The 57,671-nt window shown below is 52.5% G+C and carries 54 protein-coding genes (2 of these 54 running past the window's edge); 16 read left to right on the top strand and 38 right to left on the bottom strand.

Annotation, left to right across the window (positions count from 1 at the left end):
* The 10 genes from ACVLVH_RS17115 to ACVLVH_RS17070 all read right to left on the bottom strand — a co-directional run.
* Positions 1–238: the 5' portion of a phage tail protein gene (locus ACVLVH_RS17115; RefSeq protein WP_498949864.1), read on the bottom strand. Its footprint begins 230 nt before the window's first position; only the first 238 of its 468 coding nucleotides appear in the window; it begins with the start codon at positions 236–238; the stop codon falls past the left edge of the window.
* Positions 171–443: an Rz1-like lysis system protein LysC gene (lysC, locus tag ACVLVH_RS17110; protein ID WP_498949862.1), complete on the bottom strand. Its 273-nt coding sequence runs from the start codon at positions 441–443 to the stop codon at positions 171–173. Before lysC ends, ACVLVH_RS17115 begins: the two co-directional genes overlap by 68 nt.
* Positions 346–762 (bottom strand): Rz-like lysis system protein LysB, encoded by a 417-nt coding sequence (gene lysB / locus ACVLVH_RS17105; protein ID WP_498949860.1) that lies wholly within the window; start codon positions 760–762, stop codon positions 346–348. The genes lysC and lysB overlap by 98 nt, the downstream gene beginning before the upstream one ends.
* The gene (locus ACVLVH_RS17100; protein ID WP_498949858.1) at positions 759–1,271 is read right to left on the bottom strand and encodes a lysozyme; all 513 of its coding nucleotides are present in this window, start codon (positions 1,269–1,271) and stop codon (positions 759–761) included. Before ACVLVH_RS17100 ends, lysB begins: the two co-directional genes overlap by 4 nt.
* Positions 1,252–1,467, bottom strand: coding sequence for an HP1 family phage holin (locus ACVLVH_RS17095; protein WP_254773233.1), 216 nt, complete (start codon positions 1,465–1,467; stop codon positions 1,252–1,254). The genes ACVLVH_RS17100 and ACVLVH_RS17095 overlap by 20 nt, the downstream gene beginning before the upstream one ends.
* 9 nt (positions 1,468–1,476) lie before the next feature.
* Positions 1,477–1,683 carry a tail protein X gene (locus ACVLVH_RS17090; protein ID WP_222182366.1) on the bottom strand — a complete coding sequence of 69 codons (207 nt, stop codon included), beginning with the start codon at positions 1,681–1,683 and terminating at the stop codon, positions 1,477–1,479.
* The gene (locus ACVLVH_RS17085) at positions 1,680–2,147 is read right to left on the bottom strand and encodes a head completion/stabilization protein (RefSeq protein WP_498949855.1); all 468 of its coding nucleotides are present in this window, start codon (positions 2,145–2,147) and stop codon (positions 1,680–1,682) included. The genes ACVLVH_RS17090 and ACVLVH_RS17085 overlap by 4 nt, the downstream gene beginning before the upstream one ends.
* 91 nt (positions 2,148–2,238) lie before the next feature.
* Complete coding sequence (locus ACVLVH_RS17080; RefSeq protein ID WP_222210619.1) at positions 2,239–2,907, bottom strand: phage terminase small subunit; 669 nt, start codon at positions 2,905–2,907, stop codon at positions 2,239–2,241.
* 3 nt (positions 2,908–2,910) lie between these two features.
* A complete protein-coding gene (locus ACVLVH_RS17075) occupies positions 2,911–3,993 on the bottom strand; it encodes a phage major capsid protein, P2 family (RefSeq protein ID WP_346594409.1) in 1,083 nt (360 codons plus the stop codon).
* 46 nt (positions 3,994–4,039) lie between these two features.
* Positions 4,040–4,885 carry a GPO family capsid scaffolding protein gene (locus tag ACVLVH_RS17070; RefSeq protein ID WP_498949853.1) on the bottom strand — a complete coding sequence of 282 codons (846 nt, stop codon included), beginning with the start codon at positions 4,883–4,885 and terminating at the stop codon, positions 4,040–4,042.
* A 145-nt stretch (positions 4,886–5,030) separates the two neighbouring features.
* On the opposite strand from ACVLVH_RS17070, the gene ACVLVH_RS17065 reads away from it, so the two are divergent.
* Entirely contained in the window at positions 5,031–6,794 is a 1,764-nt protein-coding gene (locus tag ACVLVH_RS17065; RefSeq protein ID WP_498949851.1) for a terminase ATPase subunit family protein, read from the top strand.
* Positions 6,794–7,819, top strand: coding sequence for a phage portal protein (locus tag ACVLVH_RS17060; protein WP_498949850.1), 1,026 nt, complete (start codon positions 6,794–6,796; stop codon positions 7,817–7,819). The genes ACVLVH_RS17065 and ACVLVH_RS17060 overlap by 1 nt, the downstream gene beginning before the upstream one ends.
* Positions 7,820–7,858: 39 nt before the next feature.
* On the opposite strand, the gene ACVLVH_RS17055 is transcribed toward ACVLVH_RS17060, so the two are convergent.
* Complete coding sequence (locus ACVLVH_RS17055; protein ID WP_498949848.1) at positions 7,859–8,932, bottom strand: hypothetical protein; 1,074 nt, start codon at positions 8,930–8,932, stop codon at positions 7,859–7,861.
* 627 nt (positions 8,933–9,559) lie between these two features.
* Here ACVLVH_RS17055 and ACVLVH_RS17050 point away from each other — a divergent pair.
* Positions 9,560–11,005, top strand: a complete 1,446-nt coding sequence (locus tag ACVLVH_RS17050) for a hypothetical protein (protein WP_498949846.1) — start codon at positions 9,560–9,562, stop codon at positions 11,003–11,005.
* 80 nt (positions 11,006–11,085) lie between these two features.
* Here ACVLVH_RS17050 and ACVLVH_RS17045 read toward each other — a convergent pair whose 3' ends face one another.
* From ACVLVH_RS17045 to ACVLVH_RS16995, 11 genes are all read right to left on the bottom strand, one after another.
* The gene (locus ACVLVH_RS17045; protein WP_498949844.1) at positions 11,086–11,646 is read right to left on the bottom strand and encodes a hypothetical protein; all 561 of its coding nucleotides are present in this window, start codon (positions 11,644–11,646) and stop codon (positions 11,086–11,088) included.
* A 126-nt stretch (positions 11,647–11,772) separates the two neighbouring features.
* Positions 11,773–11,955: a DinI-like family protein gene (locus ACVLVH_RS17040; RefSeq protein ID WP_498949842.1), complete on the bottom strand. Its 183-nt coding sequence runs from the start codon at positions 11,953–11,955 to the stop codon at positions 11,773–11,775.
* 17 nt (positions 11,956–11,972) lie between these two features.
* Positions 11,973–12,164, bottom strand: coding sequence for a hypothetical protein (locus tag ACVLVH_RS17035; RefSeq protein ID WP_254773230.1), 192 nt, complete (start codon positions 12,162–12,164; stop codon positions 11,973–11,975).
* A 197-nt stretch (positions 12,165–12,361) separates the two neighbouring features.
* Positions 12,362–14,668, bottom strand: a complete 2,307-nt coding sequence (locus tag ACVLVH_RS17030) for a replication endonuclease (RefSeq protein ID WP_498949839.1) — start codon at positions 14,666–14,668, stop codon at positions 12,362–12,364.
* The gene (locus ACVLVH_RS17025) at positions 14,665–15,522 is read right to left on the bottom strand and encodes a DNA adenine methylase (protein WP_498949837.1); all 858 of its coding nucleotides are present in this window, start codon (positions 15,520–15,522) and stop codon (positions 14,665–14,667) included. Before ACVLVH_RS17025 ends, ACVLVH_RS17030 begins: the two co-directional genes overlap by 4 nt.
* On the bottom strand, positions 15,519–15,746 hold the full coding sequence (locus tag ACVLVH_RS17020; protein ID WP_091003377.1) for a TraR/DksA family transcriptional regulator: 228 nt from the start codon (positions 15,744–15,746) through the stop codon (positions 15,519–15,521). The genes ACVLVH_RS17025 and ACVLVH_RS17020 overlap by 4 nt, the downstream gene beginning before the upstream one ends.
* Positions 15,746–15,976: a DUF2732 family protein gene (locus ACVLVH_RS17015; RefSeq protein WP_498949835.1), complete on the bottom strand. Its 231-nt coding sequence runs from the start codon at positions 15,974–15,976 to the stop codon at positions 15,746–15,748. Before ACVLVH_RS17015 ends, ACVLVH_RS17020 begins: the two co-directional genes overlap by 1 nt.
* A gap of 70 nt (positions 15,977–16,046) precedes the next feature.
* Complete coding sequence (locus ACVLVH_RS17010) at positions 16,047–16,364, bottom strand: hypothetical protein (RefSeq protein WP_254773232.1); 318 nt, start codon at positions 16,362–16,364, stop codon at positions 16,047–16,049.
* Positions 16,365–16,431: 67 nt separating this feature from the next.
* Positions 16,432–16,620, bottom strand: coding sequence for a phage filamentation protein Fil family protein (locus ACVLVH_RS17005; protein WP_498949938.1), 189 nt, complete (start codon positions 16,618–16,620; stop codon positions 16,432–16,434).
* Between the two features lie 10 nt (positions 16,621–16,630).
* Positions 16,631–17,140, bottom strand: a complete 510-nt coding sequence (locus ACVLVH_RS17000; RefSeq protein WP_091003363.1) for a phage regulatory CII family protein — start codon at positions 17,138–17,140, stop codon at positions 16,631–16,633.
* 30 nt (positions 17,141–17,170) lie between these two features.
* Entirely contained in the window at positions 17,171–17,422 is a 252-nt protein-coding gene (locus ACVLVH_RS16995; RefSeq protein ID WP_498949833.1) for a hypothetical protein, read from the bottom strand.
* Positions 17,423–17,557: 135 nt separating this feature from the next.
* Between ACVLVH_RS16995 and ACVLVH_RS16990 the strand changes: the two genes are divergently transcribed.
* A complete protein-coding gene (locus tag ACVLVH_RS16990; protein WP_498949831.1) occupies positions 17,558–18,157 on the top strand; it encodes a phage repressor protein CI in 600 nt (199 codons plus the stop codon).
* A gap of 7 nt (positions 18,158–18,164) precedes the next feature.
* A complete protein-coding gene (locus ACVLVH_RS16985) occupies positions 18,165–19,184 on the top strand; it encodes a phage integrase (RefSeq protein ID WP_498949829.1) in 1,020 nt (339 codons plus the stop codon).
* 268 nt (positions 19,185–19,452) lie between these two features.
* Here ACVLVH_RS16985 and ACVLVH_RS16980 read toward each other — a convergent pair whose 3' ends face one another.
* The 4 genes from ACVLVH_RS16980 to ACVLVH_RS16965 all read right to left on the bottom strand — a co-directional run bounded on the left by ACVLVH_RS16980 (position 19,453) and on the right by ACVLVH_RS16965 (position 25,926).
* Positions 19,453–20,157 (bottom strand): MgtC/SapB family protein, encoded by a 705-nt coding sequence (locus ACVLVH_RS16980; RefSeq protein WP_110867369.1) that lies wholly within the window; start codon positions 20,155–20,157, stop codon positions 19,453–19,455.
* Positions 20,158–20,498: 341 nt separating this feature from the next.
* On the bottom strand, positions 20,499–22,382 hold the full coding sequence (locus ACVLVH_RS16975) for a TolC family protein (RefSeq protein WP_498949826.1): 1,884 nt from the start codon (positions 22,380–22,382) through the stop codon (positions 20,499–20,501).
* Positions 22,383–22,387: 5 nt separating this feature from the next.
* Entirely contained in the window at positions 22,388–23,629 is a 1,242-nt protein-coding gene (locus tag ACVLVH_RS16970; protein WP_137386563.1) for an HlyD family type I secretion periplasmic adaptor subunit, read from the bottom strand.
* Positions 23,626–25,926: a type I secretion system permease/ATPase gene (locus ACVLVH_RS16965; RefSeq protein WP_192412213.1), complete on the bottom strand. Its 2,301-nt coding sequence runs from the start codon at positions 25,924–25,926 to the stop codon at positions 23,626–23,628. The genes ACVLVH_RS16970 and ACVLVH_RS16965 overlap by 4 nt, the downstream gene beginning before the upstream one ends.
* A gap of 267 nt (positions 25,927–26,193) precedes the next feature.
* On the opposite strand from ACVLVH_RS16965, the gene ddlA reads away from it, so the two are divergent.
* The gene (gene ddlA / locus ACVLVH_RS16960) at positions 26,194–27,288 is read left to right on the top strand and encodes a D-alanine--D-alanine ligase (RefSeq protein WP_110867374.1); all 1,095 of its coding nucleotides are present in this window, start codon (positions 26,194–26,196) and stop codon (positions 27,286–27,288) included.
* A 16-nt stretch (positions 27,289–27,304) separates the two neighbouring features.
* Here ddlA and ACVLVH_RS16955 read toward each other — a convergent pair whose 3' ends face one another.
* From ACVLVH_RS16955 to ACVLVH_RS16945, 3 genes are all read right to left on the bottom strand, one after another.
* On the bottom strand, positions 27,305–28,729 hold the full coding sequence (locus ACVLVH_RS16955) for a GGDEF domain-containing protein (protein ID WP_498949823.1): 1,425 nt from the start codon (positions 28,727–28,729) through the stop codon (positions 27,305–27,307).
* 294 nt (positions 28,730–29,023) lie between these two features.
* Entirely contained in the window at positions 29,024–30,499 is a 1,476-nt protein-coding gene (locus ACVLVH_RS16950; RefSeq protein WP_498949821.1) for a SulP family inorganic anion transporter, read from the bottom strand.
* Between the two features lie 682 nt (positions 30,500–31,181).
* The gene (locus ACVLVH_RS16945; protein WP_101762925.1) at positions 31,182–31,991 is read right to left on the bottom strand and encodes a 5'-nucleotidase, lipoprotein e(P4) family; all 810 of its coding nucleotides are present in this window, start codon (positions 31,989–31,991) and stop codon (positions 31,182–31,184) included.
* A 109-nt stretch (positions 31,992–32,100) separates the two neighbouring features.
* On the opposite strand from ACVLVH_RS16945, the gene ACVLVH_RS16940 reads away from it, so the two are divergent.
* Positions 32,101–32,820 carry a purine nucleoside phosphorylase YfiH/LACC1 family protein gene (locus ACVLVH_RS16940; RefSeq protein WP_192412219.1) on the top strand — a complete coding sequence of 240 codons (720 nt, stop codon included), beginning with the start codon at positions 32,101–32,103 and terminating at the stop codon, positions 32,818–32,820.
* A gap of 30 nt (positions 32,821–32,850) precedes the next feature.
* On the opposite strand, the gene ACVLVH_RS16935 is transcribed toward ACVLVH_RS16940, so the two are convergent.
* From ACVLVH_RS16935 to ACVLVH_RS16920, 4 genes are all read right to left on the bottom strand, one after another.
* Positions 32,851–34,170: a gluconate:H+ symporter gene (locus ACVLVH_RS16935; protein WP_192412221.1), complete on the bottom strand. Its 1,320-nt coding sequence runs from the start codon at positions 34,168–34,170 to the stop codon at positions 32,851–32,853.
* Positions 34,171–34,248: 78 nt separating this feature from the next.
* Positions 34,249–35,013: a gluconate 5-dehydrogenase gene (idnO, locus tag ACVLVH_RS16930; RefSeq protein WP_101762923.1), complete on the bottom strand. Its 765-nt coding sequence runs from the start codon at positions 35,011–35,013 to the stop codon at positions 34,249–34,251.
* A gap of 9 nt (positions 35,014–35,022) precedes the next feature.
* Positions 35,023–36,054, bottom strand: coding sequence for an L-idonate 5-dehydrogenase (gene idnD, locus ACVLVH_RS16925; RefSeq protein WP_498949818.1), 1,032 nt, complete (start codon positions 36,052–36,054; stop codon positions 35,023–35,025).
* Between the two features lie 170 nt (positions 36,055–36,224).
* Entirely contained in the window at positions 36,225–36,926 is a 702-nt protein-coding gene (locus ACVLVH_RS16920) for a response regulator (RefSeq protein ID WP_008103473.1), read from the bottom strand.
* 480 nt (positions 36,927–37,406) lie between these two features.
* On the opposite strand from ACVLVH_RS16920, the gene ACVLVH_RS16915 reads away from it, so the two are divergent.
* The 3 genes from ACVLVH_RS16915 to ACVLVH_RS16905 all read left to right on the top strand — a co-directional run bounded on the left by ACVLVH_RS16915 (position 37,407) and on the right by ACVLVH_RS16905 (position 44,088).
* Positions 37,407–41,039, top strand: a complete 3,633-nt coding sequence (locus tag ACVLVH_RS16915; protein WP_312462966.1) for an ATP-binding protein — start codon at positions 37,407–37,409, stop codon at positions 41,037–41,039.
* 99 nt (positions 41,040–41,138) lie between these two features.
* Complete coding sequence (locus ACVLVH_RS16910) at positions 41,139–41,762, top strand: response regulator transcription factor (RefSeq protein WP_192412225.1); 624 nt, start codon at positions 41,139–41,141, stop codon at positions 41,760–41,762.
* A gap of 322 nt (positions 41,763–42,084) precedes the next feature.
* Positions 42,085–44,088, top strand: a complete 2,004-nt coding sequence (locus tag ACVLVH_RS16905; RefSeq protein ID WP_192412227.1) for an NADPH-dependent 2,4-dienoyl-CoA reductase — start codon at positions 42,085–42,087, stop codon at positions 44,086–44,088.
* Here the strand turns inward: ACVLVH_RS16905 and rlmG are convergent, their stop codons facing one another.
* Positions 44,089–45,207, bottom strand: coding sequence for a 23S rRNA (guanine(1835)-N(2))-methyltransferase RlmG (gene rlmG, locus ACVLVH_RS16900; protein ID WP_110867387.1), 1,119 nt, complete (start codon positions 45,205–45,207; stop codon positions 44,089–44,091).
* A gap of 81 nt (positions 45,208–45,288) precedes the next feature.
* Between rlmG and ACVLVH_RS16895 the strand changes: the two genes are divergently transcribed.
* On the top strand, positions 45,289–45,789 hold the full coding sequence (locus tag ACVLVH_RS16895) for a M48 family metallopeptidase (protein ID WP_101762916.1): 501 nt from the start codon (positions 45,289–45,291) through the stop codon (positions 45,787–45,789).
* Here the strand turns inward: ACVLVH_RS16895 and ACVLVH_RS16890 are convergent.
* Positions 45,786–47,474 carry a chloride channel protein gene (locus tag ACVLVH_RS16890; RefSeq protein WP_192412229.1) on the bottom strand — a complete coding sequence of 563 codons (1,689 nt, stop codon included), beginning with the start codon at positions 47,472–47,474 and terminating at the stop codon, positions 45,786–45,788. The genes ACVLVH_RS16895 and ACVLVH_RS16890 overlap by 4 nt on opposite strands.
* Before the next feature lie 139 nt (positions 47,475–47,613).
* Between ACVLVH_RS16890 and ACVLVH_RS16885 the strand changes: the two genes are divergently transcribed.
* The 3 genes from ACVLVH_RS16885 to sstT all read left to right on the top strand — a co-directional run bounded on the left by ACVLVH_RS16885 (position 47,614) and on the right by sstT (position 51,323).
* Positions 47,614–48,600 (top strand): Gfo/Idh/MocA family protein, encoded by a 987-nt coding sequence (locus ACVLVH_RS16885; RefSeq protein ID WP_192412319.1) that lies wholly within the window; start codon positions 47,614–47,616, stop codon positions 48,598–48,600.
* Positions 48,601–48,871: 271 nt separating this feature from the next.
* The gene (locus ACVLVH_RS16880) at positions 48,872–49,843 is read left to right on the top strand and encodes a TerC family protein (protein WP_008103489.1); all 972 of its coding nucleotides are present in this window, start codon (positions 48,872–48,874) and stop codon (positions 49,841–49,843) included.
* Between the two features lie 232 nt (positions 49,844–50,075).
* Positions 50,076–51,323 (top strand): serine/threonine transporter SstT, encoded by a 1,248-nt coding sequence (gene sstT, locus ACVLVH_RS16875; protein WP_101762914.1) that lies wholly within the window; start codon positions 50,076–50,078, stop codon positions 51,321–51,323.
* Between the two features lie 44 nt (positions 51,324–51,367).
* Here the strand turns inward: sstT and ACVLVH_RS16870 are convergent, their stop codons facing one another.
* From ACVLVH_RS16870 to uxaC, 3 genes are read right to left on the bottom strand one after another with little or no spacing between them, the layout of a single operon-like run.
* A complete protein-coding gene (locus ACVLVH_RS16870; protein WP_192412231.1) occupies positions 51,368–52,858 on the bottom strand; it encodes a UxaA family hydrolase in 1,491 nt (496 codons plus the stop codon).
* Between the two features lie 4 nt (positions 52,859–52,862).
* Positions 52,863–54,311, bottom strand: coding sequence for a tagaturonate reductase (locus ACVLVH_RS16865; RefSeq protein WP_192412233.1), 1,449 nt, complete (start codon positions 54,309–54,311; stop codon positions 52,863–52,865).
* 2 nt (positions 54,312–54,313) lie between these two features.
* Positions 54,314–55,729, bottom strand: coding sequence for a glucuronate isomerase (gene uxaC, locus ACVLVH_RS16860; RefSeq protein ID WP_192412235.1), 1,416 nt, complete (start codon positions 55,727–55,729; stop codon positions 54,314–54,316).
* 373 nt (positions 55,730–56,102) lie between these two features.
* Between uxaC and ACVLVH_RS16855 the strand changes: the two genes are divergently transcribed.
* Together ACVLVH_RS16855 and exuR are read left to right on the top strand one after the other, a co-directional pair.
* Complete coding sequence (locus tag ACVLVH_RS16855) at positions 56,103–57,404, top strand: MFS transporter (RefSeq protein ID WP_101762910.1); 1,302 nt, start codon at positions 56,103–56,105, stop codon at positions 57,402–57,404.
* Between the two features lie 88 nt (positions 57,405–57,492).
* On the top strand, positions 57,493–57,671 hold the 5' portion of the coding sequence (exuR, locus tag ACVLVH_RS16850; protein ID WP_192412237.1) for a transcriptional regulator ExuR. It continues 595 nt past the right edge of the window; 179 of the gene's 774 nt are visible here — the first part of the coding sequence; it begins with the start codon at positions 57,493–57,495; the stop codon falls past the right edge of the window.

The following is a 57,671-nucleotide window of genomic DNA, read 5'->3' as shown; positions in this document are numbered from 1 at the left end:
TGATGTCGGGTTCATTTACACGCAACCATTCCAGCATCGGCACAATCAGCAGATCGATATCGCCGGTGTAGTCAGTGATCACCATGTTCAGCCGGTACTGATATTCAAACGACAGCGAGGTGGCGAGCGTTGACACGATACGTCCGCTGTCGATAAATACATTCAGGCTGTCAGGGTTGCGCTGCAGCAGCGGCACGCTGTCGGTCAGCGCCTTGCGGAGTTGTTGGGGTTTCAGCATCGTGTTGCTCCTGGCACTCTTTAATGATTTCGACCTGCAGCCCGCATGAGGCGAGCGCCGCCTCAAGCTGCCGGTTATCCGCCGCCAGATCGCCCGCCGTTCTCAGGTTATTTCCCGGCACCGGGCAGCTTGTCACGCGCGGACAGCCAATCCAGATAATCTCTGGCGCTGGTGAAGGCGGGACGGGTGTGCAGCCTGATAACATCGTCAGGCAAAGCAGTAACAGACCAGTCACGGAGTATCGGGTTTGCATCGGTTTCCCTCTGTATAAGTGCCTCTCGATTCAGCGCTCCGGCGCTGGCTTTGCCCTGCATCAGCCGCAGCGTGGCTTCGCGCTTCTGCCTTTCGTTGTTTTCAGTTTTAAGCCGGGTGATGGCTTTATCCCGGCTCTCGATACCGGCGGACAGTGTGCCGATAACCCGCTGCGCGTCCGCCAGCTCATCGCTGGCAACCGTCCAGCGCCAGCCGGTTAACGCCAGCGCCAGCAGCGCTACGGCTAAAAGCGTTCCCGTAATGCGGATCACAACGCCCCCTTAAGGCACCATGCCAGTTCGCGCACGCGCCGGTTATCCAGTCCCTGATTAAACACGCCTTTCACGTATACCCAGCGCGGCAACTGATAGCAGGCTTCGCGCCAGCGGCTCTGGTTCAGCAGCTTCACCATCGTTGAGCTGCAGGCGTTGCCTGTACCGACGTTGAAGGCAAGCGACACCACGGCGTCATACACCTTTTGCGGCACCTTCACGAACAGGCAGCGCGTTAACGCCTTTTCCGTGCGGAGCACGTTGGCGATAAAGGTTCCTGCGGCCTGCCGTTCTGTGATGCTCTTGCCCGGCACCACGCCAACCGTGTTGCCGATGCCGTCCGTCCATTTGTCCGCGTCGCATTTGTACGGACTCAGGCGACAGCCCTCGTAATCGGCGATAAGTTTCAGCCCCTCAATCGAAGTGTGTAGTTGCTGAAAGCCCGGCAGCGTGGCGGCAATCGCCAGCACCACGCCAACCGAGCAGCGCTTAACGGTTTGCAGATTCATAGTCACTCCGGCTGATGCGGCCCGTTGCAAAGAGCTGGTAGGTTTTGCGGCGGTAATACCAGCTCACCAGAAACATGCCGACGCCGAGCACCATGCCGAGAATGGTCGCCACGTCCTGCAAATCCCATTTACCGAGCCAGCCCATCACCACGGCAATGCTGTAGGTGATAAAGGCGCTGATGCGCTCCATCGTGATGTTCATGATTCAGTCCCAAAGGTTAACGGTCTCACCCGTTGACGATTCCGGCAGCTCAGGCAGATCGACCGGCCAGCCGTGTGGCAGTATCGGCCCGGCGTCGGCGAGGCCGGGGTTAGCATCAAAGACCGATTCAGTTACCTGCTCTGTGCGCCCGTAATGGCGGTAACAGATATCGTCGACGGTATCGCCCTGCAGCGCGTAAACCCGCGTCACAGCAGACTCACGATGCAGTTAGGGTGCTCACCGACGCGACTGATGCTGAACCGCGCGTCTCGCCAGTATTCGTCGGCGCTGGCTTCAACGTCTCCGGCCTTCTTCGTGCCGCTGGCGTCATAGCCTCGATAGCGCTCGGCAATGGTGGCGGCGGTGATCGCCTCGACGGCGGCGAGGTAGTGCGTGATTTTTTCGCTCACGCCGTCCAGCGCTTCCGCCGGTACGTCAGCAAGCGTTTTGAAGCCCGCCGCCATCTGGTCGGCGCGCCAGCCGTACAGCTCGGCGTTCACTTCGCTAATCGCCGTTTTCACCGCCAGCCGCAGGCGCTGCGCGGTGACGGTTCCCTCATAGCGCAGTGACTCGCGCAGCTGCTGCAGGTCTATATCAGGCCAGAAAAAGGTGTTCTTTACCGGCGGCTCGGCAGTCTCTGCCGGTCGCTGTGCTGCTATTACCAGCGTGCTCATAGTTGGCCTCAGAAATAGGTGGGCGGTGGAGGACGGCGCAGGCACTGAAAGTGCGTTGCCGTCCTGCCGCCCTGCGCGGGGTCGCGTCCGGTCAGCGGCTGGCCTGCGCCTGCTTTTTCATGGCAGTTGCCAGCCGCTCTATGTCTTTTTTCACGCCGCAGCCCTCATGCAGCTGCAGCGCGCGTTTCAGGTGATGCATGGCTTCCAGAGTCCCGCCCGAATCGCGATACACATACCCGGCGATTTTGTGCAGCTTGGCGCGCACCTGATCGGGCATGTCTTCGGCGTCGGTCAGCCGGATGGTTTCAAGCAGCGGCGCAATATCGACCGCCTCTTTTGCCGTCCAGGCGCGTGTCGCGGCGCTGGCAACTTCTTCGGCCAGCAGATACGGCAGGCTGTCTCGTTTAAATCCGTCGGGCGGCACCAGACCGTGCGTTAATGCGTAACGGGCGATTTCGAGCGCGCCGGTTACGTCGCCTGTGTCCAGCCGCCAGATCATGACGGTCATCACGATGGCATCCTGCGCGCCGCGCCCGCTGTTCATCACGCCTGCAATCCACGGCAGGTAGTCGGGCAGGAGCTGGCGCTTTAGCTCAGCCTTGCGCTCTACCGAGTGGACTTTCTTCAGGCGGCGCTTGTCCTCGTTGAGTTTCACGAGCATCTGCTCATAGCCGGTGGCGTGGCGCAGCGGGTTCGCATCCCGCTGCGATTCGGTTTCGGCCTGGACGCGCATCCGGTGACGGCGGGCGGGACTCAGCATGCGTTACTCTCCCGCTGCCGGGGTTTCGGTGGTGGCTGCAGCCGGTTCGCTGAAATCACCGAGTTCGATGTTTTCAATCACGCAGCCCGCCGCGTAGTCCTCCACCACGTAATCCTCGTTAGCGGATTCGTAGTTTTCGATGCGGTCACGCTTCGGCACCTCTTCGATGTGGCGGCGCTGCGTGCCCTCCTGCCAGTAAATCGACAGGTTATCGGTGCGGGTGATCATCATGGCGTTGGCCGGGAAGTACGGCACGCGGACGGCTGGCAGGTTGCCGATGCGCTTCTGGCTGATGATGACGTCAGCGGCAAGCTGCTCGGTGTTCGCCTGGTCTTTGTTCACAATCGGGAAATACTTGTCGGCCAGAAGCTGACGGCCAACGATGACGACCAGCTCCGGGTCTTCCTGATACCACGGCTCGATCAGGTTGTTGGTGGCATCCATTACCAGCGCGTCGAGGTTGGCGTAGTCGCCGTCTTTGCCCACGCGGATTTTGGGCGAAATCACCGTGCCGTCTTCCTCGGTGATTTTGCTCATCACGCGGCTCGGCGCTTCGTTGCGGTACTTCTGCAGCCAGCCCACCGCAACGTCCTGCAGCATCGGGTTGGCTGCGCGATTGGAGGTTTTCGCGCGGTGCGTGCCGTTAAAGCCGATCATGATGCGGTCCAGCGCCTGTCGCTGGATGATGGAATCGCGTAAGCGGGTCTGGAAATCGTCATAACGCGCCCACAGGTCGAGCGTGTTGTAGCGGATGTGGAAATCGAAGTTGACCTGCGCGCACTCATAGCCCTGGCTGTCGAGCGAAGAGAAATCAGCGGTTTCGCGCTCGTCGCCGCCAGCGGTATCGGTGGTGCTGGCAATAGAGCCGGACACACCGACGCCGATTTTCTCGCCTTTCATTTCCGGCACCGGCACGATGTTGATGCGGGTCAGAAACGCAGACGACTCCTGAACGCGGGTCATCAGCTTCTGCGTGACGGACGGCTCGACGCTGAATTTCTTGTTCATATCGTCGATTTCTACGCCGTTCAGCTCGGCGACGCGGGACATGTAGGCGTTAAATTTAAAGCGGGTATTCTTGCGCATTGGCGCTCCTGTTAATCAGTAATCGGGGTTTCTCAGGCCGGGCTTATCAGCAGTCGGTCTGTACGCTGCCTTTGTTGTCGCCGCCGGTCGCAGGCGGGCGACGGTTAAAGCCGCCGTCAGTTTTCGCCAGCGTCTCCTGCAGGGTGCTCAGCGCTTCGCGGTCTTTACCGGCTTCCAGCTCCAGCGCCACGATGCGTTCGGAAAAGGTTTTTTCCAGCGCGGACACCTGCTGCGAATGGGTTTCGCCGTTCTTCTGCACCTGCTCCGCAACGGCTGTAACCGCCGCGTTCACGTCGCTAAAGCGCTCGTCGTCGGTTTTTTCTTTGCGGGTAAACAGCTCTTTCACGCGGGACAGCAGCGACGGGCCTGCGTCGGCTTCGTCGTAAAACTCGATCAGGGTTTCTTCGGCGGCGGTAAACAGGTTTTCTTTGTCCTGCTTGCGGGACGCCAGCGGGCTGGCTTTGGCGGTGGCGCTGAAGCTCAGGTATTCCGTGCCGAGGCTTGCCGGATCGTCGGTCACGGCCAGACCAATCAGATAGGCTTCGCCGGTGTCGGAGAATTTCGGGTTCACTTCAATCGAGGTGTAAACCTTCTGGCGTGCTTTAGTCAGCTCGACCAGCTCAGGCGTGGGATCGATATAGCCAAACAGCGCGAGCTTGCCCGCCAGCGGCCCTTCGGTGATTTCTTCGGCTTCGACCTTCGTGACGTCACCAAAGCGGCGGAACGTGCTGTCGGCGGCATAGCCTTTGATGTGTTCCATGTTGACGCGTGCGCCGTACACAGTGGGGTCATAGTTTTTCGCCATCTGCGAAATCCAGTCGCGGGAAATCTCGCGGCCGTCGGTGGTTGCGCCCTGCACAGCGATGCGGAAACGCTTTGCTTTAGTTGCCATTAATCAGGCTCCGGTCAGTGGATTGGTTCGGTTCGGGGCCAGTTTCACCGCCGCCACCCAATCCCTCAACGCATGCCCGCCCGCTCATACATCAGCAAACAGCGAGTGCAGGCACGCCCAATTTGCCACCGGTAGCCTTACCGGCATGAACATGACACCCGGCACCATCATCAGCGATCCGCGCCGTCAGGCTGCGCTGCTTTACTGGCAGGGATTTTCCGTGCGCCAGATTGCGGAGACGCTTGGACAGAAAACGCCGACCGTGCAGAGCTGGAAGCTGCGCGACGAGTGGGAAAGCATCGCGCCCATCAGTCGCGTGGAAGCCAGCATGGAAGCGCGGTTGATTCAGCTCATCATGAAAGAGGTTAAGGGGAACGGTGATTACAAAGAGATAGACGCGCTCGGGCGTCAGATTGAACGGCTGGCACGCGTCGAGCGCTACCGCAGCAGCGGTAACGAGGCGGATCTCAATCCCAATGTGCGCAACCGCAACAAGGGTGAGCGCCAGCCGGTGATTAAAAACGTCTTCAGCGACGAGCAGACCGATAAGCTCACCGGCCTGTTTATGGAGGGCTGCTTTGCGTATCAGCTCGGCTGGCATCAGGCCGGACTCGCGCACCGCATCCGCAATATCCTCAAATCCCGCCAGATTGGCGCAACGTTCTACTTTGCCCGTGAGGCGCTGATCGATGCGCTAACCACCGGGCGCAACCAGATTTTCTTATCCGCCAGCAAGGCACAGGCGCACGTCTTCAAAAACTACATACTCGACTTTGCCCGTCAGGCTGATGTTGACCTGAAAGGCGATCCGATTGTGCTGCCTAACGGCGCACGCCTGATATTCCTCGGCACCAACGTGCGCACCGCGCAGAGTTACACCGGCAATCTGTACCTGGATGAATATTTCTGGATACCGAAGTTTCAGGAGCTGCGCAAAGTTGCCAGCGGCATGTCGCTGCACAAAAAGTGGCGCACGACCTACTTTTCCACGCCGTCGAGCCTGTCACACAGCGCTTATCCGTTCTGGTCTGGCGAGCTGTTCAACAAAGGGCGCCGTAACAAAGATGAACGCATCGAGCTGGATCTCTCGCATTCACACCTGGCGAAAGGCGCGCTGTGCGGCGACGGCCAGTGGCGGCAGATTGTCACGGTTGAGGATGCGCTGACCGGCGGCTGCAACCTGTTCGATATCGATCAGCTGCAGCTCGAATACAGCCCGTCGGAGTATCAGAACCTGCTGATGTGTGAATTTGTCGACGACGAGGCCAGCGTGTTTCCGTTCGCCGAGCTGCAGACCTGCATGGTCGACAGCCTGGAAGAATGGACGGACTTCAACCCGTACGCGCTGCGCCCGTTCGATTATCGCCCGGTGTGGATGGGTTACGATCCTTCGCATACCGGCGACAGCGCCGGATGTGCCGTTATTGCGCCGCCGCTGGTTAAGGGTGGCAAGTTCCGCGTACTGGAGCGCCATCAGTGGCGCGGCATGGACTTCGCCGCGCAGGCGCAGTCGATTAAGCAGCTCACCGAAAAATACACCGTGGAATACATCGGCGTGGATGCGACCGGCATCGGTCAGGGCGTGTTTCAGCTTGTTCGACAGTTCTTCCCGGCGGCGCGCGAAATCAAATATTCACCCGAAGTCAAAACCGCAATGGTGCTGAAAGCAAAGGACACCATCAGCAGCGGGCGACTCGAATACGACGCAGGCCAGACCGACATCACGCAGTCGTTTATGGCGATCCGCAAAACCATGACCGCCAGCGGCAACCGTTCAACCTACGAAGCCAGCCGCAGTGAAGAGGCCAGCCACGCCGACGTCGCCTGGGCAATCATGCACGCACTGCTTAACGAACCGCTAACCGCTGCCAGCGGCGGCGATAACCCTTCATTTATGGAATTCTACTGATGAGCAAACGCAAAGACCGCAGAGCATTCACGGCCCAATCGCAACCATCACCGGCAGTGCCACAACCATTCGAGGCGTTCAGCTTCGGCGAGCCAACGGCGGTACTGGATAAGCGCGATATCATGGATTACACCGAATGCATCCATAACGGGCGCTGGTACGAGCCGCCGGTCAGCTTTCACGGTCTGGCGAAAAGTCTGCGCTCGGCTGTGCATCACAGCTCGCCGCTCTACGTGAAGCGCAACATTCTGGCGTCAACCTTTATCCCGCATCCGCTACTGAGCCAGCAGGAGTTCAGCAAGTTTGCGCTGGATTATCTGGTGTTTGGCAACGCCTTTGCCGAGCTGCGCCGCAACACGCTCGGCCAGCCGCTACGACTGGAAACGTCACCGGCCAAATATACGCGGCGCGGCGTGGAAGATGGGGTGTACTGGTTTGTGGGGGAATGGAAGGAGGCGCACCAGTTCGACGCCGATCAGGTGTTCCACCTTATCGAACCGGATATTAATCAGGAGCTGTACGGCCTGCCGGAATATCTCAGCGCGCTAAACTCGGCCTGGCTGAATGAGTCGGCTACGTTGTTCCGCCGCAAGTATTACCAGAACGGCGCGCACGCCGGATACATTCTCTACATGACCGACGCAGCGCAAAGCAGCAGCGACATTGAGCGCATGCGGCAGGCGATGCGCGACACTAAAGGGATCGGCAACTTCCGCAATCTGTTTATGTATGCACCAAACGGCAAGCCGGACGGCATTAAAATTTTGCCGCTTAGCGAAGTGGCTACGCGGGATGATTTTTTCAACATAAAGAAGGCAAGCCGCGATGACCTGCTCAGCGCGCATCGCGTGCCGCCGCAGATGATGGGGATTATCCCGGATAACACCGGCGGGTTTGGTGACGCGGTTAAGGCGGCGCAGGTGTTTGTGAGGAATGAACTGACGCCGTTGCAGGAGCGGATGAAAGAAATGAATTCTTGGGCTGGAGATAATATAATTTCATTTCAACCTTATTCACTGCAATAAATCTTTTATATATTAGGCCAATTTAGCTGGCCTAATAAATCAGTCATATTTTAATTCACCGAACAAACCTATCATTAAATCATCATCTAATACTTCAAATGGAAGCTCAAGATATTCGTCAGGGTGTCTTGGCTTTGCTTTTCCATCATGAGGCGCATTCTTAGTATGACCTTGAACACATTCGCCATTTTCCTTTATATATGGAAAAACCACTATTCGACCATGATTCTTAGAAATAATTGTTCCTTCATGCCATATTGTCTCACCACTTTTAGATGATTCGTTACTATTTGACTCTTTGACAATCCATCCAACATTTCCTTTTTCTTCGTACCAAAAAACGAACCCTCCAGCCATCAGAACTTTTTGTCCTCTCAACTTCGCCTCTGCAAGCAATCTTTTTACACTGGCTAGTTGAAGCAATTCATTTGCTCGTGGCAATAAAAATCTTCTAATTTCGGCTTTAGTCTTTCCCCAGTTATCTCCACCAGATAAACCAAAGGCACGAGCTATTATTTCTCTATGAGCTATATTTGCTGTTCTGTCATTTCTAACATATCTATCTTGCCAGAGGTTGTTGTGAGTATCGCTTGGTGCCAATCCTAATATTCTTCTGTTTTTTCTTAGGTGAGCAATTCGGATTAGGGGGTTTTTGTTTAATTCACCAACCAGCTCACTTAAGATTTCATCCTTATCAGATGAAATATAATATGACGACAAGTTAACGTCATGTATTGTTGGTCTAGGCGTTGCCTCTAATTTCTTTTGAGCAACCGACAACATTAGCTCTTCTTCTTTTAGTAGTCGGGAACGAGAAGTTACAGCCTTATCAGCCCTTAGTAATAACGAGGACTTTATATCATCACTACAATCCAATAAGTTAATGGTCTTAACTAGCCCTTCATTTATTTCGGTGGCAGCTTCATTTGCTTTTTCAAAACTATCGTAAGAAATAACTCTCATGTACTCTTTATAATCATCAAATCTTTTCCTCCACCTGAATGAAGAATCGTTATTGCTCGAATAATTAAATAGTACCCAATCACCAAGCAGAGGGCGAAAGGTTGGATACACAGCGATTATGAACTCAGAGGGATTTCTAACAATTATCATAAAAGTTCCTTAGTTAATAATATTAAGTCCTCAAAAATAACTAATAAATTTTTTAGAATAGATGAATCGCCTCTACATTGTAAGCATTTACCCCACTAGCGCGCAATGCTTTCCCCGCCACGCCTGCCCGCTTTATCATGCGGTTTTCATGCACTTGCATGACATAGACGAAAGACCGTCAGAACTGGTGGGCCGAGGGTCTAGCGCTCCTATTCGAATCATGCGGATTCATGCGGCATAGTCATGCACTCTCCACTCCAGTTTGGAGTCGTCTACAGAAGCGGGTTTGTGGGCGCCTTACCCCTCTGCTTCACAACGACCTTCTGAGCGCGCACCGCGTACCGCCGTAAATGATAGGAATTCATTCCGATAGCACCGGCGGGTTGGGTTATGCGGTAAAGGCGGCGCAGATGTTTGTGAGGAATGAACTGACACTGCGGCTAGAACGGATGAAAAGATAAATTATTGGATAGGGTATGAAGCCGTCTCATTCAAGCAGTACATATGTAGCAATCCATCTCAATTGAGTTAAGAAGTTGATGCTCACACATGCATCCAATCAAGGAGTGGCTTTTTTTTGGATTTGTTTTATCTTGTTTGAGAAGCCATGCAGATTAAAGGATTATCATGAAAAACTATAATACTCGGATAGACCCAAGGCTAGTTTCAATATGGGAGCGTATTAAATCCTTACCTGAATTAAATACTTTACCGACAGAATATATTTACAAGCTTGCACTAGAAAAAGGCTTAACAGTTATTGAAATAAAAGACGTTACATTTGGTAGTTTTATAACAGTACCTGGAATTTCGCTCAGTACAAATTCAGGTAAAGTTATCTATCCAAGGATCAGAGCTAAATCATTAGATTTTTACACTGAAAGCATAGCTCCAAGAAAGGAAATGTCAAATTTTTGGCGCTCAGTTGATTGGTTCGTTCCAGCATATGTCACAAATGGCGATATTCATGATGCATTTAAAACAGCAGGGGTTGACCCTGGAAATTTCCGTCTGCGGTCCGACAGCTTTAATCAAAAGCAATTCGATTATGCCATGCCTAGTATTTATAGCGTTGGTCAAATGGTTTTAGTCGTAAATCAAATATTACCTAAGTCAGAAATCATAAAAAAACACCTCCCAATAATTAAAGAGTCAATGCTTGCTTTTTACAGCGGAATGAGAGTGGCTGCGATAGCTTCTCTCATTCCAATAATGGAGGACATTTTAAGATCCCTCGTAATTGAAGGTGACAAATCCGATGACTTAATTACCAATATAAATAAATGCATTGATGCAGCCTGTATGACAGCATACAAGATGGATATAGATTATGTTGATTGGGTCCCAAATGAATATGCATCAAATGAATTTTTAAAATCTACAAATGAAAGAGTTTTTATACTTGAAAGCATTCGAGCTTGGCTATTAGACAGTTTTTACATTGACAGCAAGAAATATTGTAATGAATCTGGTTTTAATCGGCATCATTTTGCGCATGCATTATCTGATATTTGGCACAAAAATACGAATTTCTTTCGAGCCATTGGACTCATTCAAGCGCTGGCATTTGTTGAGTGTTTTGCTCACCCAGATAGTAAAATTAGTATTTTTTTACCTAAACCAAATGAAACGACAAAATCATTTCATATAGAAATAATTGCTTGCACTCAAATGCAAATGCAAAAAAATTTAATTATAAATAAAATCCAAAGTGAAAACGGGCTGCCTCATAGTGTTACAGCATCGGATGATGGCTGGTTACTAAGATCTGCAATATTGAGTGATTTAATGGATAAGGAAATAATTAGATCGTTAAGAAATAATGGATGGCAATGTGGTGATTTTATAGACCCAGTAAAGGATGGTGAGTACATAACAGTCAAAGCCTTTAAAAATGGTGAATCTATAAAAATTGCCCTTCTGTATTCTTGCGCATCTTCGCGGCAACTTTATGAAAAGCTATCAATAGATTGTGATGCAATTCTTTTCCATGGGGCAGCTTATCATATGAAGGAATATGCGGGGGCAGTTGAAAACGTTTATCCTTTGAATGCATGGATTGCCCCTATGTAAACAATAAACATGCTTACCTTGTAGCGCGCAATGCTTTCCCTGCCATGCCAGTCTGCTTATTGGATCATTTAATACATTAGCTAACCTAAGCTCAACTTACCCCGGCGGTGTAGCTCAGACACCGTGAAAAAGGCTGATTTAAGGGCAAGGAAATATGTTGCATTAACTAATCTAATAACATCTGGATTTATACTATAGTTCTCACTTCCGAGAAGCTTAGATCCAGAATCGAAGTAGCTTGCAACTTCTTTTGCATTCAGAGGGCCATCATTTGTAATATCCTCCAACGGGATTTTACCAACGACGCTTTCGAATTCAGAAATATCTTTTTCAGTTAAGCAATAGTCAAGCTTGTGAGCAAAGCTATTACGGATTCCTGAAAGCCTGTTTATAGCAATAATGATTGATTCAGGAAGACCAAGAGTTTTTGCAACATTTAATTTAAAATGCTGCTTTTGCTTTTTATCTAAGAAAAGATCGTGATATTCCTCATGAGACACTTCCTTGATGTAAACATTCGTGAAGTTTTCCATGATAAGAGTCAGATTAAGCACAACAGATAAAACATCATTATTCTTAATTAACCTCTCATATCTTTTATTATCTACAAAAACTTTAAAGTCATGATTTAAAGGTATCATTTTCACCATCCTTAACTACAAAAAATAACGCTAATAACCTGATAACTAATATGGAAAATTTATCATATTACAATAATTTTTTGCTGTTGCCAGCTATCGTCTTCTCAATGAACTGGAGGATATACATTATTTTTTATCTTCGTCCATCCTCAGGCCACTTAACTCAACACCATTTGCGCTGCTCTTGCGGATGCGGATTGCCATTCTTGGGTATTGGGGGTGCAGGTTTTTAAGCAATTCCGATTCCAATGCATCAAGCGTTGACTGGCTAATCTTTTGCTCTTTATCGATCATGATTTCAATTCGCATCGCAGCTACCTCAAGGATTATTTTTCAATGGGTACAGCCGAAAATACGACTGAAAATTGTTTATTCGCCATCGCGGTATTGCTCGCGATTTCAGCTATCAGATTTAGCGCAATCTCCCTATCACGTTCTCTGCACATCCCTTCACTAGTAAGTCGAGCAATCAACTCAACACGTTCAAGCATTACCCGCTCTTGTAATTCGTTATCCACGCGGCCTCCCCCAACAATAACTGTACATCTATACAGTAGCATAGCATTTAGTTTAAGCGGAAGAAAAATGTGTCAGTAGAAACAGGTTTTTATATGCATGATATGAAACATCTTTATCGCTATTAACCCAGCGACTAACATCACCCGCGAATCGCCTGTTGTTGCCTAACAATTTCTCCAGTTTCGTTAACCTTAGCCTATGAGTGATCATTTTTTGCTCTAACTGAATCTGCTAATCGGTTAAATCTCGCTAATATGCTGCCCTTCCTAGCTTCTGGTTTGGTTCTTAACAAATCACCGCATGTTGAAGCACGGCACATTTTTCCTGCTATCTCAGTCTGAGTTCCACCGATGAGGCGCACGGCAAGTCCGCGACTAATAGTTTCACCGCAAAAATCTCTCACCTGGCTAATCACATTGTCGCAAGCAGCCTCTATTTTTTCCGGTCGCCTTAACTTCCTAAGCTGTTTTTTAGGCTGCTCCCCCCTGATCCGGGCAAGAAGCTGGCGTCGTTCTTTGCGACTCATACCGTCAAAGTCGATTTTTGCGTAACTTTTCGGCTGGTTCGAATCTTCAGATCTCAAACCTTCCGTACAGTTATTGACAGAACTCCGAGAGGACGCGGGCGCGTCCAAAAATTCAAAGGCCAAATCAAGGTCACCATCTAACGCCGAAATCGGCTTAGGTGCGCTTTCAAATAGGGCATCAATTGAACGCTTTGGAACGATCTTCCACTGTGTCAGGCGGGTTAGAATTGGTGTATCTGCACCAACTTCGGTAGCAAAGACGCCCTTAATGCGCACGGTTTCTTCGCCATATTCATTAACGTCTTCGCCTGGCTGATACCATGTGCGCACTGCCAGATCATCGCGACGGACAAACGGCCCGCCCTGCGCGTTAACATATCCCGCCCAATCACCGGCATCTGCCGCATCATGCGCAGCAGCAAACTCAACACTAAGGCCGTGCGCCGTTTCACTATCAGCCATGCGCCGCAACTCGCGATACACCGTTACCGGCGCTCCGCCCACGAACTGGAATTGGCGTATATGCCAGCGAGCCGCCCATGCAGAAACAGCGGGTGCTGTTTCCTTCAACTCTTTTCCGCTTTCGTCGTCTAGCTCACCATCCAGCGCATAGCCGTCGATGTTTTTGGAAATGTACTTCGCCACATAACCAGTAGCGCTTCCTTTGTCGGGATCGATGGCTTCAGCATGGAACCGCGCCTTTCGGGCTTTCTCAGTGCGCAGCTCGTCACTATCTTGCTGATAAGCATAATCGCGGACTATCTCGCGCACCAGCTCAACATCTTCCGGTCGCATAAACATCAGCATGTGCCAGTGTGGCGTACCATCATGGTGCGGCTCAGCAACACGAATCCCGAAAATACGGATTTCTTCTCTGTGCAACTTTGCGCGGATTTTCTGCCAAACATTGCAGAGATAACGCTGCGTATCTGCCGGGCTGGCTCCGTTCCATTTACGGTTGCGATGGCCGGTTTTGATGGTCGCATGAAAGCGCGCCGGAGCGGTCAGTGTGTAAAACTCACCAACAAAGCCCATGTCATTGCAGATATTTTCAAAGCCGCGGATACGCGTCATTAGCTCGCAACGACGAATAGCCGGATTCGCCACACTGCCGTCGTATTTATCGATCAGACTGATGCGGTTGCCTTCTTCGTCTTCAAGCTCAAGGGACTTCAGAAATTCTCGCGTGCGGCGTTTTTGCTCGCGCCACTCCACAACGGTCATATTACTGGCGTAAGGGGTGTGTTTCTTGCTGACATTCGCCAGCGCAATTTGTAGATGCTCGCGCCATGAGGCAGCGACGCGACGCAGCCGACCTTTCCACCACTTTTCGGTTTGCATACGCCTGATCGCAGGTGTTACCTCTTCCGGATCAAAAAGTCGGGATGTGACTTTCTCCCATAGTGGCGGAGTTTGGTTGAACTCGCGTGTGATGGTGGCGGCGGTCACGTATACGCGGTGAGTGTATTTGTAATCTGACTCATCTTTTGCCTGTTGGTGAGCTTGCACCAATTCAGCGAGGATTAGGTTAGCAATATCGCCTGCCAGCAAATCAACATCAGCGCGAGCCATGTCAGGAAGGCGATTAAAACGGCGCATTAAATTATGCAATTGTCCGCCAGCAACCGCGGCGTTTTCCCGGTCAGTAGCATTTTCACCCAGTAAGTTCAGGGTGCTGCCTTTCATTACACCAAGGCGATATTGACTGCTAACAACCTCAACGCGTGGCAATGTGCGCTCTACAAAAGTCTTCGAAAAGTACGCATTGGCACGGGCTGTCCCCTGTGTTTTTTCAAGATCACTGATGCGGCGCTTTACGTCGAGCTGTACAAGTGCCGGCTGCTTTTCAAGTAGTTCCTGCGCACGAACTAAAGCCGCATTCATCTGATTGCGGCTGTGCATTTCCTCATAGGTGGGATATGGGCTGGCAATTGCTTCCCGTGGAGCGTTCCACGGGTAAGCGAATTCTTGATTCATTCCGCCGCCTGCATTTCTGCTGACCGGGAACCACTGATAGCCTTCTCAAAACCGATGCATGGTGAAGGCCGGACGTTGGTTGCGATTATCTCAGCGCCTTGCTTTGATGCACCTGCTTTGCTGCCAATACTGCGCGGTGCTGTTACAGACGAGGTGTGAAACTTGCTGTAAAGCTGACGGGTAAACTCATTATCGCTGTTGGAACAAACAACCATATTCGATTCGGCAATCCCGGATAACATTGAGGCCAGTTGGCAATGTTGTTCTTTACCAAACCCCTCGCCGAAATACTGGCTGAATGTGCCGTCGTATGGAGGATCGCAATAGACAACATCGCCACCTTCAACCATCTGGAGGGTTTCTTTGAAATCTGCACAAATGAAAGTGGCGCGCTGTGCCTTTATTGCAAATGCTTCGATTTCAGCCAGTGGGAAATAAGCTTTATCGTTTTTGGCGAACGGAGTATTAAACCCGCCTTTTTGGTTGTAACGGCAGAGACCACGATATCCGTGGCGATTAAGGTAAAGGAAATAAACGGCACGCTGCAGAAGTGTCAGTGAAAGACAAAGATTAAACTCTGCGCGGATGCGGTAATAATCCTCATAATTAGCATTTTGGTTAAACACCTGAGCCGCCATGACTATAAACGGGCGTGAATGCTCTTTAACCTGACGATAGAGATTAATTAAATCAGGGTTAATATCAGCTATTAAATATTGCGGATAATCCGTATTCATCATCACTGCACATGAACCAGCGAAAGGCTCAACCAGTCGCTTACCCTGTGGCAAATGAATAGAAAGAGCGGGCATAATGCCCGCTTTGCTGCCAGCCCATTTTAGAATCGTGCTCATACTGCACCGCCTTGATAATGCATGCTCTTAAGCTCGCCAATTGATTTACAGGTAACGCAAAGCTGGACACCCGGCAGAGCACGGCGGCGGGCTTCTGGAATTTCGGCATCACATGACAGGCAGAAGAATTCGCTTGCGCCGGTAGGATGCTGTTTAGCGCTTGCAAGATTGCGCGCCAATTCTTCCTGCACACGCTGTTGTACTAAATCCATCGAATCCGCCATCAGTGCACCGCCTCTTGAGCTTCGCTCTCATAGCGCTCGGCTTCCTGACGCAACAACTCAGCAGCTTCAATGCCGCTTAGCTCTTTTTGTTGAATACGCATAGCCAAATCAGTTAATCGGCGAGCTACCTGCAGACCGCGCTCGGCCCGTTCTTCTGTGCGGGCCTGCGTGATTATTGTGGAAAGCTGTTCAACATCGGTCCCTAATTTTATTGTTTCGATATTTCGCATATTTAATTCTCCAGAATTAAGGCAAAAGAATTCCCGACGGGTTTACGCCATTATTTTTTTTAAGTCTTATTTACTCAGGTAAAAAACAGTCAGCAGTTGAAAAACGGCCAGGCAATATTTTTCCCCAACGCGCAACTTTATTCATTGCGATGATAATTAACTCTCGGCGGCGCTCATCGAAATACTCAAAAGGCTTTCCGATTTCCTCCGGTTTGAAAGTTTTGGGATTATCACGATTAGCCAAGGTCATTACGCAGAACTTAAATTCATCATTCTGACGATTAAAATAACGCAGTGCCGGATTTGCGTTGTTATCACGCATCTGACGCCACTTTTTGCGAAATTCATCAAACGTCATTGGCTGAAGTTTATCAACACGAGCGCCCATCAAATGAATTTTGGAAAAATTAGCAGGTGCGTGTTGTTTAGGTACTTCCCATAGAACTCTTGCCATATTAACCACCAAATTTACGACGCAGACAATTAAATAATCCGGTACGCTTGCGCTTAGTTGACAAGCCTTTTAATAGAGCCTGCTGATCGGCTGATGGGTGCCAACGCTTACCATTCTCTCCCATAATCCAGCCGTCGCCATACGACATTGACGGGCTTTGTCGTTTTAAGTGTGCTGCAAATGAGATCATCATCTTTCCCTCAACTAATTCCGATTGAAGCGCTCAGGCCGCTAATTGCATCAACGGTTGAGGCTAATGTCGGATTTGAGTGAATACGGGTCTGTACTGCAATCGCGGCTAGCATTAGGCAGCGGATGCCGGTGTTAGCAGCTTCAACCATTCCACGGCGGCAAGTGGCTGTGATTTTCTCAGGGTTTGTTGCCTTTGCTGCCAACATGCCAACCTCGGCGGTTGCCTTGAGCACATAAGCCGAGTATTTCTCGTTCGCCACTTCATTGACTGGCACACAAGGCAGGCATTGCAATTGCGCCAGAGCACCATCTACCAGCGTTGCATCTTCGGTTAAATCGGTTAGCAACAGCATTTCACAAACTGTTAACTGGTGAATCTGATCAGGGTTCAGCTTATTACGGAGCGTTTGTACTTTCATTCCTGCAACATTGGCCAACTCTGCCATATTGTGCGTGAGAGCAAATTTGCGGCATGCATCATCGAAATGTGTTTGGGTGGAAATCTTAAAATCAAACATATGCCAATCCTTTGATTCACTTATAGTGAATTAACCAATTACTATTTCGAAACGAGAATGTCCCAAATTGGCGCGCACTTGCTTCTCTTTGTAGCGTGCGTAGAGGATGCGGGTTTTACCACCGACACGTTTTTTACCTGGCTGCAGGCGCTTTGGTTCCGCTTCCAACTGCCCGCGCTGAGTCATTTTTCTAAAAGTATCAACAGCATAACCTTCGAGGCGTGCGAACTCTAATGTTGATACCGTAGCGCTTGGGATGCGGATTGTAATAACCGGGTTCATGTTGCAAAATCTCCTGTTGGTTATTGAGTATCGATTAGGCTTTCTTGGCGCTAATCAGTTCCTATAGGTATTTAGCTCTTAGCTACATGACGCACTTTACATTCACCTATATCTACACATCAAGAGGTTTTTAGCTTGAAGCTACAAATTAATTTTGAGGATGGGGCTAAGGAAGTTCTTGATCGAGTAATCGAGGCCTATGGTTTTAAAACCAAACTGGCTTTAGCTGATCACCTAGGAATTGCCAGTAGCAGCTTGGCTAACCGCTATACAAGGGGCTACTTCCCCTCTGATATCGTTGTGAAATGCATGGCTGAAACTGGTGTGTCGTTGGAGTGGCTGGCAACAGGTAGAGGAAAAGAGATCGATGATTCACAAAAAGTGAATATCACTAATCGCTTTTCACTTGAGAGGAAGGTGCTAACGGGTGGTGGGCTGCAAACTCTGGATTTCGTAGCTATTGATGTATCGCTTCTAACTCATTTCAACATCCAACTGTCTGAACCAGCGATCATTATTGATGGCTCAACTCAATACATTGCGGACTTTGGAAAAAGAGACATTTTCGACGGGCTTTGGTTGATAAGCATTGAGGGGTCTCATTCAATCAAGAGGGTGAGTCGATTACCCGGATCGCGCCTGAAGGTTTCATTCAACAATGAGAGCTTTGAATGTGCGCATTCAGACATTGAGGTTGTCGCTTACCTGCCCATTTCATGCGGCTTGACGGGTTAGTTTCACAATGACTGTTAGAAAAGAACCAAATGGGAAATGGCTGGCTGAAGTTTATCCCAATGGCGCAGACGGCAAGCGCATCAGAAGGACTTTCGCTACCAAAGGGGAGGCCATTGCTTTTGAGAACCACGAGATTGAAAAAGCAAATCTGAAACCTTGGCTTGGAGAGGCAGAAGATAAACGCACGCTTAAAGACCTAGTTGATTCATGGTATTCGCGTCACGGTATAACTTTAAAAGACGGCGAAAAAAGGCAAAAGGCTATGCACCATGCATGTGAGTGCATGCGCCAACCATTAGCCAAAGACTTTAGCGCGCAGGGCTTTACGGATTATCGTGAGAAACGACTGAGTGGAAAATTCGCCCGATCCTCTCGTGTTAAAGAAGTATCGCCACGCACATTGAATCTTGAGCTTGCTTACTTCAGGGCCGTTTTTAACGAACTAACAAGGCTTGGTGATTGGAAGGGGGATAACCCTTTGCAACATGTTCGCCCGTTCCGCACAGAAGAAAGTGAAATGGCATTCCTCACGAAGCAGCAGATCGCTAACTTAATTGAAGAGTGTGGGCGTAGCTCTGTTGCTGAGTTACAGACTGTAGTGAAAATTTGCCTTATGACTGGTGCCCGATGGTCAGAAGCCGAATCTCTAAAATCTTCTCAAATCGCTTCCAACAAAATCACGTTCATCAAGACTAAGGGTAAAAAGAATAGAAGCATTCCTATCAGCGATACACTATCTAAAGAGCTTCCAAGGGATGACGATGGTGAACTGAAAAGTGGTTCATTATTCCCTTCTTGTTATGGAGCATTTAGAGCAGCGCTTAAGAAGACTGGCATTGAGTTGCCGGATGGACAATTAACCCATGTGCTACGTCATACCTTTGCTAGTCACTTCATGATGAATGGAGGAAATATATTAGTTTTACAGCGCATTTTGGGTCACACCGACATTAAAATGACAATGAGATATGCTCACTTTTCACCCGAACACTTTGAGGATGCAGTGAAGCTTAATCCTTTGGCATAATGGCGATGAAATGGCGATGAAAAGTTCCTAGAGATACCTATTGATGCTAACTAAAACCAATTAAGACATTGATAAATATGGCAAGTTATTGTTTTTCCGTTGCCATTCAACTTTCTCATAATCGCTTGGTCGCTGGTTCAAACCCAGCAGGGGCCACCAAATTTAGCGATGAAAATCATGCAGTTAAGCCACCTTTTGAGGTGGCTTTTTGTTTGTCATTCATAGTGGCGATCAAATGGCGATACGTTTTCTAAAGCACATCTAAATATCAATCACGCTCCAACTCATTCACCTGCCACCGCACCGAACTTACGCCCTTTTCCAGACTGATGCGGCTCACCAGGCTTTCCAGCTGATCGGTTAATGTTGGATTGCCAATCACCTCAGCATTCACCTCCATGCGATGCGGCGGATCCAAATCCTCACTGTGCAGTGATTGCAGGCGCAATCCGCTGCCGCCCAGCGTGTGCAGCATTAGGCTGCGAACCTGAACCTCATCCTGCGCGAGGCAGATGATTTGTACTTTATAGTGTTGCATCGCTTCGGCTGCTGAGACGATGGTTTGGCGGTTGATACCCAAGGCCAGTTCACGCAGCAGTATATTCGCGCACAGGATCACCATGCAGCCGAGGGCCGCCTCCAGCAGCAATCCCATGCTGCACAGCACGCCAATGGCCGCGGTGCACCATAAGGTGGCGGCGGTATTCAATCCGCGGATGTTCAAGCCATCGCGCATGATCACTCCGCCGCCGAGGAAACCGATACCGGAAACCACATAAGCCGCAACGCGTGACGCATCCGTAGCGATGCCGGGCACGCTTTGTGTCATCAGAACGAAGAGACAAGCGCCGGTGCTCACCAACGCATTGGTGCGTAATCCGGTCATGCGTTGACGTAGTTGGCGCTCACTGCCGATCAGCGCACCCAAAACCAGCGCGACGGTGACGCGCAGTAAAAAGATTTTCCAATCCATGATAGACCTCAATCCGCAGCTTTCTGTTTGCGGAACAAAAGATTAATAAATGGATTACAGACAGTGCGAATACCGCTGGGAACCAGCCGCATTGTGCTTATGAAAAGGGGTGATTCTGGAAGGAAATTCACCGTCTTAACGCGCAGTTAAGACAGCGTGAAGGCTATCTTACCGCGAGGTCCTGCTGTAATCGTTTGGGACTTGTGTCCAATGCCGTTCTCCTCTTGGGTAAAAATTCGCCGCGATTCTAAAGTGACTTACGCAGCATTGCCAACTCAAATAGCCCGTTCGTTTACGTTGGGTTAAAACAAAAAACCCGCCGAAGCGGGTGTATGGAATTGTTATCGCCCCGTCGTTAGCCAACGACTTAGCGTGCCCGAGTTAGCATATCCGCTGATAATGGCGGCATAGCTATCGAAACGGTTGCTGACTTCACTGACCTGGTTGTTGTACAGATCGCTTTCTGCGCTCAATACATCCAGCAATGAACGGCGGCCTAAGTGATACCACTGATCAAAGAAGTCCTTACGAATCCGATCGGATTCCACAATCAGGTTTTTATACAGCACGGCGCGTTCCGCTGTTGAGTGTGCATTCTGGTTGGCAGCACGCACACGGTTTTCCAGATCGCGGCGTTGCTCCTGCACCTGCTGACGACTCGCTTCGGCACGTTTAATCGCCGCAATTTCCTGGGCGTTGGTTGAACCGCCGCGGAATAAGCCCCAGCTAACGTTCAGGCCGGTTTGCCATGCCTGTTGGCGTCCGAGCTGATCTTCACGGGTGTTTTTGCTTACCGTCCAGTTGAGCTTTGGCAGGCCAGAAGCTTTGATTGCCTCCGCCTCTTTGAATGCTGCTCGCTCCTCAGCGCTGGCGCGCAAGATCAGAGGATGGACATCCAAACTCGTCAGTTGGCGGTTTAAATCACCAAAGGAAAGCGCCCACTTATCGCTGGCTGGTAACGTCACGCGGTTGTTGCCCATCAGGCGATTCAGAGTGATTTCAACATCTCGCGCGCGAGACTCGGCATTTTCCAGGTAGCTTTGCGCTTGCAGTAAGCGCCCTTTTGCCTGCGTCAGTTCACTGCGACGTCCAGTATCTGACTGAACAATACCGCTGAGCATTTTGGTCAGCTCCGCCATACGCGCCAAATACTGTTTACTGATGGCGATGACGTGCTGCTGTTTATTCCACTCAATCAAGGCGTTACTTACCTGCATCGCCAAATCTTCTCGCTGTGCCTGCACCGACTGTAAGGCTGACTTAACGCGCTCTTCGCGACTTTCAATGGTGCGACTGGTTTGGCCAAAGTCGATTAGATTAGTCGCTACTGAAACACCTAAAGACGGCATATTCCCTTGGTATTCATAATTTTTAGTTCCACCACCAAACTCTTTGGTTGCCGAAGCGGCGCTTACATCAACTTGTGGCCAGCGCTGACCTTTCGCTTCATCCACGCTGGCTTCAGCCGCATCACCCTGAGCAATATAGGACTTCAGCGCCGGGCTGATTCGCCAGGTGATACGCGCAGCTGAGAGAAACTTTTGCCGTATTTCACTCTCGGCAACTGTTTCATTAACTCCGCCGCTTAACGTAACGGGTGAAGTCGTTTCTGCCGCTGTAGTCGCTGCTGGAGGGCTAACATAACTAAAATCTGCCTTAGCGCTTTCAGCTGGAGCATAGGTTTTCGTTGCTGCCGCCTGCTGCTGACCCACATTTCGCGACGGTTGCATCGGGTTAAACGGCTGTGGTTCAGGTCGACGCTGATCCTCCGTCAGGAAACCTCCGCCCTGAATTTCAGCATGCTGGCTGGTTTTCGCGCTGATCTGTGCAGGACGTTCGGCGGCTTCGCGCTGGTGCGGCGCTTCTGCTATTGGGGCCGGTACGATTGGCGCAACTGGCGGCTGAACTCGTGGAGTAATCGCGACCTCCGGTATCTGTCTTTCAACAAACAGCGGCGCAGGCGCAGTGAACGTTGGTTGCGCAACCTTTGCCGCAGGTGTCGTTGGAGCAGATGCAGGCGCCATTGAACCTTGCAAACGTTGCGTTCGCACCGGCGCTGCCGCAGGAGTGACAGGACGCTGGCCGCTCATTTCCGCAAACATCATCAACTCACTGGTGGAATCCGCCATCACGTTAACCGCGGGCGCCATCACAACGGCAATACAAACGGCAAGCAGAGAGAGATGACGCGCCTGTGCATGGCGCATCTTGTTATTATTTTTCATGATTATTAACGCTCGCGGAATGCTTCTTTAGCTTTCAGGACCGGCTTCAGCAGGTAATCGAGAATGGTTTTCTCACCCGTGCGCACCTCGACGGTAGCGATCATGCCGGGAATGATCGGCAGATCTTTGTTACCTGCGTGCAGCGTGCTTTTATCCGTCAGGATCAGTACGCGATAGTAGGTATCATCCGGGCGTCCACTGGCGGCTTTCTGATCGTCTTTTAAGGTATCCGGACTGATATACTCCACGTGCCCATCAAGCCCGCCGTAAATGGCAAAGTCATAGGCGGTGATTTTCACCTTGGCCGGTAAGCCTGGACGCAGGAAGGCGACATCCGACGGACGGATTTTTCCCTCCACCAGCAACTGCTCTTCCAGCGGAACGATTTCGAGGATGTGCTCACCCGGCTGAATAACCCCGCCAATGGTGTTAACGCGTACGTTTTTCACCGTGCCGCGCACCGGTGCGACGATCGTAGTGCGATCAACAATATCGGCACGACCAATCAGGTTTTCGCTAACCTGGCTCAGTTCTAATTCCAGGCGTCCCAGCTCAGTGTGGGCATCTGATTGATAGCGGTTACGACGTTCGACGATTTGCGCCTGAATGTCATTGGCCTGACGCTGCATACGCAGTAGTTCAACTTCCGATAAGAGACCTTTGGCCGCTAACGGCTCAGCCAGATGAATCTCGCGCATCGAAAGTGCGTAACTGCGTTGCAATGAGTTGATGCTGTCACTTAGCGCACGTTTGCGCGATTCATAAGCTTTAGTTTCCTGCGCCACAACGGCGGGATCGCTCTGTACCTGCTCATCAAACGCCAGTGGCAATGAATAAGCTTCAGCACGTAAGCGTGCAATGCTGCCCTTCAGACCCACCACTTTACTCAGTACTTCGCGATAGCTGGATTGCGCACGCGTTGGGTCAATTTTCAGTAGCACATCACCGCGATCTACAACCGTACCTTCACGCACATTCATCTCTGCCAGAATGCCGCCTTCCAGGCTTTGAATAACCTGTTCACGGCTGCGTGAGATGACCTTGCCATCGCCTTTAGTGATCTCTTCCACTCGTGCGTAATTGGCCCAGGTAAGGCCACCAACTAACACCGCGATGATGATCCACATCACTAGCTTGGAACCCGGCGTGGTTTGCGACAGCAGAGAAGCCTGCACGTCATTCATAAATTCGGCATCAGCAGCAGACATACCTTTCTCGCTCTTACGCCATGACATTAACTTGCTCATACTGCGGCCTCCTCTGCTGCTGCTTGCTTCGGCGCTGAATCGTTAGCGGGAGCTGGCGCACGTACCGTCGGTTCAACCGCCTGACGCGGCTGTTTGCGGGCTTTATTTTTTCCTTCTAAAGCGGCAAGCACCTGATCTTTCGGGCCATCCGCCACCACTTTGCCTTCTTCCACCACGATGATGCGATCGACCAATGCCAGAATGGATGGACGATGCGTCACCACAATCAGCGTGTGTCCTTCACTGGCGCGACGTAAATGCGCGAGGAATTGGTTTTCCGTCATGCTATCCATGGCGCTGGTTGGCTCATCCATCAGCAGCACTTTAGGACGGGTGAGCAGCGTTCGCGCCAGAGAAACCAGCTGACGCTGACCGCCAGACAAGCCTTCGCCGCCCTCGCCAACCGTTAAATTGATACCACTTGGATGGCGTGCCGCAACGTGGTCCAAACCGGTCAGATTCAGCACGCGCAGCAGCTCATTGGCGGTGGCGTCCGGGCGCCCAATCATTACGTTTTCGCGCAGCGTGCCGTAGAACAGACGCGCATCCTGACCGACAAAGCCAACAGCCTTGCGCCAGTCCGCCGGATCAATCTGGTTAACATCCAGACCATCGGCCGAAAGCTGACCTTTCACCGGTTGGTAAAGACGCGCCATCACACGTAATAAGGTGGATTTACCGCTACCGATGCGGCCAAGAATCGCGACGCGTTCCCCGGCTTTAATGCTCAACGAGATATCTTTGAGGATCTCTGGGTTCGGCTTCATTGGCGGTGCCGGATAGGAGAAGTTGACGTTGGTCAGCGTGATCTCACCACTCAGCGGCGGATCGGTGAGATAGGTTTTGCTGCTGTCACGATCAATAGGCATCTCCATCAGCTTATTGAGTGACGTTAGCGCCGCTTTTGCTTGCTGATAACGCACAGCCAGGCCAATAACCTGACCGAGCGGGCCAGTCGCGCGGCTGGCAAGCATCACGGTGGCGATCATCGCACCCATGGTGAACGTGCCTTCATTGATCAGATAAACACCGGCCACCACCAACATCACCGTCTGAAACTGCTGCAGGAACGTCACCACGCCGGTTGCCAGCGTTGAGTAACGTTTTGATTTCATCGAGTTAGCGGATTGCAGTGCGCTGAAGTTTTCCCAGCGACGCTGCATGTGTGCTTCACCACCCACTGCTTTCAGCGTTTCCATACCTTCAACCGATTCGATCAGCACACCTTGCTTGAGTGAGGCGTCACGCAGGTTCTCTTTCATGATGCGCGCCAGCGGCCACTGGATCGCGGCACTGACGATGATGATCAATGGGATCATCATCAGTGGAATGATCGCCAGCGGACCGCTGATAAAGAAGATCACACCCACAAACATCAGAATGAAAGGAAGATCGGAAATCGCCGCCAGCGTGGCAGATGCCACGAAGTCACGTACCGATTCATACTCACGAATCTGGTTGGCGAAGGTACCGGAGGAAGCGGGTTTGTGTTCCATCTGGATAGAAAGTGCCTGACGGAACAGCATACTGCCGAGCACTAAATCGGCCTTTTTACCGGCCATATCCAGCAGATGCGCACGTACGAAGCGGGTAACGGCTTCGAAGATCATCGCAATGGTCACGCCAATCGCCAGTGACCACAGCGTCACGAAGGCCTGGTTCGGCACCACACGGTCATAGACGTTCATGGTGAAGAAGATGCTGGAAAGACCGAGAACGTTGATCAATACCGCCGCAATCGCGGCACTGCGGTAATAGCGGCGATAGCGCCACAGTGTGGTGAACAGCCAATGGCCTTTTACTTCCGGCAGCATTTCACTGGCGCGCTCATCGACCACAGCAGTGGGTTTCGCCATGACGGCGAAGCCCGCGTAGATCTCATTGAGCTCGGCCAGATTCATCTCAACGGCTGAAGCGCTGACTTCTGGCATCACCAGCTGGAAGCGCAATTCGCGTTGATTTTCCTCATTAGTGTGAATGCGGCGCGACAGCACAATGCAACCGCCGCCCCCTTTGCGCAGCAGAATCATCGGCATCAACTGCTCCGGCAGATCCTGCAGACGACGCTCAACCATGCCGCCGGTAATGCCGGCGTTTTCGAGCGCTGTCATGGCCTGTGATGGTGAGAGCAATGTCGCTTTTGGCAAACCTGCCACCAGCGCTTCTTCACTTTTCTCGCGTTTATAGTGTTTGCAGATCCAAGCCACGCTTTTTAACAGCGTGTCATCTACCGTGGTTTCAATACGAGCAACAGAACGCGCATCCTGCTCCACAGCATCCTGCTTCTGGTCGACCATTTCCCGACTCCTGTAAACCTGACAAAAAAACGGTGAGCACATTGCCCACCGTTGCACCTGTTTGAATTGGGAAAATTCTGACAGAAGGCAGGTTTTGAGCAGTCCAAGACTTGTCTCAAACGGTTAGGAATAATTGTTTAAACTCGTGATTGCAGGCACGGAGGCGGGCTTTTTGCACTGCCTGGCGCAGAAAAATGCAAGGCTGTTGATGCTCGTCCTGGGCGTGTTATCTTACTGGCTCGCTTTATCGCAATCGGACAAATAGCAATGGTGAAACAGCGCGTAGGGATCGTGTTTGGCGGCAAATCGGCCGAGCATGAAGTGTCATTACAATCGGCCAAAAACATCCTCGAAGCCATCGATAAGAGCAAGTACGAGGTGGTGTTGCTGGGAATCGATAAACAGGGTGAATGGCATCTCAATGATGCTTCGGGATACTTGCTCAACGCTGAGAACCCGAAGCTGATTGCGCTTAATCGTTCAGGTGAAAATGTCGCGCTGGTTCCGGGCAGTTCTTCCCAGCAGCTGATTACCCGTCAGCAAGCGCAGCCTTTGTCACAGCTGGATGTCATTTTCCCCATCGTGCACGGCACGCTGGGTGAAGATGGCTCGCTACAGGGCTTATTGCGTATGGCGAATCTGCCGTTTGTCGGCTCTGACGTGCTCGGGTCTGCCGTCAGCATGGACAAAGATTTTACCAAGCGGCTGCTGCGTGATGCCGGACTGAACGTTGCCCCCTGGCTGAGCGTGACGCAGGCACAGCGCGCGAACATTGATGCTGAGGCCGTGATTGCACGCTTTGGCCTGCCGCTGTTTATCAAACCGGCTAACCAGGGATCGTCCGTTGGCGTGAGCAAAGTCGAGAGCCCTGAAGCGTTCGATGCCGCGCTGGATCTCGCCTTTACGTTTGATCGCAAAGTCTTGATCGAGCAAGGGATTAAGGGGCGCGAGATTGAATGTGCCGTGCTGGGCAACGATACGCCAGAAGCCAGCCCGTGCGGCGAAGTGGTGGTGCATGATGCCTTCTACTCATACGACACCAAATACATCAGCGAAAGCGGTGCGCAAGTGGTGGTGCCAGCGGCAATCAGCGATGAAGCCAGCGAGGCGATTCGTCAGGTGGCAATTACTGCGTTTCAGGCGCTGGAGTGTTTTGGCATGGCGCGTGTTGACGTGTTCCTGACGGATAGCGGCGAGATCATTGTCAATGAAGTGAATACTTTGCCAGGTTTTACCAATATCAGCATGTATCCGAAGTTATGGCAGGCAGCGGGTTTGAGCTACAGCGATCTGATTTCCCGTCTGATTGAGCTGGCTCAGCAGCGTCACCAGCAAACCAGCCAACTGAAAAGTAGCGTTTGAATCGCCATGACGTGGCTCAGGCCACGTCATTCATCATGCTGCGCGGCTCCATCGCCGGTGAGGTTTGATTACGGCCATTGCGTTTGGAAAGATAAAGATTCTTATCCGCCGCTGACACTAAGCGATTGATCACGCTTGGCCATTCACGTTCGTTCTGCGCACTGCCGCGCGCCAGACCTAAACTGGCAGTTACCGTCACCGTGTTGCCCTGAATCCAGAACTTCTCTTTGACCATCGCCTGACGTACCGTTTCGGCGAGTTGGTAAAGCTGGCTATGGCTACAATCGAACATCACCATCACAAACTCTTCGCCACCAAAGCGACACACCATGCCACGATTGCCAACCACGCGCTGAATGCGCCGCGCAATCTCTTCCAGCACGCAATCACCGGCATCGTGGCCAAAATTGTCGTTAATGGCTTTGAAATAGTCGACATCAAGCATAATAACGCCTGCTTCCCGTTGTAGCGAGAAAGGTTCATTTCTCAAGCTTTCATACAGGCCGGAACGGGACAGCAGTTGGGTGAGAAAATCAAAATTAGCGCGAAGTGCAAGCCGATGATTTAATTGGCGAATGGCATCCATGCTCACCGCCACCAGCAGCGGGCTGAGCGCAACGGTGGCGACGCCAAGCCGTGCCGAGGTGAGATGGCTAATCGGCAGCAGTGCATCGTCACCCTGGATGTTCATCACACCATGCGACACCAGCACAATCTCCGTGATACCGGTTATCAGGATCACTAAGCTGGTCAATGGAATTGGTAACACAATGGCGCACCAGATCAGCGCAGGAACCGGGAATGTCAGGCTACCGGCCCCGCCAATTAGTGCCCCAACAGTCAGCGATAGAATCACCGCCGCCAGCGGCAGCAATTTGCCGGGATGCATTAAGGTGCGCGGTGAAACCGTACGCAGCGGGCGTGCCAGCATCACCGGCAGCAGCATCAGCGAAGTAGAGACCTGTTCGCTGAACCAGTCGCTCCACGCCACAATAAAGCGCGCATTGAAATCAATATCCTGTGCCCACGCGCCCCAGGTTGCACAAGCCGCCGCGCCAAGAAAACAGGCGGGAAAAATGCGCATGGCATTGAACACCTGGCTGTGGGCGGAAGGACGTTGCAGATGTTTGATCAGCATGCTGACCGCGACGAGGATAAACAGAATGTTGGCAAAATTGACGGTAAACGCTGGCAGCGCCCAGCCGGAAAATACCGTGTCGTTAAAAATCATCGCACTGAAGCACACCAGATAGCTGGAGGTAGTGTGTAAAAACGGATTCCTCACTATTAATCCCGCCACCAGCGCATTCACCGGCCAGAATAATGAGAACTCTTCGGGGATGCGTAAATGGCTGCCGATAAAGCAGAAAAACAGCGTAATGAAGAACAGCGTGAGGGCATTCTTTTTAAAATTATTCTCTTCAAACAGCATAACGCGCATACGTCTGAACCCTGTAACCTGGAAAGTGCCGGCATCAACCCTAAGCATCAGCAAGCATTAAACCGGAAATAACCGTGCGATGATTCGGTAATTAAGCAAGTGTTCGTCATCCTACTCTGCGGCTGGGCGGCGCTCACCTGCCATAAAAAGCAGCGTCGCGCCTAATGGCATTGTGGAAACGCCAGAGACAAAGGATAAAGCTTTTGGCAATTATGCCCTGTAAATAAAAAAATCGGCTATCCGAGATATCCGATTTTTTAGTTTTAAAACGGTTGTTCCAGCACAGACTTATGGCTATTTCACCGCAACAGGCCATTGACTCAGACGAATGCCACGTTGGCGTGCGTTTTCACCAAAGTCTTTTAGCACCGCTTTAACGTCGGGATCCATATATTGGGCATTGCCGTGCTCAGCAATCACCACGCTGTTTTCCGGGATCTCCGCCAGCAATCCCTGCAGCTTTGGATTGTGCATAAAGGTCAGATTTTGCTGCAGGCGTAAAACGTAGTGATCGTCATGTCGCGTAAGCTGCAAGGCGTTGCGATGGCTTTTATAGATGCTGTAGAGGATTTGCGTAGCGATGCCAATTCCGATGCCGGCCAGCATGCCAAACACAATAATGCCGCCAATGGTGGCAAGGAATGGCACATATTGCTGCGGTCCCATGCGCATCTGCTCAATGAACAGGCGCGGCGTGGCCAGCTTATAGCCGGTATACAGCAGCACCGCCGCAAGGCTGGCAAGGGGAATCGCGTTAAGCAGATTACTGAACCACAGGCCGCAGATTAACAGCAGCACACCATGAATCAGAATCGACAGTTTGGTTTGCGCGCCAACGCTGACGTTCACCGAACTGCGCACAATCACTGCAGTAATCGGCATCGCGCCAAGGAAACCGGCGGTCAGATTACCAATGCCCTGCGCAAACATCTCTTTGTTGGGTGAAGGTGCAGGATGTTGCGGACGCAGTTTCTTCAGCGCTTCCTGGCTGAGCAGCGTTTCAAGGCTCGCGACCAGCGCCAGCGTGATCGCCACCATCCACACTGCAGGATTCTGCCACGCTTGCCAGTCTGGCGTTTCCAGTTCAGCCACCAGCGCCGACATGCTGTCGAACGCGGGCAGCGCGATACGCGGCAAGCCATCAGCTAACGCTGGAAACAGGCGATCCCCAAACACCGTCGCCGCACAGCCTACCAGCACCGCTACCAGCGGACCGGGCATCCAGCTCAGCACTTTAACTGACTTGATCAGCGGCGTGGTCCACAGCCATAAAATAGCCAATCCCACGCCAGCAACCAGCATCGCGCTGCTGGAAAAATGAAATTCCCCTTTTACCAGCGACAACAGCTCAACATCGCCCGCCGCGCCGAATGCTACCGGAATTTGCTGCATAATCAGCAAAATACCAATCGCCGCCAGCATGCCTTTAATCACGCTGCTCGGCACTAAGGCGATAAAACGTCCTGCACGCAGTAAGCCAAACAGGCACTGCAACGCACCCGCCAGAATCAGCGCGGTGAGAAAGGCGGAAAAGCTACCTAGTGTGGCGATCGACGCGACCACAATCGTTACCAATCCCGCCGCCGGACCACTAACCGCAAAACGCGAGGGGCTCAGCGCAGTCACCAGCAACCCACCAATCACGCCGGTGAGCAGACCCGCAAAGGGCGGCAATCCACTCGCCTGCGCGATGCCAAGACAGAGCGGCAGCGCGACCAGAAACACCACCAAACCAGCCGGAATATCCTGACGAAGCGTGCTTAAATTCATGGCGTTGATTCCTCTGCAGATGGCTGAATTAACCGCGCGCGGCGCCGCAAAGCCAGAGTACGATTTATCACTAATAAGGTTTTCAGGGTCATCACAATAATCTTCTCTCAACATTTAAAAAGATCGCTTTCAGGCAGATAGCGACGTCATTAAACGCGGCTATGGAGAACCATTGAGGATGAAAGCAGAACTTCCTCACAAAAATAGTTTATAGACGCTTAAGCATTACCTTGCATCATGAATATTTCTGACGTCGACAAAACGAATCTTTTTGTAAACACAAATTCAATAAACGTATGAATCAGGTAAGTTTATGCAAGGAGCGGAATGATGAGCAGGATCGATAAAAAGCATTATTAACAATTAAATAAGAGCGATTTTAAATGTGATATTTTCGGTGCAATTACAAAACAATACACGCAAAAATTATATGCCATTTTAGCGACGCTATAATTTAATCCTTATGAGCTGGGAGAATTCCTAATTAAAAAATTTATGATTAGTGCGATTCACTGCCATTTAGCAAATAAGACGAGATATTTCGCTATTCAGTTGCCATGAATTTAGTAAGAGATCAGGAAAACAGTGAGGGGAATAATAGTTACGGAGTTATGTAAATATTGATGGACCTGAAAAGGACATGAATGCGCCTGCCTAAGCAGACGCTATTTTACCTGACGAATTATTTACCGTTCCACGCTTTCATACGCGCTTCACGCACCTGCAGTTGCTGCTCAGGCGTGAGTTTGTTGTAGTTTTCCGCCATGCCACTTTCCCAGTCGCCATACAGCGGGTTCGGTAACACGATGAATTGGGTGCCAAAACGCTGATGATTAAGGCTAACGAACTGCTGACGCTGCGCATTTCCCTGATGCCAGGTTGAACCGCCAAAGTCATTCAAGTTGTCGCCCACATACAGCACCACGTTGTAACCGGCATTCTTCACCGCGTCGAAGCGCTCTTGCTTGTTAGAATTACCGGTACTCAAGCGCACCGTTTTCTCGCTCACGCCGCTGAAGCCCAGCTTATTCAGGTTCTCCACCGTTGCGGCAAAATCTTTTTGGTCGCGGTTGGAGATATAGAACATAGTGCCGCCGTGGCTGTTGACGTAGTTGGCAAACTCCACTGCGCCCGGAACGGCCGTTGCCTGACGCGCCTGCGTCCACGCTGACCAGGTTTTACCCGAGAAGGGCTGGCCGTTTTTCGCCTGCCACGCGCTGTAGGCGCTGTTATCAATCATCGTTTCATCTAAATCGACGATAACCGCTTTCGGTTTACCCGCCAGCGATGGCGCCTGATCGAAGGCCATGCGCGCGCTGTTAAACGCCTGCCAGCTTAATGCCTGATATTCGCCGGATTGCTGGAACCAGTTCACTGCCAGCACCGATTGCTGGCCGAGCTGCTGCTGAGCCTGCTGTTTAGAAGGCTGCGCACAACCGGTTAATGCCAGCGCCATTAAGCCGGATGCCGCCAGCAAGGTGGTTTTCTTCATCATTTCATCCTTAAGTGATTAGGGTCAGTTTTTGTAAAGCTTTAAAAATGTAGCAGTTAACGTAAGCTGTGGGCAGCAGAAAGCAGCGGTTTGGTGAGAGGAGACACTTATGGTACAGCACCCCCACAGCGGTCCACGATCAAGACTATTGGATGACTTTTCCTGGCTGGAATACGCCTTTCAGCCGGCTGGCCAGGCCGTTCCGGCAGAGGCGGCTTATGGTCAACAGCGTCACAGCGCCAATGTGTTGCTGGCAAGCCAAAACATCCCGCCTAAACGTTGCGAATCGGATGGCTTGATTGGCGAAGATCATCTGCCGGTCGCGGTGTATACCGCCGATTGTCTGCCGGTGTTATTTGCCGACCCGCAACAACAGCAGGTTGCGGCGGTGCACGCCGGATTAAAAGGCACGCTCGGTGGCGTATTGAACAACGCGATTGATCGTCTGCTGGAGCGCGGCGCCAGCCGTGAAACGCTGCGTGTGGTAATCGGTCCAGCGATCGGGCCGTGCTGCTATGAACTGGGTAACGATCTGGTGACACAGATGCAGGATCGTCACGATCTTCCGCCGTTACCCTACTCCACCCAGCAGCCGCAAAACGCACAAGCGATCCGTCCGCAGGCGCGGGCCCAGCAGGATGGAATCTGGTTTGATCTGCCTAACCTGGCGCGAGGCTTGTTGTTACAGCGGGGAGTGGTGGCGGAACATATTGAAGTGCTGAACGTCTGTACCTACTGCATGGCGGAAGCGGGTTCCAGCTATCGCTACAACACCCATTTTGACAGCGGCTATCAGTCACGCTTCTCGTGGATCCGCACGCGCGGTTAAGAGCTTCACGTCCTTGTGAAGCTTTATCGATCAGTGAATTATGGCATTGAGCGCCAACACGCCGGCTAAACCGAGAATCGAAATCAGCGTCTCCATCACCGTCCAGGTTTTCAGGGTCTCCACCACGCTCAGGTTGAAGTAACCCTTGAACAGCCAGAAGCCGGGATCGTTCACGTGTGAAGCGATCACGCTGCCGGAACCCACCGCCAGTACCATCAAGGCCGGATCGGCATGCGTGGCCGCGATAATTGGCGTCACAATACCGGCGGTGGTGATCGCCGCCACCGTGGCTGAACCCAGCGCCACGCGCAGCATTGCCGCAACCGTCCAGCACATCAGCAGCGGTGACAGTGACGATCCCTTCATCATATCGGCGATGTAGTTACCCACGCCGCTATCCACCAGCACCTGTTTAAATGCACCGCCGCCCGCGATGATAAAGATGATCATGGCGATGGCGGCAATCGACTCGCCGCACATATCCATCACTTCTTCCATCTTACGGCCATTGCGCAGCCCCAACGTCAGCACCGCTATCACCACCGCGATAAACAGCGCCACTGCCGGATTACCGATGAATTCGAAGAACTGACGCAGCGCGTTCTCTTTCGGCGTGGTCAACTCGAAGACGGCGGCAATCGCCATCAGCACCACCGGAATCACTGCGGCAAAAATACTGATGCCGAAGCCTGGCATCTCCTCTTCCGTGAAGATTTTTGGGTTGTAGAGCCCTTCCGGCGGTGACTTCTCAAAGCTTTTAAGGAACTTCGAGAAAATCGGTCCGGCAATAATCACCGTTGGAATGGTGATGATCATGCCGTAGAGCAACGTGGTACCAAGATTAGCGCCAAAGATAGTGGCAATCGCCGTCGGGCCAGGATGCGGCGGCAGGAAGCAGTGAGTGACCGAGAGCGCGGCGACCATCGGTACGCCGACGTACAACAGCGGCAAACCGGCAGCCGCCACGATAGTGAACACCAGCGGCAGCAACAGCACGAAGCCAACCTCATAGAACATCGCCAGGCCGACGATCAGTCCGGTCACCACCAGCGCCCATTGCAGCCGCTCTTTACCAAAAGCAGCGATCAGCGTGGTAGCCACGCGTTGTGCGGCACCGGTATCGGAAACCAGCCGCCCGAGCATGGCGCCGAAGCCAAGGATCATGGCTAATCCGCCCAGCGTCGAGCCGATACCTTTCTGGATCGAGGCCATTACATTCAGTGGCGTCATGCCTTCGGCAATACCGACCACCGCCGAGACAAATACCAAAGCAATGAAGCCATTGACCTTAAATACAATCATCAACACCAGCAGCAGTATCACACCCAGCACAATGATGGTTATTGGCATTTTTATTATCCTTAGGAATACAGAGGGGTGATTAAGGTTTAGGCGCGGCCCGATGATAATGCCAGCCGCGCCCGGTCATCACACGGCGACGCGCATGCCACCGTCAACGAACAGCAGATGCCCGTTAACGAAGTTCGATGCACCGGAAGCAAGGAACACTGCCGCGCCAATCAGCTCTTCCGGTTTGCCCCAGCGAGCGGCTGGCGTGCGCTTGGTTAGCCAGCCGGTAAAGGCAGGATCGTCAGCCAGCGCCTGAGTCATCTCCGTGACGAAATAGCCCGGTGCAATGGCGTTCACCTGAATGTTGTGACGCGCCAGCTCCACGCACATGCCGCGCGTCAGCATAGTCACCGCGCCTTTGGAGGCCGCGTAAGGCGTGATGGTGTCGCGCCCTAATTCGCTCTGCATCGAACCGATATTGATGATTTTACCCTGCTGACGCTCGACCATTTTTTTCGCCACAGTTTGCGAAACCAGGAATACGGCGGTCTGGTTGACCGCGATAACGTCATTCCAGTCCTGCTCCGGGAATTCAAGGAACGGCCGACGACGCTGGATGCCAGCATTATTCACCAGCACATCAATCGCGCCCCACTCCGCTTCGATCTCATCTACCGCCTGTTTCACCTGCGCCGATTGCGTGACATCAAACGCTTTGGCATGCGCGCGTAAGCCCAACTCACGCAGCTGCGCCGCGCCCTTCTCTGCGCCTTCGTGCGTAGTGGCGTTGACGATCACGTCAGCACCGGCTTCCGCCAGGCCGCGCGCCAGCAGATATCCAATGCCGCGCGCCGAACCGGTCAGCAGCACACGCTTGCCTTCGAGGGAAAATAACTGGCTCATCACTGCTCCTTAAAAGGTTAACTGGACTTTAGCGGCACGGGTTTTATCGCCGGCAAACTGCAGCGCGGCATCGATATCCTGCAAGGCATACTCACCGCTGAACAGCGGCAACGGGTTTACCACGCCGGTAGCCAGCCATTCGACGGCGGTGTTGAATTCATGAGTAAAGCGGAAGGAACCAACCAGATTAATCTCTTTGGCAATCAGCGCCATGATCGGGAAATTGGGAATGGTGCCGCCCATGCCAACCTGCACCAGCGTACCTTTGGCGCACACCACATCGAGGCAGCGCTGCAGCGAAGAAGGATGGCCGGAGGCTTCAAACGTCACATCGAAATAGCCTTTGTCGGCAAGATAGGGCGCGAAATCGCCGTCGGCGGCATGAATCACCTCGCTTGCGCCCATCTGCTGCGCCATCTCCAGTGAACGCTCGCTGATATCGCTGCACACAATGGAGGCCGCGCCGCGCGCTTTGGCCGCCGCCGCAATCAGGCAGCCAATCGGACCCACGCCTGAGATAAACACGTGCTTGCCGGTGAGATCACCTGCCTGCTGCGTGGCGTGAATACACACCGCCAGCGGCTCAGCGAACACCATGACCGTTTCATCAGCATCCTGCGGGAACGGCACGCATTGCGCGCTATCCACCACTTTGTATTGGGTAAAACCGCCGTCAACGTGCGGCACATACATGGCGCTGCCGAAGAAGCGCATGGTGGTGCACTGGTTTTCCTGATCGCGCTGGCAATATTTGCACGCGCCGCAAGGCTTAGAGGGATTTACCGCGACTTTTTGTTGGGGTTTAAGTGCTGGATTGTCGCTCTCCACCACATAACCAATCACTTCGTGGCCCAGGATCATCGGCATTTTGATCTCAAAACTACCGACCTTGCCTTCCTGATAGTAATGCAGATCGGATCCACAAATGCCGCCACGCGTGATACGCACCAGCGTACCTTTGCCGTCCCATTTCACCTGCTGCTGCGCAACGCTGACTTGTTTTTTTCCAGTGATTACGCCGGATTGCGTTTCGATATTCATAACGTCCCCATAAGAGCTGTAGCAATGGGGGCCATCAGACCGGGTTATGCGGCTTAAAACTGTGATGAACATCACCTAAAGACATGTTACGGAAAGCTGTTACCTGGAACGTGAAGTCTGCGATGCCGAAGAGAAAACAGGCGGCCGTAAGTGGCCGCCTGTGAAGAGAATTAATAGCCTGACATCAGGTCGTGGCTGTATTTGAACAGTTCAGAATCCGAACGTAAACCGAGCTTTTTCAGCGCCGATTGTTTCTGCCCGCTCACGGTTTTACGGCTGCGCTTAAACTTCACGGCAATTTGTGACACGCTCAAACCATCGAGAAAACAACGCACCACTTCAACTTCACGCGGGCTGAGGGTTTTCACCTTCTCATACATATTGCCTTTGCTGCTAAAATCGAGGCTGTCATCCAGCGACTCTTCGCTCATGACATAGAGATTTTCAACCTCGTAGGCGACTTCTTTAGACAAGAACAAACGGCCCTGCGCCACCTGACGAATCGCATGGGTAATTTCCTGCATATTGTGGCTTTTACCAATAAAGCCCTTCACGCCTGCGCTTAGCACCATTTTGACGATGGCCGGACTCTCCATTGAAGAAGAGATCAGAATTTTTTGCTGGGGATAATGATTACGCAGTTGCTTCACCAGCGCCAAGCCATCCAGTTCACGTTCACCCAGCAGGAAATCCAGTACCAGCACATCAACTACGGTACTTCTTAGCTGATTAAATAATTCATTACTTGAAGCCCAGGTTCCCACCAAATGAATATCGGGCTCATGTTTTAAACACAACTCGAAAACGGTACGAACCATGGGGTGATCATCAAGGACAGCCACACGCACTTGTTTATTATGTGCATATACCATTTATTTATTCCTTTATTACAGCATTAACTTTGTCCAATTCTGACTGTCACACCCGCTTCAATAAATAAATGGTGTCGATTACAACAGCTGTGAAAAATAGCCTTCACAACATCAGAATTCTAAATCGATAGCGTCACCCTAATAGCGGTCATTTTTATATACCCCTTTTAGGTTTATATTTTTCCGTGATAGATTCTTACTTGCCTGCTCACGTAAAAGTGGGAAAAGTCTGACTTAACTCCTTAACAAGACCACATAAGAATTGTCTTGAAAGAAAAGGAGCAATCTAACTAACTGAATAAGCTAAGAAATGAACATCATATAGTTACATCGCTATCACCCTCTCTCTTTCGCTAAAAATCAAACATTTGAGAATGGTCGCAAAATTTTAACAGTAAAAGAATAGAACGAGCGAAAGATAATAATATCTTTATAATCCCTGGTCCTGATAGACATTAATGGATACCTTAAGAAGGCAGCGTGCTAATTAATCTTAATACTTTTCGCTTGTTGGCCTTATTTTTTCTGGCTTTAGTTTCATGTTCATTAATAGCATCAGAGAAAAAACTGCAATTACTGGCGCGATATGATGTAGCTCAACCTGCTTTACAACTGGCTGAACCTATCTCTTCAGAGTTTCGTCATCACGTTCTCAAAGTTGCTGTCGCTGGGCAACCACAACCGCCCCTTTTTATGGATATGGATACGCGACGATTCGAAGGCGTAAGTGCGGATTATCTCTCTCTGATTCAGAATATGCTGGATACCACAATAGAAATCCATTATTACGCCAGCCATAGCGCGGCCCAGGAAGCCGTAACCAGCGGAGAAATGCAACTATTAGCGATCTATGTGGAGCAATCCTCAGTAGCAGAGGCGCAAACCTTGATCGCCAGCGACCCCTGGATGCTGGATTATGCAGCGATCGGTTTTAAGTCTGAGCGAAACGCTCAATTAAAAATTGATGAACCCAATCGCATGGCCTGGTCTGGTTCAGCGTTGATGCGTGCACATTTAGAAGAGACTTTTAAGAGCGACCTTTTAGTTCGCTTTCCTGGTTACTACGATGCTGTCGCAGCAACAGTATTTGGCCAAACAGAGCGTGTATGGGGCAATGCCGCCACACTTACGCACCTAAATCGCTTCATGTTCGCAAATGCGCTGGATATAACCAAAGATGACCACGCTATTCCGATGAATTTCAGCTTTGGCATTAGCCCGCGTCATCCACAACTTGCCGAAGCGATTAATTTTGCCTTAACACAAATTCCTCTCTCTATTCGCATGCAGATAGCGAAGCGCTGGCAACTGGATACGTACCATGTGCTGCAGCGTAATCCGCTTGCACTCAAGCATGAAGAGGAGAAATGGCTGCAGGCACACCCGCGTATCAACACCGCACTACCGCAAACCCTCGCTCCACTCAGCAGTCGCAACGGGAGCATGCCGTTTCGCGGCATGATCATTGATGTTTTAGATCTGATAGCCAACCAAAGTGGCATTACATTTAATTCAGAAGTTCAGGAAGAAAGTGGACGTAACCAAACCGATAAGCATTTTCCACATCTGTATGCGCTTGAGATGCTTACCCCGGATATGCCCCCTCAGTTAATAACCCGCCCATGGCTGGTTTCACACTGGGTCATTATTCGCCATAAACGCCCTCGGAATATTATGGCTCGGGATCCTTTTCCCTTTGGCTCGGCTCTCATGCTGAACAACCGGCAGATGAAGGATTGGATGCTTCTGCATTATCCCCATCTGAACCTCGCCTATATCAATGATCCTTTGCAGGCCTTGCGTGAATTGCAGGCGCATGAAATTGATGCGGTAGTGCTGCCAAAGATTTTTGTGGATTATCTGCTCCACAACCATTACGCAGATGACCTGATTATTGAAACCACGTTGGGTGCAGACCCGGCACGTTTTGTCATGCGTGTTGAACCCGGTAATGAAACGCTGATTAGCATTCTCAATAAAGCCTTGATCGCGATTCCTCCCGAAACCATGTTCAAGTTGCTGGCACATTGGCGTCAGTCAGAGATGCCGTTCCTCAGTGCTTCATGGCAGAGTTACAAACAAGTTATCTTGCTGATTGTGTCGGTCTCGACCGGATTAATAGCCCTTATTTTGCTGTGGAACCGTCATCTGCGGAAGGTTATTCAGCAGCGTATTCAGGCTGAAAATGCATTGAAAAATCAGCTCAATTTCACCCATACACTCTTCAATGACTCGCCCGTTGCCATGTATATCCGCGATAAACAAACCCGATTAGTGGATTGCAACAATGCCTACCTACGTTTTATGGATTTCCAGCGAGAAGATGTCATCGGTAAACGACTGTCGGACGTTCTCACTGGCAATAACGCCAGTATTCACAGTATTGAAGATGGCTATCAAAAAACCTTACTGGATGGCGAAGCCGTCATGCGCGATATACACATGGATTTTGAACAGCGGACATTCCAGCTTTATCACTGGATACTGCCGTTTCGCGATCGGCACGGTGATGTCGCAGGTGTTATTGGGGGCTGGCTGGATGTCACTGAACGCAATGCGCTGCTGCAGGAGTTACAACTCGCCAAAGATGTGGCTGATAAAGCCAACCGCTCCAAAAGTGAATTTCTTGCCAGCATGAGCCATGAAATCCGCACGCCACTGCATGCCATGATTGGCTTACTGGAGCTCGAAACTCGCTTGCAACCGGCTGATTCACTCTCAGAGAACATCCGTGTTGCGTATCATTCGGCACGCGCGTTGCTGTCATTGATTGGCGATATTCTCGATTTGTCGAAAATCGAGTCCGGCCTTTATCAACCAACGTTAGAAACGGTCTACCTTCCTGATGTTCTCGATCAAGCGGTTACGCTATTCCGTAATAAAGCAGAGATTAAGGGACTTGAACTGCGGGTAGAGATGGATATTGCTGCTTACTGGGTGAAAACAGACCCATTGATGCTGAATCAAATTCTCTCCAACCTATTGAGCAACGCCATTAAGTTTTCCGATTACGGCACTGTCACTGTTGTGCTCATGCAGGGCATTGCGCAGGAGGAGGACGGTTGTGAATTCGTGATCGAAGTTAGCGATCAAGGTTGTGGCATGACGGAAGACCAACAGCACGCCATCTTCGAACCTTTTGTGCAGGTGGGCGATCGTCAGCAGCAGCAAATTGGCACCGGATTAGGATTAAGCATTTGTCGTAATCTGGCGCATCTACTGGATGGTGAGCTGATTGTGGAAAGTGCGCCAGGGGAAGGCGCGGTGTTCTCTTTTTATTTCCGTGCCTTGCCCGGTGAACCGCAGGATCAAACACAGCCTCATTTGTCGCAGCCGCTGATCTCCGACAAGCTCTCCGTGATGATCATCGACGATCATGCACCCAACCGATTACTGCTTGGGAAACAGCTTGAACTGGCTGGCCATCAAGTCATGGTGAGTGAAAGTGCGGCAGAAGCACTGACGTTATGGCAGCAGGATCCATTACGTTTCGACCTCATCATCACAGACTGTAATATGCCTGGCATGAACGGCTTTCAGTTCGCTGAAGCGCTGCGTCTATACGAGCATGAGCATCAGTTAACACCGATCATGCTATTCGGCCTGACTGCATCGGCTGAGCAGCATATTATGCAACGCTGCCTTCAGGCGGGAATGAACGATTGTCTTTTCAAGCCGCTGGATTTAGAGAGCTTACTTGCTCAGGTTGCACGTTGTACCCGGCGCAGCGCCATAAAACCCGAAATCCAGGCCCCGCCGGCAGCGAGTATCTCCTCCTTCCCACAGCTGTTAACACAATTGGCCGAACAGGATAGTGAAGGTTGTCTGGTGTTACTCAACAGCATACGAACCAGCCACGATGAGTTGTTGGTATCACTTCAGCAAACCAATGATGCCAGCGCCCTGTCACAGCTGGGTCACAAATTAAAAGGAGGAGCAGCAATGCTAAATGCTCCAACGTTGACTGAACTGGGCCGCAAGTTGGAGAAACACCGCGAGGAAGCCCGCGATCCGCAAGCGTTAATTCAGCAGATTGTCGAGGAAATGAAACGTGTTAATGAATCCTTGCAAGAATTTGAGAAACATCGCCTGAAAAATCATCAAGATTTATAGAATCATAATCTTATCGAGACATTTCTCGGTTCGCCCTATTAATCTGCCGGACATAATGGCCGTCAACGTCATCATTACGGTGCCGTTAAAGGGAGAGATATGTTTAATGCAAAAATCCTCATCGTTGATGAGCATCGTTTGGTTGCCGCCGGCGTGCAGGCTTTATTATTAATGAATGGCTTTAATTGTGTCACTACTGCGCACACAATTAACGATGGTATTGATGATATCATTCATCACCACATCGACATACTAATATTAGATCCTGACTTTAAAGAAAAAAATGGCATCGCATTTTTACGCGATATCGTCAAATCAAAGACGTGGATGAAAGTCATACTGATTAGTCAGGATGGCAATAACCACCTTTCTATACAGTCACTTAGCCAGGGTGCGAATGGGTTCGTGTCAACTTACGATCCCATTCAAACACTGATCGCCGCCATTGGCTGCGTTTCTAATAATGTGAATTATCTACCGGGCGACATTCTGGATAAACGTCAGCGTTATGCGAATGAGCAAGATATGCTTTCTCGCCTGACTGACCGTGAAAATTTAATTTTGCGACAGCTCGCACAGGGGAAGTCCAATAAAACCATCGCTTGCGAATTGGGATTAAATAATAAAACAATCAGCACTTATAAAACAAAGATATTCCAAAAACTCGAGTCAAAAAACCTGGTTGATATCATCGAACTTGCACGTCGCAATGGGGCTTGTTGAAAGAAAAATCAAGACTAGTCTTGCTGATTAATAACGTTATGGCGTGGCATGATATGCCTTGTCCTAACCCCGGACAGTTTTTAAAAAGATTGAGTTATAAAGGAATTAATAACCACAGAGCTAATTTATTAGCCCCTTCTTCATGCTATTACAGGGCGAGTAGGTTTCTTCCCGTGCCTGCCGAAAGAAGTCCGATACTTTCGTCTGCGACTTACCGCCCTGCTTTTTTTTGATACTTCTCACAGGCTGAACGCCACACACTTCCTTCCCTGCAAAATCCCGCTAGAGTTCACTCATCCGACCACTCTCTGAGTATGTGATTATGTCTGAGCATTATGCCCACCTGTTCGCCCCGCTGGATTTGGGTTTCACCCAGCTTAAAAATCGTTTCCTGATGGGTTCGATGCATACCGGACTGGAAGAACACGCTGAGGGCGCAGAGCGTCTGGCCGCTTTTTACGCTGAGCGAGCGCGTGAAGGCGTGGCGCTGATTGTCACTGGCGGTATCGCGCCCAATCCGCAAGGCGTGGTGGCACAAGGCGGAGCGATCCTCAACCAGAAAAGTCAGTGCAACTGGCACCGTATCATCACCGATGCGGTGCATGCAGAAGGCGGCAAAATCGCGCTGCAAATACTGCATGCCGGGCGCTACAGCTATCAGCGTGACCTGGTTGCCCCATCGGCATTACAGGCGCCGATCAATCCTTTTACGCCCCAAGCGCTCAGCGATGCGGATATTCAGCAAACCATTCAGGACTTCGCGCACTGCGCCAAACTGGCGCAACAGGCCGGCTATGACGGCGTGGAGATCATGGGCTCGGAAGGTTATCTGATTAACCAGTTTCTGGTGGCGCACACCAATCAGCGCGAGGATGACTGGGGCGGCGATGTGACGCGACGCCAGCGCTTTGCGTTAGCGGTGACGCAAGCGGTGCGTGATGCCGTCGGCAGCGACTTCATCATTATCTTCCGCTTGTCGATGCTCGATTTGGTCAATAACGGCAGCTCGCTGGAAGAGACGCTTTCACTGGCGCAAGCGCTGGAGCAGTGCGGCGTTACGCTGTTTAACAGCGGCATTGGCTGGCATGAAGCGCGCATTCCCACCATCGCCACCTGCGTGCCGCGTGCTGGTTTTGCCTGGGTCACGCAGCATCTGCGCGAGCGCGTATCGGTGCCGGTCATCGCCACCAATCGCATCAACCATCCCGATGTCGCTGAACAGCTTTTGCGTGATGGCATCACTGATATGGTCTCGATGGCGCGCCCTTTCCTCGCCGATGCGGCTTTCGTCCGTAAAGCCGAAACCGGCCAGCCCGATGCCATCAACACCTGCATTGCCTGTAATCAGGCCTGCCTCGATCAAATCTTTGTTGGCAAAATCACCTCTTGTCTGGTGAATCCGCGCGCCTGCCACGAAACGCTGATGCCGGTGATTGCCACCAAGCAACCGAAACAGCTGGCGGTGGTGGGTGCGGGACCCGCGGGTATGGCGTTCGCGCTGCAGGCGGCGCAGCGCGGCCATCAGGTCACGCTTTACGAGGCCGATGCGCAAATTGGTGGGCAGTTTAATATCGCCCGACAGATTCCCGGCAAAGCTGAATTCAGTGAAACGTTGCGCTATTTCCGTTACCAACTTGCTGCCGCAGGCGTAACGATTAAAACGGAACATCGCGTCAGCGCTGACGAACTGGCAGCCGCTGACGAAGTGATTATCGCTACCGGTATCTTGCCGCGCCAGCTGACGATTCCTGGCATCGATCATCCCAGCGTGCTGAGCTACCTTGATGTGATACGCGATAAAAAACCGGTGGGAAAACGCGTGGCGATTATCGGCGCGGGCGGCATTGGTTTTGATACCGCTGAGTTTCTGCTGCATCAAACCAGCCATGACGATTTTTACCAAAGCTGGGGCATCGATCGCAGCCTGCAGGCGCGAGGTGGTTTGATTGCGCCACAGCCACAGCCCGCCGATCGGCAAATCTGGCTGCTGCAGCGCAAATCCGGCAAGCCGGGCGCAGGCTTAGCGAAAACCACCGGCTGGATCCACCGCGCCAGCTTGCAGGCGCACGGCGTGCAGATGTGGGGCGACGTCGAATATTTGCAGATTGATGACGCCGGATTACATCTGCGCCATCAGGGCGAAGCGATGACGCTGCCGATAGATAACGTGGTGATTTGTGCCGGGCAGGAACCGCTGCGCCTGCTGGCGGACCAGCTCAGCGCGCGTGGCAAATCCGTACGTGTGATTGGGGGTGCGGATGTGGCGCAGGAGCTGGATGCTCGCCGCGCCATCGCTCAGGCGACCGAACTGGCGCTGAGTGTGTAATTAGCGCAGTTTGACCGAACGCAGTACCACGAACTTGGCGTTGGACGCCACCAGTTCGCAGTTACCAAACAGCTTTTTCATTTTGACGTGATAGCCGAGGTGGCGGTTGCCGACGATGCGCAACTCGCCGCCATACTGCAGGCAGCGTTTCGCATCACGCAGCATTTGCCATGCCAGATGATCGGTCACCGCGTGCTGCTGATGGAATGGCGGATTGCACAGCACCGCGTGTAGGCGATCGGACGGGAAGCCACTCAGCACGTTGTTAACGCGAAACTGACAGCGCGCCATATCCTGCGGACGGTTCACTTCCACGTTCAGTTTGCTTGATGCCACCGCCATGTAGGATTCATCATAAAACAGCACGTCCGCGTTTGGGTTCTGTTCCAGTGCCAGCAAGCCAATCACGCCGTTGCCACAACCCAGGTCGAGAATCTCACCTTCAATGTCAAAAGGCAGATGCTGCATAAAGAAGCGTGCGCCCACATCCAGCGACGCGCGGGAAAACACGTTGGCGTGATTGTGGATCTGGTACTCAGAATCATCCAGCGGCCAAACGGTGGTGGCGGGCTGATCCGCTAATTGCGGCGCAGTGAAGCGGCTGTAAATCAGACGCGCTTTTTTCCACGCCAGCGAGGTTTTGCTCTCGCCGAGGATGCGCTCGAACAGTTGCAGCGTGGAGTTGTGAATATCTTTGGCCTTCGCCGCCGCCAGAATCAGCGTGTCCGGCGTCACCACTTCGCGCAGTGCACGCAGTTGATGCTCAAGCAGCGCCAGCGCTTTGGGAATTTTGATCATCACCACCGCCGGTGCGGCCGGCAATGGCGCCAGGCTATCGAGAAAATGCACCTGATCTTCATCCATCTCATTGAGTCGCAGATTCTGTTTTGCCGCCTGTTCGCTCAGCAGCGAATCGCTGACGTGCCACACCGGACGTGCTCCCAACCCGCAAGTCAGCGCGCCAAAGCTGTCGTTGAACACCAAAACCGGTCCCTCGGGCAGCGCTTGCTGCAACAGGTATTCATCGGCGGAATCCCACGCCTGTAGCGGGCTTTCCTCACGCATTGGCGGGAAGCGGTGCAGCGTCAGCGTGCGATTGGTCAGTTCAAGTTGGCTCATGGAATCTCCGGCGTGGTACACTTTGCGCGATTTTCGCCCTAAAAAGGGGGCGCAGTATACTGTCTTTCGCCGGGAATCCCAATGTCATTAATCTATCTGCAGGGCTACCCTGAAAACATCCTCGAGCAGGTTCAGACGCTGATCGAACATGAGCGCTTAGGTGCCTTTCTCCAGCAACGCTATCCCGATACGCACAATATCGTCAGCGACCGCGCGCTCTATGATTACACGCAGGCGCTGAAAAACCGCTATATGCGCAGCGCACCGCCGGTGAGCAAAGTGATTTGGGACAATAAAATCAAGGTGATGAAGCACGCGTTGGGGCTGCACACGGCGATTTCGCGCGTGCAAGGCGGCAATCTAAAAGCCAAAGCGGAGATTCGCATCTCCACTTTCTTCCGCCTCGCACCGGAAGCGTTTTTGCGCATGATCGTGGTGCACGAGCTGGCACACCTGAAAGAGAAAGAGCACGACAAAGCGTTTTACCAACTCTGCTGCCACATGGAACCGGATTATCACCAGCTGGAATTTGACGCCCGCTTGTGGATGACCGATCAGGCGATGCGCGGCAACGCAGCTTAAAGAAACTCCTGCGCTTTTTGGATCAGGCTGGTTTTGGTCAGTGCGCCCATAAAACGGCGCTCCTGCGGATTATTTAGCACCGGCAGGCGTTCAAGCGTGACGCGGGCAAAGGCTTCCCAACCTTCGCGCATGCTTTGATTCTGATAAATGCAGGGAAAGTTATTGTCCATCACGCTACTGACTGGCGAATGCAGCGTGATCTCCTGCGACAACACCTTGCGTGAGATATCGTGTATCGACACCACGCCGAGAAATTGCCCTTCACTATTAATCACATAGACATAACGTTCCCGCTTGAGCGAGCTCACCGCCAGCGCCTGCCCTACTGACTCTTCTGGCTGCAACGCCGCGCCGGGAATGATCAACTGATCGACACGCATGTTATCGAAATCATACTTGGCTTCGGAACGACTGAAATGGCTGCTCACCACCGGATAAGTGCTGGACGATTGCAGGCGATACACCACCATTGAGGCCAGCACTGACGCGATCATAATCGGGAACAACAGGCTGCTATTCAGCGTCATCTCAAGCACCATCAGCATCGACATTAACGGTGCCTGGCTGACCGCCGCCAGCACCGCCGCCATGCCGATGGCCGCATACAGCAAAGTATTGCCGACCGGTAAATGCAGCATCACACCCATTTGCGCCAGCGCCACGCCGAGCAGTGCGCCGATCAATAAGGAAGGGGTAAACAGCCCGCCCACCGCGTTGGAACCCACCGACAGCGTGGTCGCCAGCGTTTTTAGCACCAGCAATCCCAGTAATCCCATCAGTAGATATTGGCCATCAATGATTTTCACGATCACTTCGTAACCGTTACCGAGAATATCGGTGGAGATCAGCGCCAAAAAGCCCACCGCTAATCCACCGGCGCCGAGCCGCAGCGGCAGCGAACGCACGCGGCCAAACAGCGCCTTGCTGCGCGCAATCAGTTTGATCAGCAGCCAGCCGGCGATACCGGCGACAAAACCAATCAGCAACGTCATCAGCAAACTGCTGATATCCATCTGGAATAGCGCTTCGGATAACGGATATAGCGCGCTGCGAAAACCCAGCGACCACATGGTCATCACCGCCACCGCCGACGAGACAATTAGCGGAATCAAGCGTTGCAGCGCCGAGATGCCAAAAGCGATCTCCGCGACAAATATCGCCGACGCCAACGGGGCGTGATACACCGATGAAAGCCCGGCAGCAGCGGCCATCGCCACGATATCGCTGTTGCGCAGATTCAGCGATTTGGGCAGCCAGCGCCCGATTAAACTGCCGCTCAGCGCCGATAGCTGCACCATCGGCCCCTCTTTACCTATCGACGCGCCGCTGCCGATGCTGGCCATCGATGACAGCGCACGGAACAGCGAGGTTTTGGTTGGTACCGCATCGAGCCGCGCGTTGATCACCTCCAGATAATCGGTCTGCACCGTTTCCTGTTTCTCAATCGCCACCGCATAGCGCAGGAAAAAACCGGCCAATACGCCGCCCGCGCCCACCAGCAGCGGCCAGAAGATCCACGGCCAGACATACATCGCCACGGTGATTTCACTGTCACTGTTGAACAGCAGATGGTTGATCAATTCAATTACGCCGCGAAAGGCCAGCGTCACCAGCGAGGCCACACATCCAACGGGGATGGCGATCAGTAATGTGGTCCAGTTCAGAGCATGTTTACTTCCACTCACCCGCGCGTCCCCGCTAAGTCGGTTAAAAAGTTGTGCGGCATCATCATATTGGAATGCGGATCTCAGGATCAAATTTCGCCTGCCTGGCGCTCAGATGAACATGTTACTCTGCCGTTTTACTTTAGCAGGAGAGCAGCACGTGATTCGTTTCGCCATCGTGGGAACCAACTGGATTACCCGCCAGTTTATCGACGCCGCGCATGAAACCGGCAAAATGAAGCTGAGCGGCGTCTATTCGCGTAATCAGCAGCAGGCCGACGCGTTTGTGGTGGATTATCCCTGCAAGCTGACCTTCACCTCTCTGGATGAGCTTGCCGCCAGCAGTGAGATCGATGCGGTGTATATCGCCAGTCCGAATGCGCTGCACAGTGAACAGGCGATACTGTTTATGTCACATGGCAAGCATGTGATTTGCGAGAAGCCGATGGCGTCTAACCTGCGTGAAGCCGAGGCGATGATTGCCTGCGCGCGCCAGCATCAGGTGGTGCTGTTCGAAGCCTTTAAAACCGCCAGCCTGCCCACCTTCCTGCAACTGCAAAAAACGTTGCCGCAATTGGGCAAACTGCGTAAAGCCTTGATCAACTACTGCCAGTATTCCTCGCGTTATCAGCGCTATCTGGATGGTGAGAACCCGAATACCTTTAATCCTCGCTGGTCGAATGGCTCGATGATGGATATCGGCTTTTACTGCCTTGCCGCCGCTGTCACCTTGTGGGGTGCGCCACAGCAGGTCAAGGCGCAAGCTTCCCTGCTGGAAAGTGGCGTTGATGCGCATGGCGTGGTGGTGCTGGGCTACGGCGATTTTGATGTCACGCTGCTGCACTCAAAGGTCAGCGATTCACTGATCCCGAGTGAAATTCAGGGCGAAGCGGGATCGCTGGTGATTGAAAAGATCTCCGAGTGCCAGCAACTGCGCTTTATCCCGCGCGGTGGCGAGAGCCAAAACCTGACGCAGCCGCAGCACATCAATACCATGCTGTATGAAGCCGAAACCTTCGCCAAATTGGTGGAAGCCGGTGAAGTTGAGCATGCGGCCTTAGAAAACTCACGTATTACGGCGCAACTGCTCACGGAAATCCGTCGCCAGACCGGCGTGGTATTCCCGGCGGATCAGACTGAAGTGTAAATATTGCAAAACATTTCCAGAGCCCTCTTGAAAGCGATTATCGAACTCCGTATGTTTAGCGCTGCAAAGGGGAGTAACTTCTACGCTGATTGATCGTCATTACGATGCGCCACGCAATATGCGTTACGCATCCGGTCGTCAGGCAACCCGGAATCTATTCTGAGTTGTAAGTGAGACCTTGCCGGAAGGCGAGGTTTGCTTGCAGCACGATCAAAGCGGCTGACGTCTTCTGACTTCAGCCGCTTTTTTATTTCTGGAAAAGGATACGACTATGCACTCAGTTGGCACACCGTTACTTTGGGGCAGCTTCGCTGTCGTAGTGCTCATCATGCTGGCGATCGACCTGCTATTACAGGGCCGACGCGGCGCACAGACCATGTCATTCAAACAAGCAGCGGTCTGGTCGCTGATTTGGGTGTCAGTTTCACTGCTGTTCAGCGCCGCCTTCTGGTGGTATCTCGACGGCACCGCCGGACGTGAAGTCGCCACCGCGCAAACCCTCGCTTTCCTCACTGGCTACGTTTTAGAGAAAGCGCTGGCGGTGGATAACGTCTTTGTCTGGCTGATGCTGTTTAGCTACTTCGCTGTACCGGCCAACCTGCAGCGCCGCGTGCTGATTTATGGCGTATTGGGCGCGATTGTGCTGCGTACCATCATGATCTTCGCTGGCAGCTATTTGGTTACTCAGTTCAGTTGGATCCTTTACGTGTTCGGCGCCTTCCTGCTATTCACCGGCCTGAAAATGGCGTTGGCGAAAGAGGAAGATGACAGCACGGTGGGCGACAAACCGGTGGTGCGCTGGCTGCGCAAACATCTGCGCATGACCGATAGTCTGGACGGCGAGAAGTTCTTCACCCGCAAAAACGGTGTGCTGTTTGCTACGCCGCTGCTGCTGGTGCTGATCATGGTTGAACTGAGCGATGTGATTTTCGCCGTGGACAGCATTCCCGCTATCTTCGCGGTGACCACCGATCCGTTCATTGTGCTGACTTCCAACCTGTTCGCGATTCTTGGCCTGCGCGCCATGTACTTCCTGCTGGCTAACGTCGCGGAGCGTTTCTCGATGCTGAAATATGGCCTGGCGATTGTGCTGGTGTTTATCGGTATCAAAATGCTGATTGTCGAGTTCTATCACATTCCCGTCGGCATCTCGCTGACGGTGGTGGGTGTAATTCTCGGCGGTACGCTGCTGATCAACGCCTGGGTAAACCACAGAAACGACCAGAAGAAGATCTCACCATAATCTTCTGCAGGGGCGCTAATCGCCCCTGCTTTGTTTCGCCAGTGGCAACCTTCACCTTTTATATATCTGTCACACTTCCCATCATCAGCAGATCAAAAAACCGATCTGCTGCGCATGCACAGAATTATCTCTTTCCTCATAAGCTCTTTTCCTTATACTCCGCCGGGCAAACCGTTGTGCGTGGTGGAACCGCGCACAATACTCATGACCGCGAATATAAAAAGACTGTGATATGCAAAACAACTTTATTGGACGTCTGGGCGCACTGTTCGCAGGAAGCCTGGTAAAACAAATCATGATCGGCCTGGTGGCGGGCGTGGCGCTGGCGTGGTTCTCACGCGATGCCGCACTGGCCGTTGGCTTGCTGGGTGAGCTGTTCGTGCGTGCGCTAAAAGCCGTCGCGCCGCTGTTGGTTTTGGTGCTGGTAATATCTTCGATCGCTAACCATCAGCAGGGACAGAAAACCAATATCCGCCCGATTATCATGCTGTATCTGCTCAGCACGTTCTTTGCTGCGGTTGTGGCGGTGATCTTCAGCCATCTGTTCCCTCAGACGCTGTCGATGAACGTCGGCGCCACGCAAATTACGCCGCCGTCGGGTATTACCGAAGTGCTGCACGGTTTGCTGATGAGCATGGTGTCGAACCCGATTGAAGCGCTGATGAACGCCAACTACATCGGTATTTTGGTGTGGGCGCTGGGATTGGGGCTGGCGTTTCGTCATGCCAGCCCAAGCAGCAAAGCGTTTCTTAACGACGCGTCCAATGCCGCGACCTGGGTCGTGCGCTGTGTGATCCGCTGTGCGCCGCTGGGGATTTTTGGTCTGGTGGCTTCCATCCTCGCCTCAACCGGCTTTGACGCGCTGTGGGAATACGCCAATCTGCTGGCGCTGCTGCTCGGCTGCATGCTGATTATGGCGCTGGTAATCAACCCAATGCTGGTGTTCCAGAAGATTCGCCGCAACCCGTATCCGCTGGTGTTTACCTGCATGCGTGAAAGTGGCGTCACCGCGTTCTTCACCCGCAGTTCAGCGGCTAACATTCCGGTCAATATGGCGCTGGCGAAACGTCTCAATCTGGATGAAGACACGTATTCCGTGTCGATCCCGCTGGGTGCCACCATCAGCATGGCTGGCGCATCCATCACCATCACCGTGTTGACACTGGCGGCAGTACATACGCTGGGTATTGCGGTGGATGTTCCAACCGCCATTCTGTTGAGTCTGGTGGCGTCACTGTGTGCTTGTGGCGCATCCGGTGTGGCCGGCGGTTCGCTGCTGCTGATCCCGGTAGCCTGCAACATGTTTGGTATTCCGAATGATTTGGCGATGCAGGTAGTGGCGGTGGGCTTTATTATTGGCGTGCTGCAGGATTCTGCCGAGACCGCGCTGAACTCCTCGACGGATATTCTGTTTACCGCGGCCGTATGCCAGGCCGAAGCCGAGCGCCAGCCGCGTCGTACGGTGTCGGAGTCGGAGTAAAGTAAGGTTTTTGAATATAGGTCGCCATTCATGGCGACCTGGTTTTACAAGGTCACACCGCTTTTAAAGATGGCTAACTCGCGAAAATCATTAGTTTCGTTGCGCGCGGGTTGGCCATTGGCAATCGCCACAATCATATCGACGAAGTCCTCCAGCATCTCCGCCATACTCATCCCTTCAAGCAAACGCCCGGCATTAAAATCGATCCAGTGCGGCTTCTTCTCGGCGAGCTGCGTATTGGTGGCGATCTTCACCGTCGGCACAAAACCGCCGTACGGCGTGCCGCGTCCGGTGGTAAACAGCACCATATGACAGCCAGCGCCCGCCAGCGCGCTGGTTGCAACCGCATCGTTGCCCGGCGCACTTAACAGATTCAGTCCCGGCATATGCAAGCGCTCTCCGTACTTCAGCACATCCACCACCTGACTTTGTCCGGCCTTTTGCGTGCAGCCGAGCGACTTCTCCTCCAGCGTGGTGATGCCGCCCGCTTTGTTGCCGGGTGATGGATTCTCATAAATCGGCTGCTGGTGATCGATAAAGTAGCGCTTGAAGTCGTTAATCATCGCCACGGTTTTTTCAAAGGTGGCTTCATCGCGGCAGCGGCTCATCAGGATGCGCTCTGCGCCAAACATCTCCGGCACTTCGGTCAGCACCGTGGTACCGCCGTTGGCAATTATCTGGTCGGAGAAACAGCCCAGCATAGGATTGGCGGTGATGCCGGAAAAACCATCCGAACCGCCGCACTCCAGGCCAAACTTCAGCTCGCTGAGTTTGCCCGGCTGGCGTTGATCCGCGCGCATGGCACGATAGAGTTCGTGCAGACGTTCCAGCCCCGCTTCCACTTCATCATCCTGCTTCTGGCACTCCATGAACTGCACGCGATCGCTATCGAAGCCACCAAGCGTTTCACGAAACACATCAACCTGATTGTTCTCGCAGCCAAGCCCAATCACCAGCACCGCGCCGGCATTGGGATGGCGCACCATGTTCTGCAACATGGTGCGGGTGTTCTCGTGATCCTGCCCGAGCTGCGAACAGCCAAACGGATGGCTGAACAGATGCACGCCATCAATGCCTTCGGCGTCATTGGTCTCTTTCATAAAGCGCGTCAGGATTTGCCGCGCGATGCCGTTGACGCAGCCCACGGTGGGCAGGATCCATAACTCATTACGGATGCCCACTTCCCCGCTGGCGCGGCGATAGATCTGCACGTCGCGGTCGCCAGCTTGCGGCGGCAGATCGAGAAAATCGGGCTGATAGTCGTACTCATCCACGTCGCTTAGGTTGGTGCGCGCATTGCTGGAGTGAATGATCTCGCCGGCCGCAATCGGCTGAGTGGCGTGCGCGATCGGCAAACCGTATTTGATCACCAGCGCGTCGGTGGCTAAAGGCTGCAGCGCAAACTTATGGCCGCGTCCAACCTCCTGCTGCAAGGTGATCGCCTGTTGATTGATTTCGACCTGGGTATTGGCTGGCAAATCGCGCAACGCCACAGCAACGTTGTCGCGTGAATGGATTCTAATGGCATCTTGCATAGCGTTATCTCAGTTGTGTCAACGCCGTCCGCATCCCGTGGACGATGATGTTTTGCAGGTGTTGGCTGACCGCAGCCACTAATCCGGGCTGCTGAGTGAGATCTTCGCCCCAGTGATTGGCGTCGCTGAGTACCGCGCGCACCAACTGTTCTGGAGTCTGTTTATCGTTATTTACTGCTGACCACAGTTCAGCGAAACGCTGCAGCCACTGTTCGTCGTCCTGCAGCGGCCAGTGACGTTTGCCCTCTGCACCACGATAAAAGGCCAGCAACGCGGCAAAGGCGAAGCTCAGCCGCACAGGCCATTGCCCGTTTTGCTGCTGCGACAACAACAATTGCGGCAGCAAACGGGTGCGGAATTTGGTCATGCCGTTAAGGGCGATGGAGAGCAACGCATGGCGGATAAAGGGATTGCGGAAGCGACGCTGCACCGCGTCGGCAAAGGCGTGCAGCTCGTCGCGCGGCAGATCCAGCGTGGGGATCACCTCATCGCGCAGCAGCGCATCGACAAAGCTGGCCATCTGCGCATCATCCATCGCCTCTCCCACGCTCTCCAGCCCGGCCTGAAATGCCACCGGCACCAGCGCGGTGTGCGCGCCGTTAAGGATCGCCACCTTTTGCGCTTTGTACGGTGTGATGTCCTCCACCAGCTTCACTTCCGGTGCCAGCGTGTGCAGCTGCAGCTCCTGCGCCAGTGCATTTGGTCCCTGAATCACAAACTGGTAATAGACTTCGCCCGCCACCAGATAGCGATCTTCGTAGCCTAATGACGCTTCGATCGCCGCGCTATCCGCGGGATAACCGGTGACAATACGATCCACCAGCGTGTTGTAGAACGCGCAGTGATCCTGCACCCAGCGGGCAAACGCCGGCGGCAGCTGCCAATGCTGGCTGTAGCGCAGCACCAGCTCACGCAGCGTGTCGCCGTTGTAATCGATCAGTTCACAGGGCACCACCAGCCAACCTTTATCGCTGGCACCGGAAAAATGGTTGAAGCGCGCCCACAGCAGCTGCGTCAGCTTGCCGGGGAAGGATGAGGCGGGCGTGTCGTCCAGCCGATCCTGCTCCGCAAAAGCAATGCCGGCTTCTGTGGTATTGGAGAAGACAAAGCGCATCTGCGGTGCGCGTGCCAGCGCGAGAAATGCATCAAACTGCTGATACGGCTGGATTTCACGATTCACGCTGCGGATCAGGCGGGCTTCACTCACCTGTTCGCCCGCCGCATTCAGCCCGCGAATCAGCGTGGTGTATAAGCCATCTTGCTGATTCAGTGTCTCTTCCACCACGCGGTTGCGCGGCCGCACCACCACCACGCCCGCATCGGTATTGTGATGCTGATTAAGCCAGTCGAGCTGCCAGTCGATAAAGGCGCGCAGGAAGTTGCCTTCACCAAACTGGATAACGCGCTCGCTGTAGTGCGCGCCAGGAAAATCGTGACGGTTGAGTCGCTGCATTATCAGGCTCCCAGCTCAATACCGAAGTAATCGCGCGCATTGTTGAAACTGATGTTCTGTACCATCTGCCCTAACAACGCCTCGTCTTCAGGCGCTTCGCCCCGCGCCACCCAATTGCCGATCATCTGGCACAGCAGACGACGGAAATATTCATGACGCGTGTAAGAGAGGAAGCTGCGGCTGTCGGTTAGCATGCCGACGAAGCGGCTCAGCAGGCCGATTTGCGCCAGCTGCGTCATCTGCCGCTGCATGCCATCCAGCTGATCGTTAAACCACCACGCCGAACCAAACTGCATCTTGCCGGGTTCGCCTTCACCCTGGAAATTGCCTGCCATGGTCGCCAGCACTTCGTTGTCGCGCGGGTTGAGGCAGTAAAGAATGGTTTTGGGCAGCGCGTTATTGCGGTTTTGCGCATCCAGCAGACGCGCCAGCGGAATCGCCAACGGCGCATCGTTAATCGAATCGAAGCCTACATCCGGCCCGAGGATATCGAACTGGCGGCGATTGGCGTTGCGCAGCGCGCCAATGTGATACTGCTGCGCCCAGCCGCGACGCGCATATTCGCTGCCGAGCCACACCAGCACAGCAGTTTTAAACTGGGCCGTCTCTTCAGCGGAAGGCGCTGCACCTTGCAGTCGGCGCGCCAGAATGCCATCCAGCGTGGCGTCATCCGCTTCCGCAAACACCACCACATCCAGCGCGTGATCGGAAATTTTGCAGCCATGCGCGGCGAAGTGATCGAGTCGCTGGCTTAAGGCGCGGCGCAGATCGTCAAAGCGCTGCACGTTAACATCCGCGACCTGCGCTAAGCGCTGAATCCACGGTAGGAAACTCTCCAGCTCAATGTTAAAGGCTTTGTCTGGACGCCAGCTCGGCAGCACTTTGACGTCAAAGCTGCTGTCCTGCGCCAGCTTGCGGTGATGCTGTAAGTCGTCGAGCGGATCGTCGGTGGTGCCGACCATTTTCACCTTCATCTGCTGCATGATGCCGCGCGCGCTGAAGGCGTCCTGCGCCAGTAGTTCATTGCACTGCTGCCAGATGCGATCTGCGCTCTGCTCATTCAGCAGCACATCGGTGGTGCCAAAAGGGCGGCGCAATTCGAGGTGCGTCCAGTGATAGAGCGGATTGCCGATGGTATGCGGCACGGTACGCGCCCAGGCGTTAAATTTCTCACGATCGCTGGCATCGCCGGTGCATAACGCTTCCGGCACGCCGTTAGCGCGCATTGCACGCCATTTGTAGTGATCGCCTTTCAGCCAGATGTCATAGAGGTTGGTGAAGCGGTAATTATCGGCAATCTGCTGCGGCGGTAAGTGACAGTGATAGTCGAAAATCGGCTGGTCTTTAGCGTAGTCGTGGTACAGACGACGGGCGAACTCGGTGTCGAGTAGAAAATCCTCACTCATAAAACGCGACATACCTGCTTCCTCATTTTGTAGCCAGATGGCTTTTAACTAAAAGTTATCATACCAATTTAAACGGGCGGCAAAATTGTTTGCGATCCGACTCACAATAATGACAGTTTCACTGTGGGTATATGGACGATTATGTTGCGGATAATGCGTTAAATGGCTGTTTTAACGATCTTTAGCCCTAACATACACTGGCCGCAAGGTTTATGTGATGGCATTCAACTTTTAAAGCGGTATAACAAGTTAACCTCTCGCTCCGTTGCTAACGGGATTAATGGCACAGGCAAGGAACTGCGGGAGTGAACAGCACTGTTCACGTCTTCCCGCTCCAGATAACTACAGCGGTAAAACCGCAACGACAGACTGGACGAGGTTAATAATGCGTAAGATCAAAGGGCTACGCTGGTACATGATTGGGCTGGTGACGCTGGGCACCGTGCTCGGTTACCTGACGCGCAATACCATTGCCGTCGCTGCGCCCACGCTGGAAACGCAGTTGGGTATCACCACGCAACAATATTCTTATATCGTCGCCGCCTACTCGGCGTGCTACACCATCATGCAGCCGGTAGCCGGTTATGTGCTGGACATGCTCGGCACCAAAATTGGTTATGCAGTGTTTGCCGTGCTGTGGGCAATCTTCTGTGCGGCAACCGCGATGGCGGGCAGTTGGGGCGGCTTTGCGCTGGCACGCGGCGCGGTGGGTGCCGCCGAAGCAGCAATGATTCCCGCAGGCCTGAAAGCCAGTAGCGAATGGTTCCCTGCCAAAGAGCGTTCGGTGGCGGTGGGCTATTTCAACGTGGGCTCGTCAATTGGCGCAATGCTGGCTCCGCCGCTGGTGGTGTGGGCGATCATGGCGCACAGCTGGCAAATGGCGTTCATTATTACTGGCGTGCTGAGCATGGTGTGGGCCCTCTGCTGGCTGGTGTTTTATAAGCATCCTAAACAACAAACCAAGCTGAGCGATGAGGAGCGTCACTACATCATTGCCGGCCAGGAGTTGCAGCATCAAACCGGTAATAATAAGAAGATGTCGGCACGCCAGATCCTGCGCAATCGCCAGTTCTGGGGCATTGCGCTGCCGCGTTTCCTCGCCGAACCCGCGTGGGGAACGTTTAACGCGTGGATCCCGTTGTTTATGTTTAAGGTGTACGGCTTCAACCTGAAAGAGATCGCCATGTTTGCCTGGATGCCGATGTTGTTCGCCGATCTCGGCTGCATCGTCGGTGGCTACTTGCCGCCGCTGTTTCAGCGCTGGTTTGGCGTCAATCTCATCGTCTCACGCAAACTGGTGGTGACCATGGGCGCGGTGTTAATGATTGCGCCAGGCACCATCGGGTTGTTCACCAGCCCGTATGTGGCGATTGGGTTGTTGTGCGTCGGTGGTTTTGCCCATCAGGCGCTTTCAGGCGCGCTGATCACGCTCTCTTCGGATGTATTTGGCCGTAACGAAGTGGCTACCGCCAACGGCTTAACCGGCATGGCGGCCTGGACGGCGAGCACCCTGTTTGCGTTGGTGGTCGGTGCGCTGGCCGATACGCTGGGCTTCAGCCCGCTGTTCGCGGCGCTGGCGGTGTTTGATCTGCTAGGCGCGGTGGTTATCTGGACGGTGCTGAAAAACCAGCCGGTTTCTGAACTCGACGATCAGCCTGCGGTGCAGTCCGCTGCAGTGCGCACCTAACCTTTCCGGGCTGGCATCGGCCAGCCCATTTCCTCTGTGCGGCTGAAGTGGTATAACAACTCAACTTTCTCCCACAGCGGACCGCGCAATGGACCTGACCGAATCACGACGCCTCTATCAACAACTCGCCAGCGAACTCAAACGCCGCATTGAAGCTGCCGAGTATCGGGTCGGCGACAAACTGCCTGCCGAGCGTCTGATTGCGGAGGAGATGCAGGTGAGCCGTACCGTGGTGCGTGAAGCGATCATCATGCTGGAAGTGGAAGG

The organism is Kluyvera sp. 1366 (genome assembly GCF_054823405.1).
Note: the sequence above shows the minus strand (reverse complement) of the source record. Positions and strands in the feature narration are given on the sequence as shown.

Excerpts from the sequence above, each read along its gene's own strand:
- ACVLVH_RS16865 (WP_192412233.1), bottom strand. The coding sequence starts at position 54,311 with ATGCAGCGACTCAACCGTCACGATTTTCCTGGCGCGCACTACAGCGAG.
- ACVLVH_RS16965 (WP_192412213.1), bottom strand. The coding sequence starts at position 25,926 with ATGGTCGACCAGAAGCAGGATGCTGTGGAGCAGGATGCGCGTTCTGTT.
- idnO (WP_101762923.1), bottom strand. The coding sequence starts at position 35,013 with ATGAGCCAGTTATTTTCCCTCGAAGGCAAGCGTGTGCTGCTGACCGGT.
- ACVLVH_RS17060 (WP_498949850.1), top strand. The coding sequence starts at position 6,794 with ATGAGCAAACGCAAAGACCGCAGAGCATTCACGGCCCAATCGCAACCA.
- ACVLVH_RS17075 (WP_346594409.1), bottom strand. The coding sequence starts at position 3,993 with ATGCGCAAGAATACCCGCTTTAAATTTAACGCCTACATGTCCCGCGTC.
- lysC (WP_498949862.1), bottom strand. The coding sequence starts at position 443 with ATGTTATCAGGCTGCACACCCGTCCCGCCTTCACCAGCGCCAGAGATT.
- ACVLVH_RS17065 (WP_498949851.1), top strand. The coding sequence starts at position 5,031 with ATGAACATGACACCCGGCACCATCATCAGCGATCCGCGCCGTCAGGCT.
- ACVLVH_RS17030 (WP_498949839.1), bottom strand. The coding sequence starts at position 14,668 with ATGAATCAAGAATTCGCTTACCCGTGGAACGCTCCACGGGAAGCAATT.
- ACVLVH_RS17005 (WP_498949938.1), bottom strand. The coding sequence starts at position 16,620 with ATGATCTCATTTGCAGCACACTTAAAACGACAAAGCCCGTCAATGTCG.
- ACVLVH_RS17050 (WP_498949846.1), top strand. The coding sequence starts at position 9,560 with ATGAAAAACTATAATACTCGGATAGACCCAAGGCTAGTTTCAATATGG.
- ACVLVH_RS17070 (WP_498949853.1), bottom strand. The coding sequence starts at position 4,885 with ATGGCAACTAAAGCAAAGCGTTTCCGCATCGCTGTGCAGGGCGCAACC.
- ACVLVH_RS17045 (WP_498949844.1), bottom strand. The coding sequence starts at position 11,646 with ATGATACCTTTAAATCATGACTTTAAAGTTTTTGTAGATAATAAAAGA.
- ACVLVH_RS16955 (WP_498949823.1), bottom strand. The coding sequence starts at position 28,729 with ATGCGCGTTATGCTGTTTGAAGAGAATAATTTTAAAAAGAATGCCCTC.
- ACVLVH_RS17015 (WP_498949835.1), bottom strand. The coding sequence starts at position 15,976 with ATGCGAAATATCGAAACAATAAAATTAGGGACCGATGTTGAACAGCTT.
- ACVLVH_RS16935 (WP_192412221.1), bottom strand. The coding sequence starts at position 34,170 with ATGCCAATAACCATCATTGTGCTGGGTGTGATACTGCTGCTGGTGTTG.
- ACVLVH_RS16970 (WP_137386563.1), bottom strand. The coding sequence starts at position 23,629 with ATGAGCAAGTTAATGTCATGGCGTAAGAGCGAGAAAGGTATGTCTGCT.
- ACVLVH_RS16945 (WP_101762925.1), bottom strand. The coding sequence starts at position 31,991 with ATGAAGAAAACCACCTTGCTGGCGGCATCCGGCTTAATGGCGCTGGCA.
- ACVLVH_RS16980 (WP_110867369.1), bottom strand. The coding sequence starts at position 20,157 with ATGGATTGGAAAATCTTTTTACTGCGCGTCACCGTCGCGCTGGTTTTG.
- ACVLVH_RS16870 (WP_192412231.1), bottom strand. The coding sequence starts at position 52,858 with ATGCAAGATGCCATTAGAATCCATTCACGCGACAACGTTGCTGTGGCG.
- uxaC (WP_192412235.1), bottom strand. The coding sequence starts at position 55,729 with ATGTCGCGTTTTATGAGTGAGGATTTTCTACTCGACACCGAGTTCGCC.
- idnD (WP_498949818.1), bottom strand. The coding sequence starts at position 36,054 with ATGAATATCGAAACGCAATCCGGCGTAATCACTGGAAAAAAACAAGTC.
- ACVLVH_RS16880 (WP_008103489.1), top strand. The coding sequence starts at position 48,872 with ATGCACTCAGTTGGCACACCGTTACTTTGGGGCAGCTTCGCTGTCGTA.
- ddlA (WP_110867374.1), top strand. The coding sequence starts at position 26,194 with ATGGTGAAACAGCGCGTAGGGATCGTGTTTGGCGGCAAATCGGCCGAG.
- ACVLVH_RS17055 (WP_498949848.1), bottom strand. The coding sequence starts at position 8,932 with ATGATAATTGTTAGAAATCCCTCTGAGTTCATAATCGCTGTGTATCCA.
- ACVLVH_RS17000 (WP_091003363.1), bottom strand. The coding sequence starts at position 17,140 with ATGTTTGATTTTAAGATTTCCACCCAAACACATTTCGATGATGCATGC.
- ACVLVH_RS16985 (WP_498949829.1), top strand. The coding sequence starts at position 18,165 with ATGACTGTTAGAAAAGAACCAAATGGGAAATGGCTGGCTGAAGTTTAT.
- ACVLVH_RS16975 (WP_498949826.1), bottom strand. The coding sequence starts at position 22,382 with ATGAAAAATAATAACAAGATGCGCCATGCACAGGCGCGTCATCTCTCT.
- ACVLVH_RS17100 (WP_498949858.1), bottom strand. The coding sequence starts at position 1,271 with ATGAATCTGCAAACCGTTAAGCGCTGCTCGGTTGGCGTGGTGCTGGCG.
- ACVLVH_RS16950 (WP_498949821.1), bottom strand. The coding sequence starts at position 30,499 with ATGAATTTAAGCACGCTTCGTCAGGATATTCCGGCTGGTTTGGTGGTG.
- ACVLVH_RS17085 (WP_498949855.1), bottom strand. The coding sequence starts at position 2,147 with ATGAGCACGCTGGTAATAGCAGCACAGCGACCGGCAGAGACTGCCGAG.
- ACVLVH_RS16940 (WP_192412219.1), top strand. The coding sequence starts at position 32,101 with ATGGTACAGCACCCCCACAGCGGTCCACGATCAAGACTATTGGATGAC.
- ACVLVH_RS16920 (WP_008103473.1), bottom strand. The coding sequence starts at position 36,926 with ATGGTATATGCACATAATAAACAAGTGCGTGTGGCTGTCCTTGATGAT.
- ACVLVH_RS16995 (WP_498949833.1), bottom strand. The coding sequence starts at position 17,422 with ATGAACCCGGTTATTACAATCCGCATCCCAAGCGCTACGGTATCAACA.
- ACVLVH_RS16855 (WP_101762910.1), top strand. The coding sequence starts at position 56,103 with ATGCGTAAGATCAAAGGGCTACGCTGGTACATGATTGGGCTGGTGACG.
- ACVLVH_RS17010 (WP_254773232.1), bottom strand. The coding sequence starts at position 16,364 with ATGGGCGCTCGTGTTGATAAACTTCAGCCAATGACGTTTGATGAATTT.
- rlmG (WP_110867387.1), bottom strand. The coding sequence starts at position 45,207 with ATGAGCCAACTTGAACTGACCAATCGCACGCTGACGCTGCACCGCTTC.
- ACVLVH_RS17040 (WP_498949842.1), bottom strand. The coding sequence starts at position 11,955 with ATGCGAATTGAAATCATGATCGATAAAGAGCAAAAGATTAGCCAGTCA.
- ACVLVH_RS16895 (WP_101762916.1), top strand. The coding sequence starts at position 45,289 with ATGTCATTAATCTATCTGCAGGGCTACCCTGAAAACATCCTCGAGCAG.
- ACVLVH_RS16910 (WP_192412225.1), top strand. The coding sequence starts at position 41,139 with ATGTTTAATGCAAAAATCCTCATCGTTGATGAGCATCGTTTGGTTGCC.
- ACVLVH_RS16905 (WP_192412227.1), top strand. The coding sequence starts at position 42,085 with ATGTCTGAGCATTATGCCCACCTGTTCGCCCCGCTGGATTTGGGTTTC.
- sstT (WP_101762914.1), top strand. The coding sequence starts at position 50,076 with ATGCAAAACAACTTTATTGGACGTCTGGGCGCACTGTTCGCAGGAAGC.
- ACVLVH_RS17080 (WP_222210619.1), bottom strand. The coding sequence starts at position 2,907 with ATGCTGAGTCCCGCCCGCCGTCACCGGATGCGCGTCCAGGCCGAAACC.
- ACVLVH_RS17020 (WP_091003377.1), bottom strand. The coding sequence starts at position 15,746 with ATGGCGGATTCGATGGATTTAGTACAACAGCGTGTGCAGGAAGAATTG.
- ACVLVH_RS17025 (WP_498949837.1), bottom strand. The coding sequence starts at position 15,522 with ATGAGCACGATTCTAAAATGGGCTGGCAGCAAAGCGGGCATTATGCCC.